Origin of the sequence: Paenibacillus sp. M2 (assembly GCF_046713495.1) — a bacterium.
In the GTDB taxonomy this organism is placed as follows: Bacteria; Bacillota; Bacilli; order Paenibacillales; family Paenibacillaceae; genus Paenibacillus; species Paenibacillus amylolyticus_B.
Window position 1 is genome coordinate 1,095,760 of record NZ_CP169648.1, and the last position, 57,671, is coordinate 1,153,430.

General features: G+C 46.4%; 48 protein-coding genes and 1 pseudogene (2 of these 49 only partly in view). 37 read left to right on the forward strand and 12 right to left on the reverse strand.

Features of this window, described 5'->3' with window-relative positions:
- Positions 1-496: the 5' portion of a LysR family transcriptional regulator gene (locus tag ACETMN_RS04985; protein ID WP_091015910.1), read on the reverse strand. The gene continues 416 nt to the left of window position 1, outside the view; 496 of the gene's 912 nt are visible here — the first part of the coding sequence; the start codon lies at positions 494-496; the stop codon falls past the left edge of the window.
- A 116-nt stretch (positions 497-612) separates the two neighbouring features.
- On the opposite strand from ACETMN_RS04985, the gene ACETMN_RS04990 reads away from it, so the two are divergent.
- A complete protein-coding gene (locus ACETMN_RS04990; protein WP_091015908.1) occupies positions 613-1,656 on the forward strand; it encodes a 2,3-butanediol dehydrogenase in 1,044 nt (347 codons plus the stop codon).
- A gap of 189 nt (positions 1,657-1,845) precedes the next feature.
- On the opposite strand, the gene ACETMN_RS04995 is transcribed toward ACETMN_RS04990, so the two are convergent.
- The gene (locus ACETMN_RS04995; RefSeq protein ID WP_411735843.1) at positions 1,846-2,358 is read right to left on the reverse strand and encodes a GNAT family N-acetyltransferase; all 513 of its coding nucleotides are present in this window, start codon (positions 2,356-2,358) and stop codon (positions 1,846-1,848) included.
- 129 nt (positions 2,359-2,487) lie between these two features.
- On the reverse strand, positions 2,488-3,252 hold the full coding sequence (locus ACETMN_RS05000) for a helix-turn-helix transcriptional regulator (protein ID WP_105601015.1): 765 nt from the start codon (positions 3,250-3,252) through the stop codon (positions 2,488-2,490).
- A 408-nt stretch (positions 3,253-3,660) separates the two neighbouring features.
- Between ACETMN_RS05000 and ACETMN_RS05005 the strand changes: the two genes are divergently transcribed.
- The 5 genes from ACETMN_RS05005 (at position 3,661) to ACETMN_RS05025 (ending at position 10,617) form a co-directional block, all read left to right on the forward strand.
- Entirely contained in the window at positions 3,661-5,982 is a 2,322-nt protein-coding gene (locus ACETMN_RS05005) for a beta-L-arabinofuranosidase domain-containing protein (RefSeq protein ID WP_105601014.1), read from the forward strand.
- Positions 5,983-6,064: 82 nt separating this feature from the next.
- Positions 6,065-6,631 (forward strand): Uma2 family endonuclease, encoded by a 567-nt coding sequence (locus tag ACETMN_RS05010; protein WP_411735844.1) that lies wholly within the window; start codon positions 6,065-6,067, stop codon positions 6,629-6,631.
- A 394-nt stretch (positions 6,632-7,025) separates the two neighbouring features.
- On the forward strand, positions 7,026-7,757 hold the full coding sequence (locus tag ACETMN_RS05015; protein ID WP_091016231.1) for a hypothetical protein: 732 nt from the start codon (positions 7,026-7,028) through the stop codon (positions 7,755-7,757).
- A 12-nt stretch (positions 7,758-7,769) separates the two neighbouring features.
- Positions 7,770-9,458: a VWA domain-containing protein gene (locus ACETMN_RS05020; RefSeq protein ID WP_411735845.1), complete on the forward strand. Its 1,689-nt coding sequence runs from the start codon at positions 7,770-7,772 to the stop codon at positions 9,456-9,458.
- A 19-nt stretch (positions 9,459-9,477) separates the two neighbouring features.
- Positions 9,478-10,617, forward strand: coding sequence for a toxic anion resistance protein (locus tag ACETMN_RS05025; RefSeq protein WP_091015899.1), 1,140 nt, complete (start codon positions 9,478-9,480; stop codon positions 10,615-10,617).
- Positions 10,618-10,741: 124 nt separating this feature from the next.
- Here the strand turns inward: ACETMN_RS05025 and ACETMN_RS05030 are convergent, their stop codons facing one another.
- Positions 10,742-11,365, reverse strand: coding sequence for a hypothetical protein (locus ACETMN_RS05030; protein WP_091015897.1), 624 nt, complete (start codon positions 11,363-11,365; stop codon positions 10,742-10,744).
- A gap of 118 nt (positions 11,366-11,483) precedes the next feature.
- Positions 11,484-12,083, reverse strand: a complete 600-nt coding sequence (locus ACETMN_RS05035; protein ID WP_091015896.1) for a TetR/AcrR family transcriptional regulator — start codon at positions 12,081-12,083, stop codon at positions 11,484-11,486.
- A 192-nt stretch (positions 12,084-12,275) separates the two neighbouring features.
- Here ACETMN_RS05035 and ACETMN_RS05040 point away from each other — a divergent pair, with 192 nt between their 5' ends.
- Positions 12,276-13,034 carry an SDR family oxidoreductase gene (locus ACETMN_RS05040; RefSeq protein WP_074093664.1) on the forward strand — a complete coding sequence of 253 codons (759 nt, stop codon included), beginning with the start codon at positions 12,276-12,278 and terminating at the stop codon, positions 13,032-13,034.
- A 168-nt stretch (positions 13,035-13,202) separates the two neighbouring features.
- On the opposite strand, the gene ACETMN_RS05045 is transcribed toward ACETMN_RS05040, so the two are convergent.
- Positions 13,203-14,237: a LacI family DNA-binding transcriptional regulator gene (locus ACETMN_RS05045; protein WP_091015894.1), complete on the reverse strand. Its 1,035-nt coding sequence runs from the start codon at positions 14,235-14,237 to the stop codon at positions 13,203-13,205.
- A gap of 445 nt (positions 14,238-14,682) precedes the next feature.
- Between ACETMN_RS05045 and ACETMN_RS05050 the strand changes: the two genes are divergently transcribed.
- The 4 genes from ACETMN_RS05050 to ACETMN_RS05065 all read left to right on the forward strand — a co-directional run bounded on the left by ACETMN_RS05050 (position 14,683) and on the right by ACETMN_RS05065 (position 19,892).
- On the forward strand, positions 14,683-15,969 hold the full coding sequence (locus ACETMN_RS05050) for an extracellular solute-binding protein (RefSeq protein WP_411735846.1): 1,287 nt from the start codon (positions 14,683-14,685) through the stop codon (positions 15,967-15,969).
- A 297-nt stretch (positions 15,970-16,266) separates the two neighbouring features.
- A complete protein-coding gene (locus ACETMN_RS05055) occupies positions 16,267-17,622 on the forward strand; it encodes a sugar ABC transporter permease (protein ID WP_091015891.1) in 1,356 nt (451 codons plus the stop codon).
- Positions 17,619-18,455, forward strand: coding sequence for a sugar ABC transporter permease (locus tag ACETMN_RS05060; protein ID WP_091015889.1), 837 nt, complete (start codon positions 17,619-17,621; stop codon positions 18,453-18,455). The genes ACETMN_RS05055 and ACETMN_RS05060 overlap by 4 nt, the downstream gene beginning before the upstream one ends.
- Positions 18,456-18,605: 150 nt before the next feature.
- The gene (locus ACETMN_RS05065; protein ID WP_091015887.1) at positions 18,606-19,892 is read left to right on the forward strand and encodes an MFS transporter; all 1,287 of its coding nucleotides are present in this window, start codon (positions 18,606-18,608) and stop codon (positions 19,890-19,892) included.
- A gap of 181 nt (positions 19,893-20,073) precedes the next feature.
- Here the strand turns inward: ACETMN_RS05065 and ACETMN_RS05070 are convergent, their stop codons facing one another.
- Positions 20,074-22,230: an alpha-amylase family glycosyl hydrolase gene (locus ACETMN_RS05070; protein WP_091015886.1), complete on the reverse strand. Its 2,157-nt coding sequence runs from the start codon at positions 22,228-22,230 to the stop codon at positions 20,074-20,076.
- 446 nt (positions 22,231-22,676) lie between these two features.
- Between ACETMN_RS05070 and ACETMN_RS05075 the strand changes: the two genes are divergently transcribed.
- From ACETMN_RS05075 to ACETMN_RS05085, 3 genes are read left to right on the forward strand one after another with little or no spacing between them, the layout of a single operon-like run.
- The gene (locus ACETMN_RS05075; RefSeq protein WP_091015884.1) at positions 22,677-24,056 is read left to right on the forward strand and encodes an alpha/beta hydrolase-fold protein; all 1,380 of its coding nucleotides are present in this window, start codon (positions 22,677-22,679) and stop codon (positions 24,054-24,056) included.
- Entirely contained in the window at positions 24,053-25,471 is a 1,419-nt protein-coding gene (locus ACETMN_RS05080) for a hypothetical protein (RefSeq protein ID WP_091015882.1), read from the forward strand. The genes ACETMN_RS05075 and ACETMN_RS05080 overlap by 4 nt, the downstream gene beginning before the upstream one ends.
- The gene (locus ACETMN_RS05085) at positions 25,465-26,826 is read left to right on the forward strand and encodes an ANL family adenylate-forming protein (RefSeq protein ID WP_091015880.1); all 1,362 of its coding nucleotides are present in this window, start codon (positions 25,465-25,467) and stop codon (positions 26,824-26,826) included. Before ACETMN_RS05080 ends, ACETMN_RS05085 begins: the two co-directional genes overlap by 7 nt.
- Positions 26,827-27,005: 179 nt before the next feature.
- On the opposite strand, the gene ACETMN_RS05090 is transcribed toward ACETMN_RS05085, so the two are convergent.
- Both ACETMN_RS05090 and ACETMN_RS05095 read right to left on the reverse strand, forming a co-directional pair.
- Positions 27,006-28,778 (reverse strand): alpha-glycosidase, encoded by a 1,773-nt coding sequence (locus tag ACETMN_RS05090; RefSeq protein ID WP_091015878.1) that lies wholly within the window; start codon positions 28,776-28,778, stop codon positions 27,006-27,008.
- Between the two features lie 222 nt (positions 28,779-29,000).
- Positions 29,001-29,582: a hypothetical protein gene (locus ACETMN_RS05095; protein WP_091015876.1), complete on the reverse strand. Its 582-nt coding sequence runs from the start codon at positions 29,580-29,582 to the stop codon at positions 29,001-29,003.
- A gap of 1,053 nt (positions 29,583-30,635) precedes the next feature.
- Between ACETMN_RS05095 and ACETMN_RS05100 the strand changes: the two genes are divergently transcribed.
- The 9 genes from ACETMN_RS05100 (at position 30,636) to ACETMN_RS05140 (ending at position 46,113) form a co-directional block, all read left to right on the forward strand.
- Positions 30,636-31,658 carry a hypothetical protein gene (locus ACETMN_RS05100; RefSeq protein WP_091015875.1) on the forward strand — a complete coding sequence of 341 codons (1,023 nt, stop codon included), beginning with the start codon at positions 30,636-30,638 and terminating at the stop codon, positions 31,656-31,658.
- Between the two features lie 171 nt (positions 31,659-31,829).
- On the forward strand, positions 31,830-33,185 hold the full coding sequence (locus ACETMN_RS05105; protein WP_091015873.1) for a diaminobutyrate--2-oxoglutarate transaminase: 1,356 nt from the start codon (positions 31,830-31,832) through the stop codon (positions 33,183-33,185).
- Positions 33,179-34,612, forward strand: a complete 1,434-nt coding sequence (locus ACETMN_RS05110) for an MFS transporter (protein ID WP_411735847.1) — start codon at positions 33,179-33,181, stop codon at positions 34,610-34,612. Before ACETMN_RS05105 ends, ACETMN_RS05110 begins: the two co-directional genes overlap by 7 nt.
- Positions 34,590-36,377 carry an IucA/IucC family protein gene (locus ACETMN_RS05115; protein ID WP_256975129.1) on the forward strand — a complete coding sequence of 596 codons (1,788 nt, stop codon included), beginning with the start codon at positions 34,590-34,592 and terminating at the stop codon, positions 36,375-36,377. The genes ACETMN_RS05110 and ACETMN_RS05115 overlap by 23 nt, the downstream gene beginning before the upstream one ends.
- Positions 36,352-38,367 carry an IucA/IucC family protein gene (locus ACETMN_RS05120; RefSeq protein ID WP_091015870.1) on the forward strand — a complete coding sequence of 672 codons (2,016 nt, stop codon included), beginning with the start codon at positions 36,352-36,354 and terminating at the stop codon, positions 38,365-38,367. Before ACETMN_RS05115 ends, ACETMN_RS05120 begins: the two co-directional genes overlap by 26 nt.
- Positions 38,364-39,140: an HpcH/HpaI aldolase family protein gene (locus tag ACETMN_RS05125; RefSeq protein ID WP_091015868.1), complete on the forward strand. Its 777-nt coding sequence runs from the start codon at positions 38,364-38,366 to the stop codon at positions 39,138-39,140. The genes ACETMN_RS05120 and ACETMN_RS05125 overlap by 4 nt, the downstream gene beginning before the upstream one ends.
- Positions 39,137-40,558 carry a type III PLP-dependent enzyme gene (locus ACETMN_RS05130; protein ID WP_179198496.1) on the forward strand — a complete coding sequence of 474 codons (1,422 nt, stop codon included), beginning with the start codon at positions 39,137-39,139 and terminating at the stop codon, positions 40,556-40,558. Before ACETMN_RS05125 ends, ACETMN_RS05130 begins: the two co-directional genes overlap by 4 nt.
- Positions 40,518-42,365, forward strand: a complete 1,848-nt coding sequence (locus tag ACETMN_RS05135; RefSeq protein ID WP_411735848.1) for an IucA/IucC family protein — start codon at positions 40,518-40,520, stop codon at positions 42,363-42,365. The genes ACETMN_RS05130 and ACETMN_RS05135 overlap by 41 nt, the downstream gene beginning before the upstream one ends.
- 262 nt (positions 42,366-42,627) lie before the next feature.
- Positions 42,628-46,113, forward strand: coding sequence for a glycoside hydrolase family 2 TIM barrel-domain containing protein (locus tag ACETMN_RS05140; protein ID WP_411735849.1), 3,486 nt, complete (start codon positions 42,628-42,630; stop codon positions 46,111-46,113).
- Positions 46,114-46,222: 109 nt separating this feature from the next.
- Here ACETMN_RS05140 and ACETMN_RS05145 read toward each other — a convergent pair whose 3' ends face one another.
- Positions 46,223-46,672 carry a hypothetical protein gene (locus ACETMN_RS05145; RefSeq protein WP_411735850.1) on the reverse strand — a complete coding sequence of 150 codons (450 nt, stop codon included), beginning with the start codon at positions 46,670-46,672 and terminating at the stop codon, positions 46,223-46,225.
- A 170-nt stretch (positions 46,673-46,842) separates the two neighbouring features.
- Between ACETMN_RS05145 and ACETMN_RS05150 the strand changes: the two genes are divergently transcribed.
- Positions 46,843-47,316 (forward strand): DUF4362 domain-containing protein, encoded by a 474-nt coding sequence (locus ACETMN_RS05150; protein ID WP_411735851.1) that lies wholly within the window; start codon positions 46,843-46,845, stop codon positions 47,314-47,316.
- 153 nt (positions 47,317-47,469) lie between these two features.
- On the opposite strand, the gene ACETMN_RS05155 is transcribed toward ACETMN_RS05150, so the two are convergent.
- Positions 47,470-47,700: a hypothetical protein gene (locus tag ACETMN_RS05155; RefSeq protein ID WP_411735852.1), complete on the reverse strand. Its 231-nt coding sequence runs from the start codon at positions 47,698-47,700 to the stop codon at positions 47,470-47,472.
- 87 nt (positions 47,701-47,787) lie between these two features.
- Between ACETMN_RS05155 and ACETMN_RS05160 the strand changes: the two genes are divergently transcribed.
- From ACETMN_RS05160 to ACETMN_RS05200, 9 genes and pseudogenes are all read left to right on the forward strand, one after another.
- Positions 47,788-48,168 (forward strand): hypothetical protein, encoded by a 381-nt coding sequence (locus ACETMN_RS05160; RefSeq protein WP_411735853.1) that lies wholly within the window; start codon positions 47,788-47,790, stop codon positions 48,166-48,168.
- 384 nt (positions 48,169-48,552) lie between these two features.
- Positions 48,553-49,383, forward strand: a complete 831-nt coding sequence (locus ACETMN_RS05165; RefSeq protein ID WP_411735854.1) for a DUF4183 domain-containing protein — start codon at positions 48,553-48,555, stop codon at positions 49,381-49,383.
- A gap of 82 nt (positions 49,384-49,465) precedes the next feature.
- Positions 49,466-49,750 carry a DUF4183 domain-containing protein gene (locus ACETMN_RS05170; protein WP_091015856.1) on the forward strand — a complete coding sequence of 95 codons (285 nt, stop codon included), beginning with the start codon at positions 49,466-49,468 and terminating at the stop codon, positions 49,748-49,750.
- Between the two features lie 255 nt (positions 49,751-50,005).
- Positions 50,006-51,199, forward strand: coding sequence for a WXG100 family type VII secretion target (locus ACETMN_RS05175; protein WP_411736400.1), 1,194 nt, complete (start codon positions 50,006-50,008; stop codon positions 51,197-51,199).
- Positions 51,196-51,681, forward strand: a complete 486-nt coding sequence (locus tag ACETMN_RS05180; protein ID WP_091015852.1) for a hypothetical protein — start codon at positions 51,196-51,198, stop codon at positions 51,679-51,681. Before ACETMN_RS05175 ends, ACETMN_RS05180 begins: the two co-directional genes overlap by 4 nt.
- A 229-nt stretch (positions 51,682-51,910) precedes the next feature.
- Entirely contained in the window at positions 51,911-52,480 is a 570-nt protein-coding gene (locus ACETMN_RS05185; RefSeq protein ID WP_143786510.1) for a hypothetical protein, read from the forward strand.
- A 455-nt stretch (positions 52,481-52,935) separates the two neighbouring features.
- A pseudogene (locus ACETMN_RS05190) lies at positions 52,936-53,251 on the forward strand (NgoFVII family restriction endonuclease); the annotation flags it as partial.
- A gap of 55 nt (positions 53,252-53,306) precedes the next feature.
- Positions 53,307-54,344 carry an RES family NAD+ phosphorylase gene (locus ACETMN_RS05195; RefSeq protein ID WP_256975127.1) on the forward strand — a complete coding sequence of 346 codons (1,038 nt, stop codon included), beginning with the start codon at positions 53,307-53,309 and terminating at the stop codon, positions 54,342-54,344.
- Between the two features lie 38 nt (positions 54,345-54,382).
- A complete protein-coding gene (locus ACETMN_RS05200) occupies positions 54,383-54,490 on the forward strand; it encodes a topoisomerase DNA-binding C4 zinc finger domain-containing protein (protein ID WP_256975126.1) in 108 nt (35 codons plus the stop codon).
- 80 nt (positions 54,491-54,570) lie between these two features.
- Here ACETMN_RS05200 and ACETMN_RS05205 read toward each other — a convergent pair whose 3' ends face one another.
- Positions 54,571-54,912 carry a helix-turn-helix domain-containing protein gene (locus ACETMN_RS05205; protein WP_091015847.1) on the reverse strand — a complete coding sequence of 114 codons (342 nt, stop codon included), beginning with the start codon at positions 54,910-54,912 and terminating at the stop codon, positions 54,571-54,573.
- A 142-nt stretch (positions 54,913-55,054) separates the two neighbouring features.
- On the opposite strand from ACETMN_RS05205, the gene ACETMN_RS05210 reads away from it, so the two are divergent.
- The 4 genes from ACETMN_RS05210 to ACETMN_RS05225 all read left to right on the forward strand — a co-directional run.
- Entirely contained in the window at positions 55,055-55,576 is a 522-nt protein-coding gene (locus ACETMN_RS05210) for a hypothetical protein (protein ID WP_091015845.1), read from the forward strand.
- 174 nt (positions 55,577-55,750) lie between these two features.
- On the forward strand, positions 55,751-57,013 hold the full coding sequence (locus ACETMN_RS05215) for a WXG100 family type VII secretion target (protein WP_091015843.1): 1,263 nt from the start codon (positions 55,751-55,753) through the stop codon (positions 57,011-57,013).
- Positions 57,013-57,498, forward strand: a complete 486-nt coding sequence (locus tag ACETMN_RS05220; RefSeq protein ID WP_091015842.1) for a hypothetical protein — start codon at positions 57,013-57,015, stop codon at positions 57,496-57,498. Before ACETMN_RS05215 ends, ACETMN_RS05220 begins: the two co-directional genes overlap by 1 nt.
- A 60-nt stretch (positions 57,499-57,558) precedes the next feature.
- Positions 57,559-57,671, forward strand: the 5' portion of a protein-coding gene (locus ACETMN_RS05225; protein WP_179198492.1) for a hypothetical protein. The gene runs 61 nt beyond the window's last position; 113 of the gene's 174 nt are visible here — the first part of the coding sequence; its start codon is at positions 57,559-57,561; its stop codon lies off the right edge, out of view.

Sequence of the window (57,671 nt, forward strand, 5' to 3'; positions counted from 1 at the left end):
TGCCCGAGTACATGGGACTGAAGTGAAGTCCATCGAATTCCCGCAATTGTTTGGCATAGATCGCGATAAAGCCCAGATGGGTTTTGTTACTCCGAATATCCTCGATAATTTCCATGGACCCTTTCTCTTCAATCGAGATGTTAAGTTGGGAGTGCTCACGCTTCATATCTGCAGCAGACTGGACAAGATAGGGCATGACACTTGGAAAAGTAGCCACATGAAGCTCTCCGCTAAGAGAGGAGGTTTCTGCGTTCAGGGATTTCAATTCATCAATCCGCTGCAAAATGTCCAGTGCCTTGGCAATGAATTGTTTGCCTTCGGGAGTGGGATGAGTTCCTTGCCGAGAGCGTTCGAACAGGATAATACCCAATTCTTTTTCCAGACGATGTACCGATTGGCTGATCGCCGATTGTGTAACATGCAGATGCTCCGAGGCGGCGGAGAATGATTGCGTTTTTGCAATTTCAACGACATATTCGAGCTGTTCCAGATTCATGATTTCATCTCCGTTTAGCATTAATACAACTAATGTTAACATTAGTATCTATAAATATGAATAATACATGAACAGCGATATAATATATAGACAATCATATAAAGGGGATGAACTTCATGAAAGCAGCAGTATGGTATGCCCATAAAGACGTGCGTGTGGAAGAACGGGAGGTTCCGGTCGCTCAAGCGGGTCAGGTCAAAATCAAAGTGGAATATGCAGGGATCTGCGGCAGTGACTTGCATGCCTATCATCATGGTGTGGGCATTCAAGAAGGCGAGAATCATCCGCTCTCAGGACAGAAAGCGCCGCTGACATTGGGTCATGAATTTGCAGGAACCGTGAGTGAATTGGGGAGTAATGTAAGCGGTATCAGTGTAGGGGATCGAGTCGTGGTAGAGCCGTTGTACCATTGTGGAACATGTGAGTACTGTATCCAGGGGCGTTATAACCAGTGTACTCAATTTGGATTCGTTGGACTGAATGGTGATGGTGGTTTTGCGGAGTACGTTGTTGTTGAATCCTACATGGTTCATCCCATACCGGATAACGTAACTTTTGAAGAAGGCGCGCTCGTTGAGCCTACGGCAGTAGCCTTTCACGCGGTTCGTCATAGCAAGCTGAAAGTGGGGAATAAGGTAGCCGTATACGGAGCCGGTCCAATTGGATTATTGACGATTCTGTCTGCCAAAGCAGCAGGAGCATCTGAAATCTATGCAGTCGATGTATTTGAGGAACGTTTGGACTTGGCAGCCAAGCTGGGAGCGATCCCGGTAAACAGTGCCAAAGTCAATGCAACCGAGGTGATCTTGCAACAATCGGGCGGCATTGATGTGGCCTATGAAGCAGCGGGTGTGCAGCCAACGATGGATAGCGCCATTGCGGTTGTCAAAAAAGGTGGAGAAGTTGTTGTCATCGCAGCAATTCCGAACCCGCTTCAAGTGAACTTCTTCGATCTTCTGGTCAAAGAAGCGAACCTGACAGCAACGCTGGCCTATCGCCACATTTTCCCTGAAGTGATTTCATTGATTGCGGAAGGATCGCTCGATGTGAAACAGGTCATCACCAAGAAAATCAAACTGGACGATATCGTGCAGGAAGGACTTGAGCTGTTAATGACCGACAAGAGCCATGCGAAGATTTTGGTGGAGATTGGCGACTAAAAACCGATCGCTAACGAAGATAGATTTTCATATCAACGTAATTGAAGTATAAGTTTTAGATCGCGAAAAAGACCGTTCATCCGTATGAATGGTCTTTTTCGCGTTATTCAAGTAGAACACGCATCTTTCACTAGCTACTCTTTATGAATCAATTCTGCTGATCGCGGTTCGCTAAGCTAATACCTAACACTAGGAATCATAACGGTAACAGATCGCCTTACCCCCGCTACTCTCGGAGCTGAATTCCTCATCCTCATAGAATCCGAAACGCTCATATAAACGGATGGCATTGACCATCTGACCGCCCGTATATAAATACACCGTATTTTTGCCCATGTCCTTGGCAGATTCCACGCATTGTTGGAGCAATTCTCTGGCGATTCCATGACCTCTCCATTTGGGATCAACACCTAATAGCCGAATAAACGGATAATCGATTGGTAATTCAAAGTCTGGATAAGCCTTGCGCGCTGTTTCGAATAATTGGACTGTACCGACAATCTGATCATCAATCTTGGCGATCCATAATTGTGTCAGGTACGGATTAACCACAGACTCTCGAATATCTTTTAGGTAGGCCTCCCAGCGTTCATTTTGCTCAAAAGTCTCCCGATACTCGGCGTAACTTGCAATAAGGATATCTACAATCTCTGGATGGTCCGTTTCTGTGGCAGGATGAATCGTAACGGCAGCCGTTGTCATCTAATAATTCCCCTTCTCTTATGGGTTAAGTATGGAATATCGTTTTCTTGCATTTTACCATAACGGATTCAATCCGATTGATTCAAATATTCTATAGTAAACTCAGTCATTTCTATAGATCAAAGCATATCAGCGATTGAGCTGTGTGGAATACAGATGATTGCGATATTCGGTTGGCGTATTGCCTTCGTATTGCTTGAACATGCGCAGGAATAGTTTGTAGTCGGAGAAGCCGCACTGTCCGGCAATTTCTTTTACACTGGCATTGGTGTTCAGCAGCAGCTGTTTCGCCCGGCGAATACGTTCGGTGAGGATATAGGTTTTGAGTCCAGTACCTTTCTCGCGCTTCACCATTTTGGAAATATAGTCTTTGTTAAAATTAAAATTTTCTGCAATCTGACTCACCGTGATGTTTGTATGCAGATGAATATCGACCCACTTGCAGATATGGTCCACAATTGCATTGTGCGGGCGATAATCCGCCTCTATATTCCGCTCCAGTTCTCTGAACAGCAATAACAAAGCAGCGTCGGCTTCCTCCGGTGAGAAGGATGACACATGCAGCAGCTGCTTAAACAACTGATTGGCCATGGAAGGTACCTGAATGGTGGCATGTGTCCTAAACTGGTTGAAATCTGCCAACATGGCATCATAGTGAACCCAGTAGAAGCTGACGGGGGCGTCGCTGATTTGGTAGCCATAGTGGGTGCGACCCGCGCGCAGAAACAACAGATCGTTGGCACGAACTACATATTGTTCCTCTTCTTCCGCGATGTACATCTCACCTTCCAGCATCAAAATGATCTCATGCACAGGCATGCTGCGTCTCATGTGGCTCCAGTTGCCTTCGGATATGAACTTGCCGCACAGGTAATGTTCCAGTGGCTTTTGCATAGGACGGATTTATCCACCTTTTCTTGGATTATGAGTCTGATGTAATTATATTTTATTTGATAATATGGGGATATTCAAGCTCTGAAGTGGATTGTTGAGTATTGGACATATGGAACAGAACACGGATTTTACCCCTTAAGAATGAATGGATATCTATATAAGTTGAACTAAGCATTTACATGATAACGGAGAGGACAGAAAAAACCTGAAAAAGCGGAGCGTTCGCCTAAAAGCTTTCTGAAAGAAAGCTGCATCGGAAGCATACGCGATCCCTGGATTTCCCTTGAGAAAGGGGATCAAAAAAATCTGGGGATAACAGCGATTGGAAGGTTATTCTGTCATCGTAGTGTCAGTGTAAATAATCTTTAGTTCAACTTATCTATTACATCCCGAGAAGGAGTGAGTGTCATGATTGATACGAAAAAAGGATTTCTGGGACCGGAACATGTAGATCTGTTAAATGGAGTGTTCCAAACATCACAAGAGGTGGGGGAGCGTTACCTGTTATCGCTGGATATTGATCGATTCCTGGCTCCATGCTTCGAAGCTCATGGTTTACCTGCCCGAAAAGAACGTTACGCGGGTTGGGAGGCACGTACCATCAGCGGACATTCCCTCGGACATTATCTGTCTGCCCTGGCTGTGACGTATCAGGCAACCGGGAATATCACGTTAAAAGAAAGACTGGATTATGCTGTCACCGAACTGGCGAGAATCCAACAGACCACGGGGAGCGGGTATATCGGTGGTTTGTCCGAAGAACCTTTCCACATGGCTTTTCGAGCAGAGAATATCGGTGGGTTCAACATCGGTGAATACTGGGTTCCCTGGTACAGTGTGCACAAAATCTATCGCGGCCTGATTGATGCGTACAAACTCACTGGTAACGGACAGGCACTTGATGTAGTTACTCGATTTGCAGACTGGGCGGTAGAAGGTTTGCTCCCGATGACAGAAGAACAGATGCAGACGATGCTTCAAAGTGAACACGGGGGCATGAATGAAGTATTTGCACACTTGTATGGGATCACGGGCAAAGCCTTATACCTTGAGATCGCCAACAAGTTTACCCATCAATTGATCCTGAGACCCTTGGAACACAAGCAGGACGATCTTCAAGGCAGACACGCCAATACTCAGATTCCCAAAGTGATCGGTGCTGCCGAAATCTACAATCAGGATCATACCCATGAGAGTTACCGGACAGCGGCAGAGTTTTTCTGGAACACCACGGTGCATCATCGTTCTTATGTATTTGGTGCGACGAGCATTTCGGAGCATTACGAAGCAAAGGGCATGGAGAGTCTCGGGATCAAAACAGGAGAGAGCTGTTGTACTCACAACATGTTGCATCTAACGAAGCAACTCTTCGCCTGGAATCACGATAGTGCCTACATGGACTATTATGAAAACGCCATCTATAATCATATCCTCGGCACGCAGGACCCCGATACGGGGAACAAAACATATTTTGCATCAACGCTGCAAGGCCACTACAAAATCTATGGTACTCACGATACTGCTTGGTGGTGCTGCACAGGATCAGGCATGGAGAACCCGGGCAAATATGCCGAGGCCATCTATTTTGAGAATGAACAAGACCTGTACGTCAACCTGTATATCGCTTCCCAACTGGATTGGGCGTCACAGGGATTATCCCTGAAGCTTGAAACCGACTTTCCTTATTCGGAAAAGGTGACCCTGACGATCACCGGAGGCAGCGCCTCGGCTCATCTAAGATTACGCGTACCCTCATGGCTGCAAGAGCCAATGACGGCAACGGTTAACGGGGATACGGAACATCCGTATACACGGATGGAACCCGGCTATCTGTCCATCGACCGCATCTGGTCTGCGGGCGATGTCATCACAATCACCCTGCCGATGTCACTTCGCCAGTACACCTCCCGGGATGATGCCCACAAGGTGGCATTCCTGTACGGCCCGATTGTACTCGCCGGTGCACTAGGAAACGAGGGTCTTCCAGAGGATACGATTGTGGATGAAACAGCACTGAATCCCAAGACCGCACCCGTACCTGTGATCTGGACGGAGCAGGAGGATGTACAAGAGTGGATCAAGGTTGTAGATGCAGACACGTTAACATTCGAACTTAGCAAGGATGTCACTTCCACAGGCGAAGCCGTGAAACTCATTCCGTTCTATGATGTGCATCATGAATTTTATACCGTGTATTGGCCGTTTAACGATGAAGGTGATGCGCTCGAGAAAGAGTTGAACGATATCACGATCGACAGGGTTCAGGCTGACGGTCAGCAGGATGAGATTGGACATCAACTTGATAGCAACTGCCGTGGGGAGCATCACAACGGTTCAACCACAGATGGCCGTAAGAAGTTGCATATGTGGCGAGAGGCTTTTGGCATCAGTGGAGCTTACTTCAGTTATCAACTGGCAGTGGACCACGCCGCAACCAATTATTTATGTGTGGCCTATTGGGGTGGAGATCATTCCCCGTTTGAGCGGGAAGGTACGTTATATGAGAGACAATTCACCATTACCGTGGATGGAACACTCATTGGAGAGCAGCGAATTCATATGAACAAGATTGGCGACGTGTTCTATGTGACATATGATATTCCTGAGAGCGTAACATCAGGTAAAGACAGCGTTAAGGTCATGTTCCAGGCGAAGGGCGACAATGGCTGTGCCGGGAAAGTCGTAGAGGTACGTACTACACGAAGCAAACCGGAATCTCTCTTTGCGTAATAAGAGGCATGGTGTGAAAAGGCGCAAACACAATGTTATAATGAAAATAAATTACGGTTAGGTGAAAGAGGAGGTTGGAAGTGTGGCAAAACCCGATAATAAAGGTACTTATAACTTTCAGGATTGGTTAACTTGGGAGGGGGCATGGGAATTAATTAACGGCAAAGCTTTTAATATGTCTCCAGCACCCACTTCATTGCACCAGTTTATTGTGGGTGAGCTGCACTTCTCTTTGCGGACTTTTTTTCAGAATCGGAAATGTTTCGTGTTTGTTGCCCCTTTTGATGTGTATTTTAGCGAAAATGAACAATATGACCTGCCAGATCAAGTTGTACAGCCTGATTTATCGGTGGTTTGCTCCAAAGACCAGATATCTAAGAATGGCTGTAACGGTGCACCTTCTTTAATTATCGAGGTGTTATCGCCTTCGACTGCGCTAAAGGATTTTAACGAAAAATTTAACTTGTATCAGAAATACGGCGTGAACGAATACTGGATTGTTGACCCCGGGAATCAAACCGTCCATGTGTACACGTTGGAGGATGGCAGTTACCAGACCCGTCATCTGTATACAGAGCAGGAAACGATTATATCTGTCTTGTATCCTGAATTACACATTACGCTGGATTCGTTGTTCAAGCTCAGGTAGTGGAAACTAAAAAAAGTGAACCAACGCATAAGGGACGAAACCGGATGATTTCCGATTCGTCCTTTTTGCAGTACTATTTTTCAGACAAGTCTTATATAAAAAATGACACGCATAGCTATTTTCCACGTATTACCTGATAACATTTCTTCTCCACAATCTGCTGTTTGAAAAGACGTACTTCTACGGATTGACCACCAAATTTCCTGCCTAGTTCCACGTTGTCCCTGAAAATATGAAATGGGATAAGCCCAAACCACGTATATTATGAGTATTCGAATATCCAATGTTATCCACCTGAGAGCGTTAACATCATGTACAATAAGAAGAAGTTGATCAGGAAAATTACGACATGAGGCACCAATATATAACATGAAAGGAGGTCGGATGATTGAACATGATCAAGTACATAAAATTATTGGGATTAATCCTCGGTATTGTGGCTGTGAATGTTCTGGCATTCTCACCCGGCTTTATCGGGCTGAATTTCGGGGAGGGTGCATTCACAACTGCGCTATCCGTTACCCTGTTGTTCGGCAGTGCAATGGCACTTTTATATGGTAGTTACACCTTGTTGTTGAGGCAACCGATAGTTCTGCCCGTGAAGCATATCGAAACACATGAAGATTATGTGGAAGCTTTATCTTTTTATAGACGCATCAAAGTCCTCGAAGAGGATATTACACTGGGGCTGTCTCAACTTAGCCGGATGAAAAAGAAGAAAGAAACACTCCTGAATGTGCTTCATCAGCGGTTTGATCCGGGGGAACTAAGCTACAAAAAATTCGCATCGGTCACGCTGGAAGTGGAGAAGTTGCTATATCTCAACATTCGCAGTGTGCTGAACCGGTTGAATGTATTTGATGAAGCCGACTATGCCAACATGATGAAATCCAAATCCTCAAACCTTCCCCAAAAACTTTTTCAGGAAAAAACCAAGGTATACAACGATTATCTGTCTTATGTGAAGAATGCATTACACACTAATGAGGAAATTTTGCTCAAGCTGGATCAGTTGTTATTGGAGATTTCACGCCTCGACAGCTTTGAAGCCGGAGATATTGAACAGATGCCTTGTATGCAGGAGATTGATCAGTTAATCAAGCACACCAAATTATACAGACAGTGAGGGGTTGCTCGTATGGCCAAGAAGGGAAAGTTTTTTTTCATATCGATTGTAATGCTGGTACTCGTATTCGGTCTGGTCTATGCAGGAATAACATTAACATCGAACTTTGGCAAGTCGACCACACAGGTGAGCACAGAGAACGCAGGTAAGGAACTGGGTAAACTGTACGCGGACATTGCACCAGCGACGGCGGAGCCGGTCAAAGGACAGATAGATCTCGATCCGGTCGATGTAGCAGAATCTCTGCCGGATATCTCCAAATTCGCAATTGCCGTAGAGAATACAACGAATGATTACGTCGAAATCTTCTCTTCCCCAGAGAAGTCGGGCAGCGGGGTAGACGGTTGGTTAACCGAGGTGGGTGAGGAGTTCAACAAAGCAAATATTACCGTTGGCGGGAAACAGGTATCCGTCAAAATCCGCAACATTGCCTCCGGAACGGCTACCGATTATATCAAGTCGGGCAAGTATATACCGGATGCATTTACACCTTCCAATGAACTGTGGGGCGAGATGGTTGAGGCCAGTGGGGTGAAGACAGAGATGGTCTCCAAGCGATTGGTTGGGAATGTCCCTGGTATTGTCATCTCCAAAGCCAAGTATGATGCACTGGTTGATACCTATGGCTCCGTTAATGTAAAAACCGTAACCGAGGCGATTGCCAACAATGAACTCGCGATGGGATATACCGATCCATTTGCCAGCTCCACAGGACTGAACTTTCTGGTGACTGCACTGAATACGTATGATAGCGCCAATCCGCTGGGAGAGAAAGCGATTGAGGGATTTGAGAAATTCCAGACGAATGTACCGTTTACGGCCTCGACAACCATTCAGATGCGGGAAGCGGCCAAGTCAGGCCGACTGGATGCCTTTGTACTCGAATACCAGACGTATGTGAATACCGCCGATCTGAAGAGTGGTTACGTCTTTACACCTTTTGGCGTGAGACATGACAGTCCGCTGTATGCATTGGGGCAATTGCCGCAGAACAAACAGGAGATTATCCAGAAGTTTGCGGAATTCGTAACCCAGGCGAAGTACCAACAATCAGCGGAAGAGTTTGGTTTCAACGGGTTGCAGGATTACAAATCCGAACTGGCCACTGTGGATGGTGGCACGTTGTTGTCTGCACAGAAAGTATGGAAAGAAAAGAAAAACGGCAGTAAACCGATTGCCGCTGTGTTCGTGACGGATGTATCCGGAAGCATGGACGGCGAACCGCTTAACCGACTGAAGGAGTCCCTGCGCAAAGGTCAGAAGTACCTGGGTACAGACAACAGTATTGGCTTGGTTTCTTACTCCAGTGGGGTAACCGTGAATCTGCCCATTGCCAAGTATGATACGAACCAGCAGTCCATGTTTGTCGGAACAGTGGATAGTCTGCAAGCTGGCGGAGGGACGGCGACCTTTGACGGGATCGTGGTAGCGATGAAGATGCTGGAAGATTACATGGCTGCTAATCCAAACGTGAAGCCGTTAATCTTTGTGCTGAGTGATGGCGAGACCAATGAAGGTCACACCCTGAAGGATATTCGGGATCTGGTCGAGACGTACCAAGTGCCGATCTATACGATTGGATACAACGCGGACATTAAGGCTCTGGAGAGCATCTCCAGCATTAACGAAGCGGCAAGCATCAATGCCGATACCGATGATGTCGTGTACAAGATCGGTAACCTGTTTAACGTACAGATGTAATCTAAAGGGGGAACTATAGATGTCATTTTCAATGGAAATACCGAGCCACAAGGAAATTCAGAAGGTGATTGAAGAAGAGGTGAAACCCGTGCCCGCCGAGGTCGCGGAGCTTCAACAAGTGGCCGATGCCAACGTAGAGATGATTATGACACTGGATCTCGAATCCCTGGAAAAACGCAAAGAGATTCTGCAATCCATTGACGGCTTTGGTATGAACACGATGAGATCCTCTTCCGAGAAAAACGCCTTGCTTCAAGTCTCCGTTGGACATCTGTCCAAGACGGGAGACGAGGGCGGTCAGGTCGCCAAAGGTTTGACCGAGCTGCATATGCAACTGAAGGATCTCGACCCAAGTGTGGTTGATTTCGCCAAGACCGGCTTCCTCGGGAAATTATTCAATCCGCTTCGCGCCTATTTCCTGAAATACCAGAAGGCTGACGCAGTCATCGCTGACATCGTAACCTCTTTGGATAAAGGCAGGTCCACCCTGCGTAATGATAATACAACGCTGGAGATCGAACAACAAAACCTGAGAGAACTCACCAAACGACTGCAAAAGGAGATTCAGCTTGGTGTGCTCATGGATGAGTCCATCGACGCGCAGATTGAAGCCGCCAAGGTCCGCAATGAGGACCCCGAAAAAGTTCGCTTTATTACGGAAGAAGTGTTGTTTCCGCTCCGTCAGCGGGTCATGGACCTGCAACAAATGCTGGTCGTGAACCAGCAGGGTATCATGGCGATTGAAGTGGTCATCCGTAACAACAAGGAGCTAATCCGAGGGGTAGACCGGGCCAAGAATGTAACGATCTCGGCACTGAAAATTGCCGTTACTGTAGCGAGTGCTTTGTATAACCAGAAGATTGTATTGCAGAAGATTGAATTGTTGAACCAGACAACCAACGATCTGATCGCGGGTACATCCAAAATGCTCAAAGATCAGGGAATTGCCATCCAAAAGCAGGCATATGAAGCCAGCATCTCCGTGGATACGATGAAACAGGCGTTCACCGATGTGTTGTCAGCACTCGATTCGATTAGTCTTTATAAGCAGGAAGCCCTGCCAAGAATGCGCGAGACGATTAACCAGTTCCGTGAACTTGCGGATACCGGAGAGCAGCAGATTCAGCGTTTGGAGAAAGGGCAGAAGCTGGGGCTGTAAGTCAGAAGAGAGAGAAATACAATGTCACTTGTTAGATGGCTATCATTTGTATAATTAGAAAAAGCGATCATTCCTCATTAAGCATGGGGAATGGTCGCTTTTTGGGCTTCTATGAAGATTGGTACTAATGTAGATACCCGATATTCCGTGCATAAGGGTATATCTGTTGCTCGTATTGGTCGAGGAGAACTCCAGCCGCACGTACTTTGGCACGACCTTGTTGCAGTATCTTGGAATTCACTTTGTTTTTAGAAACGGCTTGTTTGTACAACAAGTATCCTTCCAGCTGAAGGTAGCTTCCCTTGACATAATAGGCATGTATTTTCTTAAGTTCAGGATTAGAAGGTTTGATTTGTTTTAACATGGATACCGTTTTTGTATAATTAGGGATCACCGTATTCGTAAGTTTGAGGTACATGGACTTGCGATTGGTTGAACTCACCTCACCTCCCACACTACCCAATGTGTCGATTGCTTTATTCTCATAAGGTACAAGGCGAGATATTTGTTCGAGGTATTTTTCGAAATCCTTTTGATCTTTAGTGAGCTCCTGTTCTGCATCATCTAATTCTAATTCGTCCATAAGTTCTTTGTTCAAATTATCTTCGTTTTCACTATAACTCTGATCTGAATCTGAATATGTAGAGGTTGCTACTTTGGCTGCATCAGCAGAAGCGGCTGGAGAGAAAAGAACTCCTCCAAGCAAAACAAAACTGGTAATCAATGATATAATCCACGACTTCTTCAAATGTATTGTCATCCTCCTTTTGTTTGTATTCCAATGGATAACCTAACATATCATTACCAGAAATTACAGGAATACATTTACATAAAATAGAGTTGCCGATTTTTTTTCAAAATCCCCCTCAATAATCATCTTTTAACACGACATTGTCGGGCCTGTAATGAATGATCTTGAACAATTCCTCGGCCATGTAGGCGGGGCTGTGCTTGAAATCCTGTCTGATCCACTCCATGATCATGCCAAATATCGCATGAGACTGGTAACTTGCCAGCAGTTCAGGGTTAATGTGCTGCGGGAAGATTTGGTTCAGATCCTGTAAGGAAAGATCTCGAAGAACATCGCAGATCATACGCTGAAAATTGGAGGAGGCCTCCGATTTCACAACCAGTGTGTAGAATTGTGCATGCTGGTGCACATGTTCAAATATAGTGATGGCCGAAGAGGGCATCAGACCAACCTCGAACTCTTTCAACCCTTGATAGGGTTTGCGAAAAGAAGTCACCAGATCCTGAATCACATCATTGATGATCTCATTGAACAGGTCTTCCTTGTACTGATAATGTCTGTAAAATGTACCTCGATTCAGGTCGGCGCGCTGGACAATATCCGTAATGGATATTTCTTTAAAGGGATGTTTTTGCATCAAATGGATGAGGGCATCCTTCAGCGCAGCTTTTGATTTCTTGATTCTTCGGTCCATCGAATTTGGGGTTTCAGACATCTATTTTCCTCCTCGCGAGTTCAATTTATTAATTAAAGAACATTTGGGCTTAGTAGTGTTGTTTAACGTACAACTGGACAAGCTTTTACTGATTGAAGTGAAACGCTATGACTTATTATACTAAGGATAAGAGTTAATGAACATTTGTTTGTTAACTTATTGTAAACGAATACACAAAGGAGGATACATGGAATGAAACTTCAAGATAAAGTGGCAGTTGTTACAGGTGCTGGTTCAGGTATGGGGAAAGCGATCGCCACGTTGTACGCCCAAGAGGGTGCGAAAGTAGTTGTATCGGATATTAACGAGGAATCCGCACAGGCGGTAGTGAATGATATTAAGGCACAGGGCGGGGAAGCGATTGTGGTTCTGGCCAATGTAGCCAAAGAAGAAGATGTGCAGAATCTGATTGATACAACGGTGAGCACATACGGTACAGTAGATATTCTGATTAACAACGCGGGCATTATGGATGGCATGGAGCCAGCAGCGGATATAACGGATGAGAAGTGGGAGAGATTGTTCGCTGTGAACACAACCAGTGTGATGCGGACAACACGGAAAGTATTGCCGATCTTCCTGGAAAAACAAAAAGGCGTCATCGTGAACATTGCTTCGGCAGGTGGATTGCACGGCGGACGTGCAGGAGCAGCCTATACGGCGTCCAAACATGCGGTCGTGGGCTTCACCAAAAATACAGGGTATATGTATGCTGAGCAAGGCATTCGTTGTAATGCGATCGCTCCAGGTGCCGTGGCAACCAACATCAGCGCATCCATGGCTGGTATTAGCCCATACGGTGCAGGGCGGCAACAGCTGGGCATGGCAATCAACCCACGCATTGGGACGAGTGAAGAGATCGCCAAGGTGGCCTTGTTCCTCGGATCGGACGAGTCCAGCTTCGTGAACGGAACCGTTGTTACAGCTGATGCAGGCTGGAGCTCTTATTAATCCATTCAAGAGCAGTCGAGCATGGAGCAACGAAATAGTGCGAACAGTCAGGAAGCCGCATAACCATATGCGGCTTCTTTTTTTGTGTTACTCCGTAAACGGTGGACCATAGCGCCATATCCCGTATAGGACAAACGTTTGCATTACTACACGGATGCTCGAAATGAATCACTTTGAGGGTGGTTTTGGTTTGGAAAAGAGTGAGGATTCGCGCACGATCAGACGATGGGGAATAATGACCGGATTATGAGGCTGTGGTTCCCCGCTTAGAATTTTCAACAATACCTGAACGGCTGTATAGCCCAGCTGATAGGTTCCAATGTCTATAGAACTTAATGGTGGTGAAGCCAGCTCCGATAGAGCAATATTGTTAAAACTGACCACGCTGATATCCTCAGGCACCAGATAATGAAGCTCGGCAAGAGCTCTCAGTACCCCAAAGGCCACATTGTCATCAATGACAACGATTGCGGTGGGTCTGTTTGGCAAGGACATGAACAGCGACATCGCCCTGAATCCACTTTCCTGTAGAAATTCGCCTTCCACAATCCAGTCACTATCGGCATCCAGCCCAGCTTGGGCAAGCGCCTTTTGGTATCCTAACATGCGATCATGCGATAACGTAATGTCCGGTGGGCCGCTGACAAATCCGATTCGCGTATGCCCTTGGGCGATCAGATGATGTGTCGCATCATAAGCAGTCTGTACATTATCGTTATCCACCATGGGGGCATTGGGATGAGCTTCACTGCGACCGATTAACACAAAAGGAAACTTTTCCGCTTCCAAAAATGTGATGATGGGATCGTCTCGTTTGGACCCAAGCAACAGAATGCCATCCACTCTACGACCATGAACAAGGCGGGATATCGCGTGCAGTTCATTGTCTGATGAAGTTTCAGTAGTTAGCAGCAATTCATAATTCATACGCGTGGCATGTGTAATAATACCTCGCAGCAGTTCCCCGAAAAAGTAATTCTGGAACAATTCTTCAGCAGGACGTGGAAGCATAATGCCAAGAGTATGTGTTGTCTTGGAAACCAGGCTCTTCGCCATGATGTTGGGATGGTAGTTTAATTCCTTCATGATTTGCTTCACTTTGAGAGACGTCTTGGTGCTGATTCTGGGATGGTTTGAAATCACCCGTGACACTGTAGAAGGGGAAACACCCGCCAATTTGGCAATATCCTTGATCGTAATCATGTAAAAAATCCCTTCTGAACAATCGTATAAATATCCTCCTATGGTAATCCAAAGGATACGATAAATCAATTGCTAACTGCCAAATATGAGATGCACAGGAAGTAAAATAAAGGAAGAAAGAGTCTGAACAAGGAAACAGGAAATTACTGTAGGTAAAAGAGGTAAATTGGTTAAAATTGAGCAAATATGGCTTGTGCAAACGTTTGTGCAAAGAAAGTACAGTATTGTATGATGTGATTGTTATTGTAGCGCTTACATCTGTGGATTTATATACTTCTTGACTAGTTTACCCCTACATATTGAACGGAGGAGTCATCTTGTCTTCCATTTGAGCAAACGTTTGTACAAAAGTGAACATGGAATGCAAAACCTGACAACATACGTAGACAAAAGGGTGAAAAGCGCGAACATTGTTGGACCAAGCAGAGGGAAGGGGACATTTTAGATGAGAAAATGGCAAGGGGCAACATTGTCCGTCATGATGGCTTTTACACTGGCTGCGTGCGGGGCTGGAGGCGGAAGTCCATCTCCAACTACGGCAGGTGAGAATCCGGAGGAAGTGGTAGAGCTGACAGCCGAGAACCTTCAACCGGAAGAAGGGGCAACGCTGGTGATCTGGGAGGACAAAAATCAAAGCAGTTTTATTGAGCAAAGAGCCAAAAAATTCGAAGAGAAGTATGGGGTAACGGTCAAAATGGAGGAATTACCTCCAACCGATCAGGTAACCAAACTAACGACGGATGGCCCGGCGGGTCTCGCAGCAGATGTCGTCGTTTTCCCTCATGATAAGATTGGTAGCGCTTCAGAGGCGGGACTTATTCTACCCAATGACATATTCGAAGCAGAGACCGTAGAGAACACCAGCGACAACGCACTGAAGGCGGTGACGTTCAAGGATATCTTGTACGGCTATCCGTACAGCGTGGAGACCTATGCTCTCTTTTACAACAAAGCATTGTATCCAGAAGCTCCGAAAAACTTTGATGAGATTATCAGCTTCGCCAAGACGTTCAATAACTTTAAATCCAATCAATATGCGCTGATGTGGGAATTGCAGCAATTTTACTATAACTATGCATTCCTGGCTTCACAGGGCGGTTATATTTTTGGGGACAACGGGATGGATAGCGCGGATCTCGGTCTGAATAACGAAGGAGCCCTGAAGGGTGGACAGTTCTTGCAGAAGCTGAAGTCGGAAGTATTGCCGCTCAAGATGGGTGACGTGAACTATGATATCAAAAAAGGATTATTCTCCAGCGGTAAGCTGGCTATGGACATTAACGGTCCGTGGACCATTGCCGATTATCGCAATGCAGGTATTGATTTTGGCGTTGCTCCGCTTCCGGCAATTGATGGCAAACCGATGACCTCCTTCTCAGGTGTTAAAGCCTATTATGTAAATGCATTTACACAATACCCGAATGCATCGAAGCTTTTGGCAGCGTTCCTTTCCAATGAAGAGGCTCAGATGGAGAACTTTGATCTGAACGGTACACTCCCTGCGAACAAAAACGTGGCTGCTGATTCGAAGGTGCAGGAGGACCCGATCAATAAGGCGTTTTTGGAACAGTTCAACAACTCGACACCAATGCCTTCGCTTCCTGCCATGGACAGCGTATGGGGACCGATCACGTCTGCCATTACGGATATATGGGATACCGATAAGGACGTGAAGGCATCGCTGGACAATGCCGTGAAACAGATCCAGGAAAGCCTTGCTACTGTCCAATAGGGACAAACGACGAATGCGAAGATATGCATAAGAATTGTATAGATTGAACTTCATATTTACACAAAAAAGGAGAGGGCAGAAGGAAGCTGAAGAAGTGAAACTACAAGCTTTCTGAAAGAAGGCTACTTCGGAAGCATATGCTCGCCTTTATCACCGGATTTTCCCCTTTGAAAAAAGGATCGAAAAAAATCTGGGGATAACAGCGATCGGAAGCTTGTTCTGTCATCAGAGTGGTCAGTGTAAGTACACTTTTGTTCAATATATACAGGTTAGCAAGAGGCGGGGAGGAGAGAGCAAATGCAACAGCAGCATGTCCCGGTGCCCGTTGGACCGAACAGGGAAAGACAGCATCGGATGACAGCGGCTATATGTTCCATCATACTGCAAGGTCTTGGACAGCTGTACAATCGACAGTGGATTAAGGGGATTTGTCTATTGTTACTGGAGGGGGCAGGGCTTGCGTACCTGCTTCCTCGCCTGTCACAGGCCGTATGGGGCATATGGACACTGGGGGAAAATACACAGCGTTTTGTCAAAGTGAATGGGTCCACCGTACTTCAAAGGGGAGACCATTCCATCTTTTTGCTGTTGGATGGCATTATCGTACTACTGGTGTTTTTTGTGTTTATTCTGATCTACATCCTGAATATTCGGGATGCGTACGTCACGGGAGTCGCCAGGGAAGAAGGGAAGAAGACCCTAGGCGCAGGGGCTTCGCTTCGAAGCATGATGGACAAAAACTTTCCCTACCTATTTCTGTCCATTCCGGCACTGGGCATTCTGTTTTTCACCGTTATGCCGATTCTGTTTACGATCACGATTGCATTTACCAACTACTCAGCCCCGGATCATATTCCGCCAGCCAAACTCGTGGACTGGGTGGGCTTCAAGACATTCAGTGATCTGATTCAGTTGAAATCCTGGAGCCAGACATTCTACGGTGTACTGACCTGGACGGTCATCTGGGCCATTCTGGCGACAGTCACCACCTATTTTGGCGGTGTGCTTGTGGCGCTGTTGATTGAACAGCGGGGCATACGCTTCAAGAAGCTGTGGCGTACGATTTTTATTCTGCCTTATGCGATACCACAGATCATTTCTTTGCTGCTCATGCGTAATCTGTTTAATGGCCAGTTTGGACCAATTAATACGTACATGCGTGCATTTGGGCTGGAGGGATTACCTTGGCTCACAGATCCATTCTGGGCGAAAGTCACTGTCATTGTTGTCAACATGTGGATTGGTATTCCCGTCAGTATGGTACTGATTCTGGGTGTATTGACAGCCATCCCTCGTGATCTCTACGAGGCTGCGGAAGTGGATGGAGCATCCGCTTTTCAGAAATTCCGAATTATTACGATGCCGTTCATTCTTTTTGCTACAACTCCGGTACTCATCATGCAATTTGCTGGAAACTTCAACAACTTCAATGTCATCTTCCTGCTGACCAACGGTAATCCACTGCGGGGAGACTACCAGTACGCAGGGGCAACGGACCTGCTGGTGACCTGGCTCTACAAGCTTACACTCGACAATAACAAGTTCAATATGGCTTCAGCGGTAGGGATTATTATCTTCCTCATCATCGCTTCATTCTCCATCTGGAACTTCCGCCGCTCCAAATCATTCAAGGAGGAGGACATGATTCAATGAAGACACGTAATAATCCGCTGCGTCTGGCCCTGAGTTATGTGTTATTGGTGATTATCGCTATTGTCTCCATCTACCCGGTACTCTGGATATTTCTCTCTTCCCTGAGACCGGGTGCGGCATTGTTCAGTGAACGGTTGTGGCCCGAAGCATTCACGCTGACTCATTACGGTGAGTTATTTAATAATCCGTCCTTTATGTACGGAAGATGGTATATGAATACGCTGAAAATTGCCTTTTTCACGATGATCTTCTCCACGTTGATGGTGACACTCGGGATGTACGCACTGTCCCGCTTCCGCTTCCGTGGACGTAAAACCATTCTCTCCACCATGTTGATTCTTGGCATGTTCCCAAGCTTTATGAGCATGATTGCGATCTATATCATTTTGCTGCAAGTTAAACTGCTCGACACCCACGCTGCGCTCATTCTGGTCTATTCATCCGGAGCAGTACTGGGTGGATTTATCGTCAAAGGTTTCTTTGATACGATTCCCCGCAGTCTGGACGAAGCTGCCCGCATGGATGGTGCAAGTCATCTGCGTGTATTTACCAGCATCATCCTGCCCTTATCCAAGCCAATGCTGACCTATGTGGCACTAACCAGTTTTACTGGTGCGTGGATGGACTTTATCTTCGCCCGGCTGGTATTGCGGACGAAGGAAAACTGGACGCTGGCGGTGGGGATGTGGGATCTGGTCAACCGTTATCAGGACAGTAACTTTACGATGTTTGCTGCGGGGGCGGTACTGATCGCCATTCCAATCACCCTGCTGTTTGTGTTCCTGCAGCGATTCCTTGTTCAAGGGCTGACGGCAGGAGCCTCCAAAGGTTAATTCTGTGCCATAACAACATAGTCAGCCGCGATACCTGCGGCACATTCCAACCAGGCACTTCCGTGATGTCATGTCTTTATCGACTGGCAAAGCTGCGGAAGTGCCTGGTTCTATATGGGCTCGAATCATGATTAGGGAGGAACGTGATGTATGGGCATAAACACGTCCAGTGAGCCCGAGATTATGGGATATCAAGGAGGACAAGCTGCATTGCAAAATGCCAAGACTCCGCGAACACTTTGGCGTAATGTTACCTTTCGGAGAATCTTGTACGGCTATGGGATCTCCGTGTTCGGGGATTGCTTCAATGGGATTGCGATCAGTCTGTGGGTGTTACAGACCACAGGGAGTGCGAAGAGTATGGCGGCCGTACAGATATGTAATATGGCCGTCAGCTTCCTGTTTGGATCGGTGGCGGGTACGGTTGCAGACCGATTGGATCGGAGGAAGCTGATGCTGGCCTCGGATGTATTCCGCGGCGTAATGGCTGTGCTGATTGCGATTAGCTTATTTGGTTGGCATGCGCCGTTCCCGGTGGTGCTGCTGTTGCTCTCACTCTCCATGTTTTCAAGTCTGTTTCAGGCACCTGCATTCCACGCCTCTGTAGCAAGTATGGTAGGTAGGGAGCATATTCAACAAGCAACCGGAACCATTCATATGGTGGATAATCTTGCCCGAATCAGCGGTCTGGCCGCGGCGGGAATTGCTGTGTCTGCATTTGGAGGATTCGTCGCCATATTAATTACAGGGGCAACCTTTCTGTTGTCCGCAGTCTGTGTGCTGATGGCGGGCCGCTTTCCTGAGGTACAGCGATCCGTTAGTCAGCAGACCACGTTTGTTCAGGAATGGCGCAGTTCGTTTGGCTATATCTATCGGAATCGTCTAATTCGATCCATCGTATTGCTCAATCCGGTGCTAATCTTGTTTTTCATGTCAGCCATGATGCTGGTTCAAGTGATGGCAGTCAAGGTGTGGGAGGCGAATCCGGTACAATTTGGGTTAATTGAAACCTGTATTCCACTTGGATATATGATTGGCTCTGCACTGCTGATTGCTTCGGGAAAACGATTGAAACGAAGAGGGAGATGGGTATTTATCGGTCTGATTGTACTAGGCCCACTCTATATTTTTTTGGCGAATGTATCCTCACCAATCATGGCGTTGCCGTTAATCATGGGCGGAGGTGCGATGTTCGCCTGCTGTACGATGCTCACCCAGATTATGCTGAGGACAGCCGTTCCAGACGAGCTGCAAGGAAGGGTCTATGGTGTCGTTGGAACAATCACCAGTACAGCGCCTATTCTGGGATTGACTGTTGTCTCCGTATTGGCAGATCAGTGGGGGGCAGCTTCTGTGTTGCAAGGCGTGGGCATACTGCTGCTGGCGACAGGTATTCTGGCAGCTACAACCTTGAAGTCGATCCGAACCTATCAATAAAACGTATTGGGGAGTATCAATGTTATGGATTGAACCACATGTACACATCAGCAGAGAGTGGGATAGAGGTAATCTTAGCAGCTTATGAAAAACCTAAACATTCTGGATAAGCAAAACAAAACAAAACCCGGAACATACGCTGCGTTAGCGTAACTCCGGGTTAGCTTGTGGACAGAATATTCTATTGCCAGTTTACATTTACAGTCGCTGTTCCGCTGGTTGGTGTGGTGAACGTGTGGTTGGAACCACCTTCCCACGTAATGGTTGCTCCATTTTTCTTGAAGAATTTGAACTCCAGTTGTTTTCCAGCGGGCACGCTCACATCATAGTACCAAGTTGGGTAGGCATGGATAACTTGATTGAAAGCAGGTCCAATAGCGGTGGTGCCCGTACTCCAGTTGCCGAGTTCTGCCACATTACCTGTAAGATAGATGTTCTGACCCAGAGTGGTGGAAGCGTTGTTAATGACAAATCGTACAGTGACCTGATCACCCGTAAGGATGGTGAAGTTGTTATACGCATTGCTGTTGACGCCATTCGCAGCTACTTTCACAGCATAATTGCCTGCGGCAACAGCTGGGATCGTCACTTTGATCTGTGTATCTTCCCATGAGGTGATAGCAGCACCGGTAACGGCTGTTGTACCGAAGTATACGGTACCTTTGGTGGAGCCAAATCCACGTCCACTAATGGTAACAACATTACCCGGTTTACCCATCACCGGACCCACATGTCCGATCGTTGGTGTTGTTTCACTTGTTGTATACTGCCAGACCGCGGTTGCTCCGGCTGCCAGAGTGAATGAAGAGACGGTACCATTGGTGGAAGTGATGTTATTACCGTTCAGTGCGCCGCCCAGTACATCGGTGTAGTTGCCTGTTGGCAGTGAAGTGCTTAGATTCGCAATGCTCGCTGGTGTGGAGAGATTACGGTTCACGGCAACAACAGCTACACTTTTGCCGAATTTGCGCTCATAGATATACACATCATTATTGATCCAGCGTTGCTGCGTGGAGCCGTAGGCAATGGCCGGATTAGATTTGCGAAGAGGGGCCAGCTTGCTGATGACGTTGAAGGCTGTTGTTGTTTTGGAGAAAGAAGGCATTTTGGCCCGATTGTCAGGGTCCCCGTTACCTGTCAGATACTGTTCGGTACCATAATAGATGGCAGGTACGCCGCGTGAAGTCAGCGTGAAGGCCAGCGCCTGTTCCAGACGACGGTTATTGACGGCACTTGTTTTGAAGCGATCCATATCATGGTTGTCGATAAACGTAACTTGATCATTCACCTGATTGTAATCTGCCGCTGTACCTGTAATCATCGAATCGAGGGCATGCATGTTGGATGTGTTATCCCGGAAGACGTTACGTACGGCAGAGTTAAAGCGGAAATCAAGCAGGCTCATCCCGGATTCGTTGGCAAATTCCGTGTTATCCGCATCGGATGCAGCAGATCCCAGGAACCATTCACCGAAGGTGAATACTGGCTGGTGTGCATAGATGGAGGACATCCAGCTCTTTTGCCAGCCGAGAGGCATATGTTTCACCGCATCCACGCGAATGCCGTCCACGCCCATATCAAGCCAGAGCTTGATTGCATCTTTGAAATATTGGTCAATGGTACTGTTATTGTGATTCAGGTCAGCCAGGTCATAGAGGTTTTTGTAGATACCATTCTCCAGGGAGGAAAAATCGGAGCCGCCGTTGTGATGGAAAAATCCATTTGTATCATTTGTGTATCCGCCAACCAGGTTACCATTATCGTACAACTTGCCATTCTCAGCAAAGGACGTATCGGTTTCCATGGCAGGAGACGTATGGTTCGGTGCAAAGTCAATTACGATCTTGATGCCTTTGGCATGAGCGGTTGTAATCAGATTTTGAAAGTCAGCCATCGTTCCGAAATACGGATTGGTCTTTTTGAAATCACGTGCCCAGTAGCCATGATAAGCTGTGTTGATTACGCCGCCATAGTTGATCGTGGCGAAGATATTCTCAACCGGCTGGGAGATCCACAATGCCGTAACGCCCAGATCGCTGAAATAGTTATCGTTGATTTTGTTGATCAGGCCCTGCCAGTCTCCTCCGCAATACAACTTCAGGTTGCTGCATGTAGCATCGTAGGCAGCTCCGGTGGGATTGTTGGAAGGATTGCCGTCCAGGAAGCGGTCCGTAAAGATCTGATAGATGACGTCTGTACTAAAGTTCTGCTTGTTGGTAACTGCGGTATCCGCATCGGCATAGATCGCGGAAGCAGGCAGATAGGGAAGTGCGCCTCCTGCAAGTAAACTGAGTGTCAGTGTTGTGCTGAGGAGTACACGTTTGGCCATTTGAAACATAGTAATCCACCCTTCTCGTGAATGTAGTAGTTTAAATAAACAACCAACCTGGCTCTTGAATAATAGCGCTTTCAATACAACGGAATGATACGCAGTGGATTGAAGACTTCCCTCCTTTTGACACGCCAACAACCCCGGCATCTCCTTCGGGAGTTACCGGGGTTGTCCTAAACCGCTCTGGTTTAAAAGCATGGCCCTCGAGTTATGATCACAACGTTATCGTAAGAAATATTGGATCTTATGTCAATAACTTTTTTGAGAGCATTTATTTTCTATTTTTATGTTTACAAAAGTACGTTCGCGCATTAAACTATTCGCAGATTCACAATATAAGGGCTATGTATCCCGGGACACGCACGTGTGTTTTGGGACAACCCCGTCTCTTCTGAGGCGGGGTTATTTGTATTATGCAGTCGAATCGGGAGAAGAGAGGCGGTTGATGATCGTTGAGTACCCATTCTGTCATCGAATGTTTGGAAGGCATTCAGGCGTCGCGGCTGGGCAATATCCGCAACATTTATGTGTACCTTCCGCCCGGTTACCATGAGCAGAAAGCTCGGCATTATCCGGTTCTGTACGTTCATGCAGGGCAGCGTGCTTTTGGTCCATCCGGGCCAGGTAATGAAACATGGAATATGGATCAGGCAGCAGACGGTCTTATTTCTTCCGGGCAGATTGAATCACTGATTATTGTCGGCATTGCGCATGTCCGTCCAGTCACGCACAACGAATTCTATCACTTCATCGCTCCGGAGAGAGAGGCCGTGAGTGTGGGATGCTCAGGCATCGACTATGAGCATTTTATCATTCATGAACTCAAACCGATCATAGACCATCGTTACCGGACGTTGCCGGACAATAAGAATACGGGGTTATTGGGTTCATCTGCCGCGGCACTTTGTACATTGCACATGGGGATGCGAAATCCGGATGTTTTCGGAAAACTGATCATGATGTCGCCATTCTATGTGGATGTGCAGCTGGACGAAACATCGGAAAGCGGGCTGTTGGAAGAAAACATGTATCGCTTGCCAGAAGAGGTACCCGACGTTCGGATGTGGATGGATATTGGAGACACGGAAGGTCTGTTTCTGCCTTCCCAGGTCAGAAGGGTAGCTCATCAATTACTTGAACGCGGAGTCAGATCGGATGAGGACTTGGCATTTCTGGAACAGCAGGGTGCTTGTCATCAGGAAGGTGACTGGGGAGCACGCGTTCATCTCCCGTTACTATACATGTTCGGCCACGTTGGTAAACCCACCTCGCTCAAACTGCTTGGCAGGGATGTCATCGGACTACAGGGTGGAATGAGCGTGTGTATCAATGCACAAATGCACTATGAGAGAGGATGGGTTCAGAGTCTGCTGCATGGGAATTATTCTTCAAGTGACCCCGATGTAATCCAGGTTCGTTCGAGTGGAGAACTGGTGCCTGTTGGTATTGGAAGTGCATCCATTACGCTGACTATGGGGGAACTGTCTGCTACACGCATCTATACTGTGGTTCCTGAATTGTCCACTCATGTGGAGGTCTGCATTCATGCAGAGGTAGCCTCAGAGGAAGGGCAGGAGGAAAAGATCTATGGTGGGATGGGCATGAAGCTTGTCCGTTCCGGTATAGGTCGATATGAAGGTTGTTACCGAGTTCCGCGTGATAGTGGATTCTCCTTCCGGTTTACTCGCGGTTTCCGTCGTTTCGAGACCGATGTGGATGGCAAACCTGTTTCCAATCGGGTATTTCGAGCGACAGATGATATGTCTGTGCATTATCTAATCCAATCCTGGGGCAGTACGTCAGCCAAAACGGGAACAGGAGGCCCAAAATGATCATTCCTTCATTCGCTCCAGTGCTGGACATTCCCTATTATTATCCCTGCAATTTCCCTCTGATTCATGAAGTGCTCCATCAGCAAGGATCCATCACAAGTCTTGCACTGCTGGCGGCAAGCCGGTTGTACAGCCTTCCATCGTGCGGGGATAACGGACTGGTGAAGCCTTATTTTCACAAACTGGATTATGTAGAGCCGATCTGGGAGATGTACGGTCAGCGGGAGCTGGAAACCTTCGAGGAAGGCAAGGCGCTGATCAGGCAGCATATCGGCGAAGGTGGACTTTTTTTGGCTACAGGAACCAGTTATCATCTGCCTTACTGTGAGGATTATCAGAATCCCGAGTACATTCGCAAACACGTGAAGCAAGGCTCCCGACTGCATCTGGTAGACCATTGGATTGCCGTATATGGTATGGAAGATGAGCATGTTCACGTCTACGATCCCGTGCCCTCCAAGTATAAGGGAAAGGTTACTCAAAGGGCCTTTCATGATTTCTGGAAAGGGAACCAAAGCATACCCGAGCTTGCTCACGCGAAGCGCAAAGAAAAACTCCGAACGTTTGGCACCATGGACATTCGGGCAACTGTGCAGCTTGACTCTGCCGGGTACCGAGACATGTTGACCCAGGCGTTAACAACGCAGATTGAAGAATTTCTGACAGGCCGGACGATTACACAAGGAGAGCGGAATTATTATTTTGGACATGCGGTGTCTCTGCAGCTCTTAGATGCGTTGCATGGGGCGAATGAAGGGGATCCGGCCAATGAAATGCTAATATCGGGTCTGTTGTTCGATATGCGATGGAGCCGGTATTTTCTGCGAGATCTTCTTCAGGAGTCTGCCTTATGGCTCGGTTCTCCACTTGATCAATATGCAAGAAAGTTCAGCGACATCATTGTACGGTGGGAGAAGGCATACAATATGCTGCAGGTCAGCCGGATGAAGAACCGCGAGCACTGGAAAGTACAACTGACAGGTGTCATTAAAATGTTGGTCACGGATGAATGGCACTGGTATGAGTCGCTTCGACAGTCCATGCCTCAGGCAGATTGCTTTCAACGTCAGACCGTGCCAATGATTGAACAAGAACACAGGGAGGCTTTGCTTCGTATCGTGCTGGATAGTTGCCGGGAGTTAAATGCATACCATAATACATCGATTCCGCTTGGTGAGGGTGGTAACGCTCCGCTATACGGACGAAATGGGCAACTGGATTCGCTGGAGCTCGTGTCCTTGCTTGCTGTGGTGGAGCAGGGAATCGAAGATCATTGGGGTACGGGAATGGGAGCTGCTCTGGCGGAGATAGCTGCTGCTTCCATGCCGGAAAGTCCCTATCAGACGGTAGGCTCACTTGTTGATTATCTCGCACAACAATATTCGCCTGCCGGTGAGGAGGAAGCAAAATGTTAAACCAATTCTTGCTTAAACGATTCGAGGAACAGGGACAGCATCCTGCACTGATCTGGAAGGATCAGGAGTACAGCTATCAGTGGCTGCTGGAACGGGTTGGCATTATGGGTGAGTGGATTATAGCAGAAGGGCTGACGGGGCAACTTGTAACACTGGAGGATGACTATTCCCCATATGCAGCGGCGGCATTGGTTGCTTTGCTCGGACAAGGGTGTATCGTGCTCCCCATGGATCGGTACCTGGTTGAAGCCAAACGACAGGAATACATCGAACTGGCACAGGTGAAATGGCGGTTGAGCGTTGAAGAAGGCAAGCTATGCATTCGGCAAACGTGTGAAACTTCTGGAGAGGTTCCTGTGTTGTTAGCTACGCTGGCACAGGAGGGTGTAGGAGGACTGGTACTCTTTTCATCCGGATCAACCGGAGTGAGTAAAGCGACTGTGCATCGTGCAGATCGGCTGTTACATCGTTTTCGGCGGCAGGTTCGGCCCTTGCGAACGATTCCATTCATGATGTTTGATCATATCGGCGGTGTGAATACAATGCTGCAATCCCTGTCCAGTGGGGGATGTCTATGTATCATTGCGGATCGATCTCCCGAAGAAGTGTGCCGGACGATTGAGAAGTTTCGTGTGCAGGCACTGCCCGTCTCCCCAACATTCATGAATCTGTTGCTGTTGGGCAGAAACGATGAAGGGTATGACCTGTCCAGTCTCGAGGTTGTATCATACGGATCGGAAGTGATGCCTGAGTCCGTACTGGCAGCCTGGAACCGGAGATTTCCACAGATCAGAACGATACAGGCCTATGGCATGTCTGAACTTGGTATTCTGCCAACCCGCTCCAAAGAACCAGGTTCTCTGCTGTTCTCCATTCAAGATGAAGAGGTCAAGTACCGGGTGGTGGAAGGAGAATTGCAGATTCGTACAGCAACAGCGATGATTGGATATCTGAATGCACCATCACCCTTTACGGAGGATGGATGGCTGCGTACCGGAGATGAAGCCGTATTGGAGCAGGGGTACATTCGCATTTTGGGCCGCCGTTCGGAGATTATTAACATAGGGGGACGGAAGGTATATCCTGCCGAGGTCGAGGGTGTTCTGGAAGAGATGGAATGTATTGAAGCGGCGGTAGTTTCGGGAGAACCGAGTGGTATCATGGGTCAGAGAGTGAAAGTGACTATCCGGCTGGCTACAGAATGTACTCTCACCGATCTGCGTCGGTCCATCTGGGAATATTGTCGGGACAAGCTGCCTTCATACAAGATTCCGCAGAAAATCGTAATTACACAGGGAGAACTCGTAAGTTCGAGAATGAAGAAAATCCGTAAACCGATGATGTCGATATCCTGAACGAAATAATATTTCTCTGATTCGTTAGCCATTGAGCCCACTTATAAAATGAAGAAATTAATGTGTGGTGGGTTCGTTAGGATATGACGTATAAGATGTAGGAGAGGCTGTCTCTGGTCGACAATATGACCTAGGAGACAGCCTCTTTGATGTTTTTTTCCTTGTTAGCTGTATTTATATCAGGCCTCAGCTGGTTGTTTGACCTCCATTTGCAGTAGGGAGAAGCCGTATGCTTCCAGATCGAGGGTCAGTTTATTTTGCCTAGCTTCCACGGTGTTTGATGTGTACAGATTCCGCCAAACGTTACGCTCTGCCAAAGGCAGTTCAAGAGTACATGGCTCATCTCCCGCATTCAGCACAAGAAGCATGCGCTCACCCGTATGCGAATCCGATCGTTCGATGGCAAGACAAGGGTCTCCGGCTTTTGCATATACAATCTTCAGTTCCGTGCTGCGCAGCGCCGGGTGCTGTTTGCGAAGGGCAATCGTATGGGTGAAGAATTCCAGAAGTTCACGGTTCTGCTTGGTCTCATCCCATTCCATACACTTGCGGCAACCCGGATCATATCCCCCGTCAAGCCCCACTTCGTCTCCATAATAAATACAGGGCACACCTGGATACGTAAGCAGCAACGTAACGGCAAGTTTCATCTTGCGCTCGTCTCCATCACACAAGGTCAGCAGTCTGGGTGTATCATGACTTCCGAGCAGATTGAAGGCAGCTTCAGTAACCGTTCGTGAATAGGCTGCAAGCAGTTTGCCGATCTCATTGGCAAATCCGAGTCCGTCGAGCTTTCCGTTCACGGTGTAGTCCAATACCGAATTGGTAAACGGATAATTCATCACAGCATCGAATTGGTCTCCCTGAAGCCACATGAGCGAATCATGCCAGATCTCACCGAGCAGATAAGCATCAGGCTTGATGGCTTTTACCGTCTGACGGAATTCGCGCCAGAACTGATGATCCACTTCGTTGGCTACATCGAGCCTCCATCCGTCAATGTCCATCTCCTCGATCCAGAAGCGTCCTACCTCCAGCAGGTATGCCTTCACGTCAGGGTGCTCCGTGTTGAGCTTTGGCATAAGCGGTTCAAAGGCAAAGGTATCATAAGTTGGGATGCCATCCTCCACACGCGGCGGCCAGTCTTTGATATAGAACCAGTCTGCATAGGGGGAAGCAGCTCCATTCTTCATGACATCGACAAATGGAGGGAACTCTCTGCCGGAATGATTGAATACCGCATCCAGAACGACACGTATGCCGCGCTGATGACAAGCCTCCACAAAGGTCTTGAACTGTTCATTGGTTCCAAAATGAGGATCAACCTTCATATAATCGCCTGTATTGTATTTGTGATTCGTTGTGGCCTCGAACAGCGGACAGAAATAGATGGCATTGACGCCCAGCTGGCTTATATGATCCAGATGATCAAGCACACCTTGCAGGTCCCCGCCGAAGAAATTCACCGGTGTGGGTTCCCCTCCCCATAATTCAGCATTGTAGGGACTGATGGATGGATCACCATTGGCATAACGTTCAGGGAAGATCTGATAAAACACGGCGTCCTTAACCCAGGCAGGCGGTTCAAAAATGTCGACCGGATTCATAAATGGAAAATCAAAAAACTCCAGTGGATGATCAGGCAGCGCCTGCTCGAATCCGCGCTCTGTCATCCAGACCGATTCCTCTCCCTGAATTAGTTGGAAACCATACCGTAATCGGCGGTAGGGAGGTGAAGTCTCAGCTTCCCAATAATCGAACATTTCATCCCGGGCAAAGATGTGCATGGGAATGTGTGTGATCGTTCGGTCCCAGGCATATTTATCCCCGGTAATGGCAATCACTGCATCCAGATCACCACGTTTGGAACGAAGTCGCAAATGCATGGTTGAGCGGTCATAAGCATAGGACCAATTGAGTTTGGGGCGATGGTAAATGGCTTCAAGAATCATGTAAAACACTCCTCGTTAAATGATGAGATTTCAGATCAATGCGGCCATAAACGCAAAAAAGGCACAACCTCAATTGTTCACGAGGTTGTACCTTTCGGCAGCATAGCCTTTTGATTATAGTGTTATTATACGAACTAACTCAGCAAAAGAAAACACTTTTTTTCCTTAAATTTCAAATTGTTTTATTCGAAATGTAGGATGCATATCTGCAATTACTGTTTTTTATAAATCAAATCCAAGTTTATTGGCGTATGCAGAGAATTCTTTGTGAAACTTCTCGATATTTTTCTTGCCAGCAGCAATTTTGGCATTGGATTGTTTCAGGAGAGCACTGTTTACCGTTGTTTTGGAGACCGCTTTTTTAGCGAGTTGAAATCCTTCCAGCTGTGTGTAGCTACCTTTGATTAAGTTGGCATGGATTTTTTTCAGCTCTGCATTTTGCGGTTTAATAAGCTTCAGCTTGGATACATATTTGGTGTAGTTAGGAATCGCAGTGTTGGTCAGTTTCAGGTAAACGGACTTGCGATTGGATGATGTAATGTAAAATCCACCTCCCAAAGCATTAAAGGCTTTCTCCTCATATACCGACGCGGTATCCAACTGATCCAGGTAGTTGAGGAAATCTTCTTCTTCGACTGTAGGGATCGGTTCTTGTTCGGACGTGTCAACTTCTTCATAGTATTCGTCTTCCGAATATGTAGTGGTTGAGTCATCCGCAGCTGAGGCGTAGGACCCCGCAGGTGCGAATACCCCGCCAAGCAAGACAAAACTCATAATGATTGATAGTACCCATGATTTCTTCACGTGTTAATATCCCCTATCTATAGATGTGATTTTATTCCAATGGATAATCTAACATAGTGCGACAAGAAATTACAGGAATTGTTTTACAGTAAAACCCTTGGTTGAATGCATATGAATGAATAATGTTTCACCAGCAAAAAGGGCTTGCACTAGATGAAGCTAAAAGTAAGAAGAGAAATTGGTATGTTAAGTAAGAAAGAAAAAATTACATATACGGTTTATGTGGAATTGGATTATATCATTGATTTCAGAAGTGATATGGTTTGAAGTAGAATGAAAATTTTTTCCAAATAAATGCTTGTATAATGATTTCATCTCCATTACAATTCAGTTGATAATGAGATTCAATATCATTTATGAGAAAAAGGGAGACGGGTTACATCACATTGTGGCTGTTTACAACAAGTCCATCTACGTAGAAAGGTAAACCGGAAGATCTCGTTAAACAGGACATGGTCCAGAAGGTTTTCCAGATGGAGTGTGAGATTGCAGTCGGGTCCACTGTCCGGCACACCAACCATTATCCCGCATGGAAGGGGAAGGAAGCTGAATGGAGAACAGCGTTACACTCAGCTGGCCTGAGGATCTGAAGATGCAGATTTTGGCTGCGGAATATCGACTGACGAAGATCCCAAGAATTACTGTCCGACCTGTCTCAATTTAAACCATTAAGTATTTCTCTACGTGTTCCATGATTACTTCAATAAAGATTCGATGAATGATTCAAGCTATATCTCTATTTTTAACCCTCCTCGTCAACGCTTCTACGTTCAATGCAGATAACAGGAACAGGCAAACTCTTGGTTTCATCTGATTCAGAGATTGCCGCGTATGTTGTACCTGTTATTCGATGTAACAAAACCACGCCGACATAAACTTACTTCAAAATCAATCTTATTTTTCCTTAAAAGTTTATTATTGACAACAAAGAACAAATTGCCATAAAATAGATTTTATATGATATTGATAATCATTATCAATATCAATATCAATCACAATAAATATTGATGAACGTATGAGCGAGTACTTTCATTCGATCGAGGAGGATTTTCAGTGTTTCCGAAAGGGATTCATAATCTGCAAAACCGACTCATTATAAGCAAAGCGAGAGAAATGGGCATCACCTGTGAGCCACTTCTTGAGGGATGCGAAGATTTTCTGAAGCTGTCTGTAGGGGATAAAGAGATCATCATTAACAAGACCAGATCTCATCGTCTGCCGTTAATCGCTGGACTGCTCGCGAAGAACAAGCAGGCATGTAATATGTTGCTGCATGAACAGGGGATGCCTGTACCATCATTTATCGTGATCCCGGAGATGGGGAGCGAAGCAGTAGCTTTTCTGAAAAAATACGGCTCCATTGTAGTGAAACCACTGGATGCGAGCAGCAGCATGGGCGTGACGTTGGATGTGCGTACCGCAGATGAACTGGAGGCAGCCATTCGTCTTGCGAGTGTCCACGGCAGCAGCATTATGTTACAGCAATATGTGACCGGGATCGATTACAGAGTGCTGATTATCAACGGTGAAGTGGTGGCTGTGAACCAGTATCGACCTGTCTATGTCGAAGGAGACGGAACTTCAACCGTTCGGGCGTTAATTGAGCAGTTGAATCAGGATCGAATCGCGATGACGAACATTGGCGAGTATGAAGCGTTTCCCCAGGTGGATGCAGAAACGGAACGACTGCTGGAGGTATTGCATGCACAAGGGACAACTCTGGATGAAGTTCCTGCTGCTGGTGAAGAAATCGAGCTATATGATCTCCGTAACTCAGCCGCCGGAAAAATCAGTGAATTCTACAAGGATTGTACCGAAATCATTCATCCCGAGAATGCGCGAATGATCGTTCAGGCGGCCCAAACTCTTCAGATTGATGTAGCAGGGGTCGATGTTCGTTGTCGTGATATCCGCACGCCGATCTCCAGAGAAGAAGGGGGCATTCTGGAAGTGAACGCCTTGCCAGATCTGACACACCACGTCTTTCCCCATGGGGGGACAACTCGTGATGTGGTTCGGTTATATCTGGAATACTTGTGTCAGGAACAACTTGAATATAAGTCGTATAACTTATAACAACGGATAGATGACAATATATAACGGATATCAGATGACAGATACCATCATTTATAAATCGGAACTTACCATGATTTTGAACCAAGACACCTTGCCATATATGAATAGGGCAGAACAAGAATCACAGGCAGCAGTTAAGCCTGAATCGATGATAAGGAGCGTTAAAGGGCTATGTCAGTAGAAGTGCAGACGGAATATCTGAAGATGCAAAATGAGAAGGAATCCAATGCAAGATCGTACCCCAGACATTTCCCACTTGTCATTAGCAAGGCCCATGGGGTGAAGATTACGGATACGGAAGGCCGCGTATTCTACGATTGCCTGGCTGGTGCAGGAACATTGGCGCTAGGGCATAACCATGACACGGTGGTCAATGCCATTCGCGATGTCCTGGATCAGCAGATTCCGTTACATACACTGGATTTGGCAACACCGCTGAAGCTTGCATATATGCAAGAGCTATTCTCCATTCTTCCAGTAGAGATGCAGGGCAAGGCTAAAATTCAGTTTTGTGGTCCAACCGGAGCGGATGCCGTAGAAGCAGCCATTAAGCTGGTCAAACATGCAACAGGCGGCAAGTCCATTCTTGCCTTTCAGGGTGGTTATCACGGTTCGACCCAAGCGACGATGTCGATGAGTGGCAACCTGAGCAAGAAACAACATTTGCAAAGCCTGCTGCCGGATGTTCATTTCCTGCCTTTTCCTTATGAATACCGCTGCCCATTTGGTGTTGGTGAAGGCATGACGGCCCGGTTAAGCGCACAGTATATCGAGAACTTGCTCGATGATTGCGAGAGCGGTATTGCTGCACCGTGCGGAGTCATTGTGGAGACGGTGCAGGGCGAAGGCGGGGCGATTCCGGCAGACATTGAATGGCTGAAGGAGCTGCGCCGAATCACGGCAGAGCGAAGCATTCCGCTTATTATCGACGAAGTGCAGACAGGCATCGGACGCACAGGCCGTATGTTTTCATTTGAACATGCCGGAATTGTACCGGATGTAATCATCTGCTCCAAAGCGGTCGGCGGAAGTCTGCCCATGTCTGTCGTCATCTATAAGGAAGAGCTGGACCAATGGCAGCCTGGTGCACACACAGGAACGTTCCGTGGCAATCAGCTGGCCATGGCTGCGGGACTTGCCACACTTCGTTATATCCGGGAACAGAATGTTCTACACAACGTACATCTGCGCAGTGAGCAGTTCATGAATCAACTGAATGCATTGAAAGAGCGACACGCCGAGATTGGTGATGTGCGTGGCAGAGGGTTGATGATCGGCGTCGAGGTGGTTAATCCGGCAGGACGCAAGGATCGTCTGGGACATTATCTGCCTAATGGTGTACTTGCTGAGTCTATTCAACGTGAATGTTTCAAGAATGGATTAATTGTGGAACTGGGCGGGCGTCATTCAGCTGTTGTTCGTTTTCTGCCGCCACTGAATATTACGGAGCAAGAATCGGGCGCGATCCTGGCGATCTTTGAGAAATCGGTAGCTGAAGCGATTGCCTTAGCAACGGCTGCATGCTGAAGCTGTCCCTGATGAAGAGGCATGCCGTATTACTCGCGATTCTGCTCGGTGCTTTTTCGCTGGTACTAACCAACGGTGCATTCAACCTGCTGCTGCCTTATTTTGTGCAATATTATCAGATCTCTACGACAGCAGGAGGATGGATCATCGCGCTATACATGCTAGCCATGACGTTAACGATGCCGCTGGCTTCCTTAATCGTAGACCGATTGGGCCGTAAGCAGACGTATATGTTGGGCATCAGTATCTATGGACTGTTCTCGGTGGCAGGTGCGTTTTTTTATCACTCTATTGAAGTACTGTTGCTGGTTCGTTTCATGCATGGGGTTGCCGCGGGACTGATGATTCCGTTATCACTTGTGTTGCTGTTTGATGTATACGGACCAGAGGTGCGAGGACGAATTACAGGAGCGTGGGGCTTGCTGCTTATGCTGGCTCCGGCTGCTGGTCCAACGCTGGGTGGTTTTATCATTCAGTATGGACGGCTTGAAATGCTGTTCTGGCTCAATGTGCCACTGGCTATATTCTCGTTTATCGGCTGCGGTCGAGTCATTCAGACCTATATCCCTGCCCGCAGGAAAAAATGGCATGCGTCCAGTGTCATGTTGCTGATCTGCGCGGTAGGTGCCCTTAGTCTGGGAGTACAGTTGTACGCAAGTCCTGTCGTGGCAGTATGGGTACCTTGGCTGCTGATTGCGCTCGGTGTGGCGTTACTTATTCGTTTTGTCCAGACCGAGAACGGTCGCAAGGAACCACTGATACGTTACCAGTTGCTGCGACGTAATGCCTTCTTTCCGCTGACTGTATTGATCTCGACCATTCAGGATTGTGTCATGTTTGGTGTGATCTTTGCATTGCCATTATTGTTCCAGGATGTCTTCCACCTGTCACCAGCCTTGTCCGGTGCGTTGTTCATACCCTTGTCGATCTGCACAAGTCTGTTCATGTGGATCGGAGGCAGTCTGCTGGATCGCGGTCGGTCCATGCATTTTATCGCATGGGGCACGTTGCTGGTGTCGATATCAATCCTGTCATTTGCCGTTCTGCCCATGGCAGCATCGATCTGGATTATAGGCATGCTCATGGCGTGCCGTGGAATTGGCGTTGGTCTGTCAGGCATGAGTATCTCTGCAATTGGCCTGCAAGCATTACCGGATGAAGACATGCACGAAGGGTCGGTATTATCAACCACGATTGAGCGTCTGGCTTCTTCGTTTGCGGTGATGGGCATGACCCTGTATTACGATATGCGTTGGCAATGGCTTACCGGGGCAGGAACGTCCATGGAGATGGCAAAATGGGGAGCGCTCAAAGAGATCTGTATCGGACTTGGCTGCGCCATACTGCTTACACTTCCCCTGGTCTTACTTATAACCCGAAAGAAGGTTGGCATCATTGTTCGAGATGGAAAACAAGCTCCGGTCTGAGGCTGAGCAGCAGGCTCATGAACATTCGTGCAAGCTTCTGCTGAACTGTTACATCCGTGAGCTTGCGTTAGAGAAGGCAAACGATATTCGAATCAATCCGAATACGCTGACGTACACGGTTGCTTTTCCAGCCAGTGGGGTGACGGTGACAGGAGAACTATCCTATTACTCTGCGATGGGAGAGCATGAATATATCAGTATGGAATCTGGCGGAGAAGCGGTGCATGATCGCGACCTGGTTCGCTGGATCACATCTGAGCTAATTGGAGATGGGGAACAGGGAGCGAGTTCGGACCAACATGGAATGTTGAAGAGTACGGTGCAAATGAAGAGTTCACTTGAGGTGGAGAATGTACATCCATTGGGTGAGAATACGAATGGTGTCGAGGTGGCGTATGCCAGAGATTTTGCACAGAAGGTAGATAACAGCGTAGGTAACCTTACGTTGTATATCGAACAAGCAGCGGGTCTCGACATCAACGACTATCGCACATCGGAACAGTCTTTGTTGGTTGGTCATCCGTTTCACCCGTTCCCGAAGAATTCCAAAGGCTTCAGCGAGCAGGATGTTCAGAAGTACAGTCCGGAGCTGCGCACATCGTTTCAACTCTGTTATATCGCGGTGAGGCAGGATGTCTACGTGCAGGAATGGGTCGATGACGAGGCGGCAATGGATTTGCATGATCTCCTGCGGAGTCATATGGAGCCTATTTTAAAAGGAAAGAGTGAGATGTATGGGCTGCTTCCCGTCCATCCATGGCAATACGCATATATATCTCGGTTGTCCGAGGTACAGCACTATATTCGAGATGAAAAATTAATTCTGCTTGGCAGTGCGGGGCCAATCGTCTATCCGACTTCTTCGGTCCGTACGGTATATGTTCCCGAATGGAACTGCAATATCAAGCTGTCACTGAACATGCAGATTACCAACATGATTCGCACCAATAGTGCTGAGCAGATGCGTAGAACACTGGATGCCTCCAGATACGTCAGCCAGCATGACTGTTTCGGTGCTGAACCGCACACCCATATTGCGTATGAGACAGGCTTAGCGACATGTAACTTTGATGATGAAGAGTTAACCAGTCTGTTTACGATAGCTTATCGGCCCGTTGAGTTTGACGTCGAGAATACGTATGTCTTATCCAGTCTGGTTGAAGCACCGATTCCCGGGATGCGGTCGCGACTGATGACGATGCTGGGTGGTGGACGTGACATAGCTGAGCGCTGGCTGGATCGTTATCTGGCATGTTCTCTGCTGCCGATTGTACGGGCGGCGGGAGAGAAAGGCATTCACTTTGAAGCCCATTTGCAGAATACGCTTGTGACATTAAAGGATGGCATGCCTGTGGATTTTATCGTCCGCGATCTGGAAGGGGTCAGTGTGGATGAGGAACTTATCCGTGAGCAGGATTGTGCTGCGTCCGATTTATTATTTTATTCGCGAGAGAACGCCTGGGCGCGGACATCGTACTACTTTATCGTCAATCATCTGGGGTCTCTGATTCATGTCCTGGCGCGAGATGTGAACGTTCCGGAGGAGCATTATTGGAAGCAGGTACGCAAGGTACTTGAGGATGAACTGGAACGAACGGGCAATGCGTATGTGCAACATCTGCTGACTACGGAAGCATTCCTGGCCAAGCAAAATTTGGTGAGTTGTCTAAGGGGTATCAGTCAGACTCCAGCCTACGTGCCAGTGAGCAATGTAATGAAACGAATAGGGAGTGAAGTGCGTGGGAGTCGTGGGATACAGGGCTGAAGCAGGCGGCAGGACAGAAGCGATATACGTAAATGTACAGGAACGGATCATGCGTCAGACGTTGGAGGCGATGTGGTTCGAAGGCATTCTGGACAGTCATGTGAGTGGAAGCGAATGGCGAACCGAGGGACTTACAACTTCCGGCGATTCTGTGGTGTACACGTGTGAAGCCGAGCGGAAGTTTTCATTTGGCCGGGTGAAGGTGAAGAAGGGTTCGATTCAAAGGGAAGGCGTACCTTGCACCGATCTGGATCTGTTTTTGGAGGAAATCGTGCTGAATTCATTAAAGGGTGCGAATGTGACGGCTTTTATTCAGGAGCTGCTCGAAACGATGGCAAAAGACAGCCAGTGCCGGGCGATATTACCCTTGAACATTCCGCGTGAAGATCGGCATTATGATGCGCTCGAAAGTCACATGACCGACGGTCATCTGTATCACCCGAGTTATAAGTCGAGGTTGGGGTTTTCTCTGAAAGACAATCTGGCCTATGGGCCTGAGTTTAACTCTGAAGTTTCATTAGTCTGGGTGGCTGTGAAAAAAGAACTCGCTCAGACCGCTGTATCCGCGGGCTATAGTTCTGAAGAATTGGTAAGGCAGCATCTGACCGCAGAGGATGTACAGCAATTTCATCAGATGCTGCAACAACAAGGTAGAACGGGCATAGGTGAGACGGTCAACTTATATGTGGCGGGTGCCGATCAGTTGGGGAGCAGCACCGAAGTTCGTGAGGGCGTTGGAGAGACAAGCCAAGCGAAGCTTCATGGGGCAGTTCGTGAAAAAGGTGAAACAGTCCGTAGGCCGGGCAGAGAAGGCAGCAAAGTGGATGGGGAAATAGGAGGTTCTGACGCGGATGATCGATATGTGTTCATTCCGGTTCATCCGTGGCAGTGGGAGCACCAGTTGGAGTCGGTATATGCCCGTCAACTGATGGATGGAGATATTGTGTATCTTGGCCCATCGTCTTCGTCCTATCGTGCGCAGCAGTCGATCCGTTCGCTGTCGAACAGAGTGAACCCAGAAGCCCCTTATATCAAGCTGGCTCTCAGCATCACCAACACATCGAGCACACGTATACTGGCACAGCATACGACCCAGAACGCACCGCTGATCAGCGATTGGCTGGATAATCTCGTTCGTGAAGATGAGCTGTTGCAGCGGGCGCAGTTTGGCATTTTAAAAGAAATCATGGGACTGTCGTTCCGTTATGAGCAGTTGCCTGCAACGCAGTATGGACGGGCCTACGGCACACTCGGAGCCATCTGGCGGGAGAATGTATCGGTTCACCTGAAGCAAGGTGAGACGGCGTGGCCGCTGAATGCGCTGATGTTGGTACAAGCGGATGGTGTTCCATTTATCCAGGATGCTGTAGAACGACATGGCGTGGAAAAGTGGAGCGAGGCCCTCGTTCGCACGGTTACACTGCCGATTATCCATCTGCTCTATGCACACGGGATTGCACTGGAATCTCATGCTCAGAATATCATTTTGGTACTGGAAGACGATCTCCCGAAACGGATTATTATCAAGGATCTGCATGATGGTGTTCGCTATGTACCGGATCAACTGTTACACCCGCAACAGGCACCGAAGCTGAACCCCGAGCCGGAAACTCATCGCAAGTTCAATCGGTATTCCTTCATCTATGCGGGAGATGTGTCGGAAGTCCGTGACTATACGTATGATGCATTCTTCTTTATCTGTATGACGGATATTGCGTTGGCCTTTGAGAAGTTTGGATTGTCAGAGCAGTCATTCTGGCAGCTGTGCGGAGGTGTAATTGTGAATTATCAGAAGCAGCACCCGGAATACGCAGAGCGGTTTGTTGCATTTGACCTTTTTGCCGAAGATGCACTGATCGAAGAGATGACCAAGCGCCGTCTGTATGGGGATGGGGAGTTGTATTTCCGTAAGGCGAGCAATCCGCTCAAGGTATCGAAGGATGCACTGGAATCACTGGGAACGCCTGTATTAAAGGGAATCGTCGAATGAGAGTTAACACGCTGAAGGAAAAGATTGCACGCAAACAACCTGTGTATGGTCTTTTTGTATCCATACCGCATCCAATCATCATTGAGATGATCGGGCATGCGGAATATGACTTTGTCATCATTGATCTGGAACATGCCGCAACATCCATGGAGTCGGTAGAGGAATTGATCCGGGCGGCGGAACTGGTCGGCCTAACTCCATTGGTACGTATCTCGAAGGTAGAGCGAGCGGAGATTCTTAAAGTGCTGGACTGTGGCGCCCAGGGCATCGTTATTCCGCATGTCGAGCAGTTGGAGCAGGTGGAAGAAGCGGCTCGATACGCCTACTATCATCCGGTTGGCATGCGGAGTCTGAATAGTGGTCGTCCTGGGGTATTTGGGAAATATCCTCTCAAGGGATACATTGGGGAAGCGAACGAACAAGTGATGATTGTCCCCATGATTGAAAGTGCAGAGGGCGTTCGGCAAAGTGCACAGATTCTGTCTCACCCTCGGGTGAGTTTTGTATTGGAAGGTGCGGCGGATCTGTCGCAATCCCTCGGCGTGCCATGGCAGACCGAGCACCCGGATGTGAGACGTGCGCTGGATGAATTGCATGCTACCGCGCAGCAGCGCGAAGTACCTTATGCTACGGTCACGAGAGGCATGGAAGACATGGCACTCTGGGCTGAGCGGGGAGTACATATATACGTTCTGGGTGATGATCGGAATACGGCGTTTCGGGCGTATGCCCAAAAACGGAATGACTACAGGAATGCGGGTGGGCAGATATGAAACCAAGTGTATGGCAGGCGATCGATGAACTTCAACGAGGGATGGAAGACCCGATATGTGCGTATATCTATGATCTGGCTGGCATTCAGGAACAGGTACGTCAGATGCTGGGCAGAATGCCCGAAAACACACAGTTGTTCTATGCGATCAAGGCGAATCCAGATCCACGCATCATTGAGGCGTTGCTTCCATTGGTAAAGGGCTTTGAAGTGGCTTCCATTGGAGAGTTGCTCAAAGTTAGAGCTGTAAGTCGAGAGGTTCCGATTCTGTTTGGAGGTCCGGGTAAAAAGGAGAGCGAACTGCGGCTGGCCATTGAGCATGGCGTGAGTTATATCCATGTGGAAAGTCTGCTGGAGCTGAGGCGCATCATTGCGATTGCGAGGGTGCGAGCGATGGATCAGGAGCAGGCGCAGGGGAGCAGGCAGAAGCAAGATTGGGAGCAGAAACCGGAGCAGAGATATACGCAGGAGTACGGCAAGGAACCGATTCAAGGACAGCAAAAACAGCAAAAACAGGATCAAGAACAGAAGCAAGAACATGCGCCCCAACAGAAGCAAGCGCAGGAAGTGCACGTGCTTCTCCGAATTAATCTGCGAAGCAGTACGTTACCCCGGACGAAGATTGTCATGGGCGGCGGGCCAAGTCCTTTTGGCATCGATGAAGAGGCAGTGGAAGAAGCCATCGAACTTATTCGTGTGGAAGGCGCGGGTATTGTTCGGTTGAGCGGGTTCCATTTTCACTCTTTGTCCAACAATATGGACGCCAGACTGCACGCCGAGATGATTGAGCTGTATTTGCAAAAGGTAGAGCAGTGGCAGCAAGAGTATGATCTTCCTGTGGAAGTGGTGAATGCAGGAGGCGGATTCGGCGTGACTTACGATGGCAGCCCCGGATTCGACTGGCCTTTATTCACTTCTCTGCTGGAGCAAAGTGAAGCCAGACAACGCCTTGTTTCACGCGGAGGCGAGTTGTATTTTGAATCCGGTCGACTGCTTGTGGCAGACCACGGGTATTATGCCGCAGAGGTTACGGATATCAAAACTTCTCATGATCAGCATTTTGCTGTGTTAAGGGGAGGTACGCATCATCATCGTCTGCCTGCTTCATGGGGACATAACCACCCGTTTCAGATTATGGCGACGGACCGCTGGAAGCATTCATTTGCCCGTCCAGAGGTAAGGGATGGTCGAGTCCATATCGTAGGTGAGCTGTGTACACCCAAGGATCGCATGCATTCTGATGCGGAGGTAGCACTACTGCGGGTGGGAGACATTGTTTTGTTTGAAAAGTCCGGGGCTTATTGCTGGACCATCTCGCATCATGATTTTCTGGGGCATCCGCACCCGGCATTCCATTATCTAACGGAGGACAATAATCATGTCAACACTGATGAAGCGTTCCAGTCTGCAAGCCGCTGAACGCCGGATTATGGCGGATCTGATGAATTCATTTTTGGCCGAGCAATTACTCCCACTGGAGGATCACCCATTCATTGATTTTGCCGCAGCACCTGCACCATTCAGACGATTGTATAAGGAATATGACGGCGAAGAGCAGATACAGAACGGTGTTTTTGACATCAGATTGCATACGCAAGGTGTACTGTGTCTGATTGAAACAGGAGTGAGACAAGCGATTCAGTGGGTTCAGGGTTCAGCAATATATGAGGAGAAACCAGATGGAAGCTGGGTTCTCCTTGATTCTGCGGCAGAGGTTGGTCGTGCGGTGTTACAGAGGGCTTTGTTAGATGAAGACTATAGGCAACCCGGAGTGGCGGAATTCTTGGCTGGTTTGGATATTGCTGTCGAGCAGTATGCTCTGGGCTGGGAACAAGTCCAGTATCTGTACGCCAACGTTCCGGTGTCTGCTTATGAGTGGTTTATCAAAGGTGAGCGTGTTGCTGCATTGCGGGATCGTCCATTCCACCCATCGTCCAAAGCCAAGGTGGGATTCAACGCAGAAGATGTAACACAGTATGCAGCGGAATTCGGGAAGGCGATTCCGTTGCGCTGGGTGGCTATACGGCTGGATGCCGTGCAGCAAGGTTGCGAAGATGGGTTGTCCATTTTGGATGTGTTAGACCCTGTTCAGCGCGGGATGGTGGAAGCCGAGTTTGCCCGAAAAGGGATCACGCTCTACGAATATCTGCCCATGCCTGTTCATCCGTGGCAATTACAGCATGTGATCCTGCCTCGCTTCACTAGAGAGATTGAAGAGGGCAGCATTGTTGTATTGGATATTGAAGCGGGCGACGTACAGGCCACATCCTCTCTGCGCTCGATGGCCCCATCAACCGAATCTAATCTGATGCTCAAACTACCCGTTAGTGTGCTGTCGCTGGGGGCTGCTCGTTATCTGCCAGTAGTCAAACTGTTAAATGGTCTTGCTGGAGAACAGATGTTAAGACAGGCCGTTGCTTGTGACGAGACGTTGAAGGACAAGGTATATATGTGTGAAGAGCAGAACTGGTGGGGGTTCATGCCCGAATCCATGGGATTGTTCGACGATCATCCCCGGCATCTGGCTGCACAGATTCGTGTGTATCCTCCTGAATTGTTGGATGAATCCTACAAAGTCATCCCTATGGCTGCGCTGGGTGTGAATCTGGATGGACATCATCTATTAACGGAGATTCTGGGAGATGACCTTAGCAGTACGGACGTGGTGGAATTCTATAAGAGTATAGCTACGACGTTCTATGATATCGTGATGCGTCTGTTCAAGGTGGGTGTTGTACCTGAGATTCATGGTCAGAACTGCTGTCTGGTGTTACGGGATAATCAGGTAAAAGGTCTATTGTTCCGCGATCATGATTCCGTGCGTCTGCATCAGCCTTATCTGGACAAACATGGCATTGCAGACCCTGCCTATCATATTCGACCTGGCTACTCGAACAGTCTGTATAACGAGACGATCCAGAAGCTGATCTTTTATGTTCAGTCGCTCGGGACGCAGGTGAATCTGGCTGCGATCATGGAGGCACTGAGCGAGGTGTATCACATCCCGGAAACGAAGTTATGGGAGATCACGGAGCAGGCTTGGAAGGAAGCGCTGGCACAGGTGCAGCTTCCTGAATTCGACCGGGCCGCGCTCGCTCATGCGATATTCGAGAGCAAGGAGTGGCCCGTGAAGTTGGTTGTCCGTCCGCTGCTTGAAGCAGACGGAGTGCCTGGCGCGATGCCATCGGGCAAAGGCATAGGGTGGAACCCTTTTTATAAGGGGTAGATCTGGAACAGAGAAGGTGACCCGTTTGACGGGTTGCCTTTTTGGCTTATTGTCATTGGGAGTTGAAATGCTTGGAGGGGGAAAACGTTCAACAATCTGGCTAAAAAAACTTATGAAATGGGGGTACAGGAAAGAGACTGATGGTATAATCGGGTTATGTGTTATAGTCATAGTTGTGTATTACCGAAAAGGTTTTCGTAAAAATCGATATTTATTGTTGTAACCGTAATCATAATTTACTTCAAGAAAGTGAGAATCTACCATGAATCAGAAGAGGCTTTTTAATGATGGATGGCAATTTGTGAAAAGTAAGCTGGACGTTACGGAACCTGCGGGTCTGGTGTATGAACCTGTGGAGCTTCCCCATGATTGGCTGATATATAATACGCTTGAACTGTATGAAGACAGCATTGGATGGTACCGTAAGACGTTCCATTACACGAAGGATGAGCAGCAGCTTTTGCTCTGTTTTGATGGCGTATACATGGACTCTTCCGTGTATGTGAACGGACAGCTCGTTGGGGAGTGGAAGTATGGCTATTCTGCTTTTGAACATGAGATCACAAATGCACTGGTGGAAGGCGAGAATGAAATTCTAGTCAAAGTGGTGCATCAGAGCCCGAACAGCAGATGGTATTCCGGGGCTGGAATCTATCGCAACGTGTGGCTGAAGACAAGAGATCGCAACCATATTGTTACGGATGGAACGTATGTATCTATCAAGCAACAACCGGGTGGCTGGCAGGTGGAAGTGGATACGGAGCTGAGCCTAGAACAGAATCAGCAGTCAGAGTTGGTGCATACGATCCGGTATGAAGGTCAGGTGGTGGCATCCAGCCAAGCGAATGTTACGGCTTTGGTGGGTGAGAATGCGGTGGTATCGGCAGATAGCCAACAGATCATTGTGGAGAATCCAAACCTGTGGAGCCCAGATGCACCGCATCTGTATGAGCTGGTCACCGAACTGAAACTGATCTCGGAAGATCAGAGCGAAGAGATCATTGAGACGGTATCCCAACGTATTGGATTCAAGGACGTTAAGCTGGATCCGAGTGAAGGTTTCTATCTGAACGGGGTCCACACGAAGATGAACGGTGTGTGTGAACACCATGATCTCGGGGCGTTGGGTGCTGCTTTTAACCTGACGGCATTGCGTAGAAGATTCATCCTGCTGAAAGAGATGGGCGTTAATGCCATTCGAACTGCGCATAATATGCCAGCCAAAGAATTCATGGAACTTGCGGACGAGATGGGTATGCTCGTGGTATCTGAAGCCTTCGATATGTGGGAACGGGCCAAAACGCCATATGACTATGCGAGGTTCTTCCCGGAGTGGGCGCATACGGACGTGAAGAGCTGGGTGAAGCGCGACCGTAACCATGTCAGTCTGATCATGTGGAGTATCGGGAATGAAATCTATGATACCCATGCGGATGAGCGCGGCCAGGAAGTGACTCGGATGCTGATGGATTATGTGCTGGAATTTGATCCAAAGGGCAATGCGGGCGTGACCATTGGTTCCAACTACATGCCATGGGAAAATGCTCAAAAATGTGCGGATATCGTGAAGCTGGCTGGCTACAACTACGCGGAAAAGTACTACGACCAACATCATGCAGAACATCCGGACTGGATTATCTATGGCAGTGAGACCTCATCAGTGGTGCAAAGTCGGGGCATCTATCACTTCCCGTTCGAACAGCCGATCCTGGCTGATGATGACGAGCAGTGCTCGGCGCTTGGGAACAGCACGACAAGCTGGGGCGCGAAGTCGGCTGAATATTGCATTTTGGCTGAGCGGGATCGTCCGTATTCATTGGGCCAATTCCTATGGACTGGATTCGACTATATTGGCGAACCGACACCGTATCATACGAAAAATTCGTATTTTGGACAACTGGACACGGCAACGTTCCCGAAAGACGCATATTACATCTATCAGGCAGCATGGACCGATTATAAGAAAAATCCGATGGTTCACCTGTTCCCTTATTGGGATTTCAACCCGGGTCAGATCATTGATGTACGCGTGTGCAGCAACGCGCCGAAGATTGAGCTGCAACTCAACGGTAAGACGATTGGCACCTACGACATCGATCACGCCCATGGAACACAGCTATCCGGCTGGTGGAAAGTCCCTTATGAAGAGGGTGAGCTGAAGGCAATCGCTTATGATGAGAACGGTGTTGTGATTGCAACCGATGTACAACGCTCCTTTACGAATGCGAAGAAGATTCGTCTGCAGGCGGATCGGGAGCAATTACAGGCGAGCGGCACAGATCTCATTTTCGTGGAAATTACGGTGGAAGACGAAGCGGGTAATCCGGTGCACAATGCGAACAACCGCGTGCAGGTTCAGGTGTCTGGTGCAGGGCGATTACTGGGTCTGGATAATGGAGACAGCACGGACTACGATCCATACAAAGGGCTCAGCAGAAGGTTGTTTAGTGGCAAACTGATGGCCATTATCGGGGCAACGGATGAGGCTGGAACGGTACGGATCGAAGTATCTTCGGAAGGGTTGGAAGGTGCCACCGCTGAGTATGAAGTTCAGGTTGTGGATGTGACGGATGTCGATGGTCAGCAACAAGTGCAACCAGTTTTCATGGTCAATGAAGAACGTCCGGTGCTGACAGGTAACGCTCAGGAGATTCCTTTGCGGAAAATCGAGATCATCAGCGAATCAGGACAGCTTCTCGATCCGTCCAACCCGGAGCTGGTCGTAACCGTCAAGCTGTATCCGGAGAACACGTCCTATCGGGACATCGAGTGGGCTGCTGTGAATGATGGGGGCATCGAATCCAACATTGCCAAGGTGGAAGTCCTTCCTGCGGGAACGGATGGCAATGGAGAGAATCAACATACGGTGAAAGTATCCGCGATTGGTGACGGGGCGTTCCGACTTCGCGCTACCAGTACAAATGGTACGGATAAAACAAAACTCATCTCCCAGCTGGAATTCAAGGCGGAGGGTCTAGGAACAGCATACAAAGATCCATACGGCTTCATCACGGGCGGATTGTATGATTACACCAAAGGTGAGGTTGGTAACGGGAATGAACGCGGTGTAGCAACAAGTCGGGACGGGGAGACCCATGTGGGCTTCCGCAATATCGACTTTGGACCCTATGGTTCCGATACGATCACCATTCCGATCTTTGCATTATCGAGTGAAGAGTACTTCATTCAGATCTGGGAAGGCATGCCGGATGAAGAGGGAAGTACGATGATCGCGGATGTGGTGTATGACAAAGAGTCCATCTGGAATGTGTATCAGGAAGAGACCTACCAATTGTCCAAGCGCCTTAGCGGGATAACGTCGATCTGTTTTGTACTGAAACAGAAGATTCATATTAAAGGATTTTCCTTCGAACGTCAGAGTCGTGCTTTTGAACAGAACGTTGCTACATCCTGTGATCACCTCTACGGAGATACGTTCAAAATTGAGGGTGATCGTGTTGAAGGTATCGGGAACAACGTGTCGCTGGAGTTTGAAAACATGGACTTTATGGCAGAAGGCACATCCAAGCTCGTGATCTATGGTCATTCACCAATAGATAAGAATACGATTCATATCCGCTTCGCAGGTGAGGATGGACAGAGTAACCAGCTGGTTGAGTTCACACAATCCGAAGGATATGAGGAGCGGGTGTTTGAGCTTGAACGTGTGACAGGTGTGCAAAAGGTAATCTTTATCTTCTTGCCGGGAAGTCAGTTTGACTTCAACTGGTTCCGTTTCGAGAAGTAAGTATGATGTAAATATAAAACCCCTTCAAGCAGGCATCAGTCCATGGGAACGTGGATCTGAATCGCTTGCGTGAAGGGTTTTTTCTTGTATGTAGGTGTGGAAGAAAACATCAATGAACCTGCTCTGCTTCAACTGAGAGATCTAAGTGATGACCTATCCTGCTATAAATGTACAATTTAATATCCGTGTCTTGTAATGCAAGCAAACTGATCGTTTTATCCCTATTTCTGCTGATAGATGTCTCCATAGGTTCACTTACTTCATCGATATACATTTTCATATATACCGTGTGGTTGCTGTTGTTTCCAATTGATATGTTGGCATGTGTCCCGTTCGAAGCAACCATTGTGAAGCTGCCGTTGTATGCGGAACGACCTTCATGTTGAGTTGGGGCAATGAGCAGAACAGAGGGAGATGCTGGGACGGAACGCTCCATTTCATGGGCTAATCCCTTTGACTGCCGTTCGTTCGTTGAAGCTAGAGTCGCTGTATTGGCTGAATGGGTGGATATGAGTACAGATAGAGCCAGTGCTACACCGAGCATTGTTTTTAACGTCATTAAATTAGACCCCCTGCAGAATGATAAATCACTAAAATTTTCGTTCCTGTTTATACATTTCTATGATTCTAAACGTTTGGGACAACGAGGGAGTTACGGATAAATGACAAATTAAGCATAATCATGCAACAAAGGATAGTATTGAACCGTTTCATACATGAGGTGATGGAATGAGAAAAAGTATGCTTATCCTATCGTTAGCTTTAATGCTGTTAACTGCTTGTGAAGCAAATGATCCAACAACGGATGCTTCCGGAATTACGCAAGCTTTTCCAGAAATTATTGAGCCCCATAATCCAGAGCAAGCGGAGCAAAGCGGGGATGTGGTTGTGCTTCATGGAGACATACGGAACGAAGATAAGTGGGACACATTTATGAAAAATGTGAAGAAAAAACAGCAGGATCAGGTTCGTGTAACGATGTATACCATTGAAGGTGGGGCTATTATCCAGGAATTGATATACGATGGCTCAGCTATTCAATCGACTTACGATAACTCAAGGGATCTCTATGGCTCCAAACACGGAATGAAGACCGACACCTGCAAAGGGATCAGGACGATGAAGAGTGAGCAGGGACGTATTTTTTACGTCTTAACTGGTTGTGAGAAGGAAGAGAACCCCTTTTGGATGCCTAAGCTTTAAATGAGATGTATCCACATGCAATTTCTTAATAAAAACTGTGAAGCCGAGGCTGGCTGTGCAGGTTTTTGTAGTTATATAAAAGGTGGAAAATCGGGATTTTATCTGTACAAAGCATTGGACTCTTTATTATAAAACGCGTCTGTTAAATCATTCTCAGACTACTTCATCGCCCTGAATCTCATAACCCAACTTCACTTCATGATCTGTATAGTTTTCATTAAGCAGGGTGATGGTAAGCCCTTCTACAGTTTTGGTTTGAGTTGGGATGTTTGAATCGGGAAGTGCGGATTCTACCTTATTAGTAACAAAAAAATAAAGTACAAGCGGAAGTAGCAATATGACAAGACCAATAATGAGAGCAATGATAATATTCTTTTTGTTCAATGTGAGTGCTCCTTTCAGAGAAAAAATGTATTGAAGTGCAGTTGATCATTAATAACCAATTATATCATATTCTGGAGGAGGGATTTAATGAAGAGGTTCTGGATGTTATGTATATTAATACTCCTATTAACAGGATGTGGTCAGGACAATAGAGAGAAAGCCATAGAACAACTAACTCAGTTTCAGAGGAATGATGCATCACTCATTGTATTTACCGACCGACCTTCGGAGCGACCATTTATTGTTGAGTTACAGACGCAATTAAATGAAGTGAATAACGAGAATTTGAGGGCAGAAGGCCCAATAACTAACGTAACCTTTTATAATGTCCGTGATGAAAATAAGTTTAATTATGAGAAGATTTTTGGTCTGAAATCATATCCATACATGATCCTATTCCAGAAAGGCCAGATCACATTGGAGACGCAGGAACCGGAAGAGATCGTTCAGCATTTTAAGAAGAGGTAAGAGTCTACTAAAAAGAAGTTTGCTCCCATTGATCGTCTGAGTTAAACATAAAATATGATCTGCGAGGCCCTGCTGGCAAGACAAAGGACAACTATAGAAGGACTCTTGTCTTTTTTATTGGGCTTCCCTCATAGTTATTCGCACACTCTCCGAATGTGCTAAGGACATAGTATAGGGCATATATACTGTGTGCCTTGGCCTAAGGAGATGACCATTTTGAAGTATCTGAACAAGAGGACAGCCACCCTCAACAAATTGAGGCCCAGTCGTTCTACGTCGAAATGCAGAAACAAACACTTGGGAAAACGAAAGAAATGCCATATTATCCGAAGATCTTATCGGAGAAAACGCTGCTCCCTGAAGCGTCCAGTAAGATCGCAGAAAATGGCCCGTGACAAAAAAGTCATTGCATTACCGAGAGGGGCAGGCAACAACCAGGTATGTTATGAGCCTGGCCCACTGCTCACTCCATTGAGACAACATGAATTGGAGACTGTGAGTCGCCCTGGAATGCAAGGTGTGGCAGGTGTACAGGGCCCCGCCGGATCTCACGGCGAGCCGGGTCAACCGGGAATTCCTGGAGCACACGGTCCCGCAGGTTCTCACGGCGAGCCGGGTCAACCGGGAGTTCCCGGAGCGCAGGGCCCCGCAGGCTCTCAAGGTGAACCGGGTCAACCGGGAGCTCCCGGAGCGCTGGGACCCGAAGGCCCTCAAGGTGAACCGGGTCAACCGGGAGCTCCAGGAGCGCTGGGTCCCGCAGGCCCTCAAGGTGAGCCGGGCCAACCGGGAACTCCCGGAGCGCAGGGTCCCGCGGGCCCTCAAGGTGAGCCGGGTCAGCCGGGAACTCCCGGAGTGCAAGGACCAACGGGTCCCCCAGGTGAGCAAGGTCCGCCGGGCACCATACCCGGAATTGAAATCATTCCTACGGCAAACCGTTACTTCTATTTTCCGGATACCGATCTGGATTTGTCGGTCTCAGTTATAATTCCTGCCATAGCATTCACTAATGACGATGGCGACAGCATAACCCAATTTGGCGGGATTGGACTTAACAGCTTTAACAATCTTTATATCAACGGAATCGTTCAACCAGGAAACTCATACAGTGTAAGTGCGAATAGGTTGTCTTTTTCGTCCCAAAACGGTGTGATCTTTGCAGGGACACCTATTACTATCGAGATAATTATAATAACAACCAATATCATAAATGGTTAAAATTGGTTTAATTTACCGGTTCCTTTGCCTTCACTACTCCCAAACCTACCACATATACTATGTTAGGTAGGAGGTGAGAAACATGCCACTTGTGACACCCTTTCAGAACAGTTTGAGATTTGCTGCAACCATTGGTGATGGAACCGGGACTGGAGCAACGTTTGCGATTGCTGCGACAGCTTTTACAAATGACGCGGGTGTAGCTGCAACGGCATTTCCAGGCACGTTCAACTATTACAATCTTTATATTAATGGCCTTATGCAAACAGCAGATACATCCTCGGCTACCACGACTACAATTACAATTCCCGGTGGAGATGCATTAAATGCAGGGACTCCAATTGTCGTACAATTTGTAGTATCTTAATGAAGATGTAATCATGCTGTAACGTTATCTTGTGCGACTTCTATCTGAGATAGAAGTCGTTCTTTTTGTACAAGATACCCAGTCGACTCAACGGCATTTATCCATGCATTAATGTGCAGAAATAGTTACCCAAGGATGTTGCCGAACTACCGGATAACCTCTGAGTAAATGATCCTTCCGTTTGATTCCAATCCTCACTCTCACTTGTTAAAATTTAGGTACATAAACTACGTTCAGGTTGGCGGTGAAAAGGGAATGCAGCGAATCGAGGTACATCCCGATCTATTGGAGGAAAAAGCCCGGTTGGTCCAGCAGAAAAAACAGGAACTGGAGAGAATGATCTGGGAACTGGAAAAATCCATCTATATGTTGCAATCCGATTGGTCGGGTGTGACCGGAGAACGTTTCTTCTGGGATTTTATGCAGGCAAAAGAAGTGTTCCCGACTACACTCGGGCTGTTGGACGAAATCCAGAAAGAGTTTACGTTTATCGCAATGAACTTCAGAACAACGGACGGCTCAGGTGAGGTGGCATTGTACATCCCAGAAGAACTAAAGCCAAGCTTCGGCACCGGACTGGTCGATAAAGCAATTGGTGACACCGTTACGGGACTTGGTGAGATGGCAGAATCGTTCATTTATAATCCGTTTAGTACATTAACCAGTCTGGCCTATGCCATGACCGTAGGCAAAGTTGTAGACGTTGGGCGGGGTATTGGATTTGCATGGGATGCGGCTTGGGGCACAGGAACGGCAAGGTCTGACATCGAGCAGTTTGTGGATGAGCAGAAGAAGCAGCTCGATGAGGATAAGTCGGGTTATTATAAAGGTGCCATGTTAGGCCAGGCTTTCTCCTATATTCTCTTTGGCAAAGCCTTGCACTCGAAGGATCACCATGAATCGGGTGGAGCAGTGGAAGGTAAGAAGGAGAAGAGTGAGGGAAATAGTCTGAACCATGATGGAAGGCTAAGAACGGAAGGCACTAAAACCACATACACAAATTCATTCGGGAATGAAATATCTTGGACTAATCAAGGTCCTAAGGATATAGATGCAATTATCGAAAAAAATTTGAGAAGCTCAAAAACTGGTGATATTTTAGAGGAGCGAGTGGCAGAGACAATAAGAGAGACTGGTAGATTAGAAGGTACAGGTATAGAGTTGAAATTGCAAAATAAATTAAAAGCAGGAGATATCGATATTCTGACAGAATCGCATATTATTGAGGTTAAGAAGTCTTTAAGTGCCTTAGATGAAAAACAACTGGATAAGTTGATCAATCCATCAAATAAAAATTATTTTAACTATGACAATCGAGAAGTTATTTATTACATCGAAGATGTAACTGTAAAAAATAAAACTCAGTCTGATTTAGTTGAAAAATTAAAAGATCAGAATATAAAATTAATTAGCTCATTAGACGAATTGAAGGAGGTTATAAGTAAATGAGTTCAGTAATCATTCTAAAAAAAATCTCAAATTATTCTCCGGAGCAGACTCTTGAGAACTTTAAGCATGCAGCACAGAGAGCAAATATGTATTGTTTTCATTTATCAGTTGATCTTGATCCAGATAACAACTTTCAATCTGCAGAAGGCACACTATCTGAAGTAAATGAGGAGACCCTTTTAAATACTGATGATGAAGAAACTATTAGATACTTCACTTTTAACGTTAATAAAGTTGTCGAAGATTCATATGATAGTTTTACATGGCTCACCCAATCAACAGATTATTTTTGGGCAGTGGATATTGTGAATATTAATCATGAATATGAATTTATTTATAGGTTTGTAGTAGAGTATTTTCAACTTAATAGGGAAGATTACTTATGGTTTGATGATGCTGAGTGGTATTACGCAGCTGACGATATCTTGAGATTAAGTCAAAGGCCGTACAATCCAAAGTGGTGTAGCGAAAAGATTGTATAAGTTATGAGGGTGGAGAATTATTCTAGATGGTTTTACTCCACTACTTAGAATGAAATAATGATACTACTTAAAGGCACTTCTACCACACAAACGTAGAGGTGCTTCTTACTATAAATTATTAGGAGAAAAGCTTGTCATGATACTAAAAAAGCAACTTTTATTGATTGGATGCTGCATTGGATTTGTATTCTTACTTATTCTAACTTATAGCCAATATAAGGAGAAAAGAATGTATGAACAGTATCTAACGATGAATGTTCGCCAAGATCTCGTTGATCTGAAGAGTGCGATTATCAATAATGATATGTTGTTTAACCGAATACTCAAGAATATGAAAATAACAAACGAGATGGTTGAGGATGGAGAACAAGGCAGCCAGCTCTATTACAACTTTACAGATATGACGCAGATTATGGATAAGTATAACTTGATGAATCTAAGTTTCAGCGAAGAAGCCAACTGGCTGGTAAAACCCCCAGCTTTATTCACAAACGATCTAGGTCTAGGTGACATATTACCCACTACACTTCAACGTATGCGAATGACGTTCGAGAGGCTGGATGTAACCAGTTATCCTGTAACACCTGAACTTAAAGCCAGGATCGAGGAGTATCAGCAGTTAAACCAGCGATGGCTGAACATTGTTGGGGATTTTGAATCCAAGGAGACTAACGAAAATGATTGGCCCCAAATCTTGAATGATCTGGAGCAAGAGACCCGAAATTATTTTCAAGAGAATAATGTAGATTTCGTTGGTGATGACGTTTGGAGAGACGCATTAAATCCAAGGTACGAATGATAATTATGAGTGTGATTGATGTCTAATAAATGTAAGAGGTTCTTTGGTATGAAAGGAGATGAGGAGCATATCCATCCTAGAAATAATTAATGAATTAGCAGTGATTCTTTTACTCATTGGTGCCTTTTTTTACTTTCTAGAGTTACGTAAAATCAAAAGGCAAAGGAAACTAAGGACTATGGAATACATCATATATGTCACGATTCAAGTTGGGTACTTACTTTGGGCAGGAAGCAGATTGATAATGTTAATTTCATAATAGCTCATACCCAAAGTGGGGTACTCCTGACGTTCAGAGGCGATAGTGAGTGCTCCTTTCTCTTATACTCGAACAACTAATGAAAATATCCCCATACTGGACGATAATAGAGTAGAGAACATTTTACCTATTCCAAATCATTAGCTGATATCACCTACATATCCACAACCATCCTACACCCACACGAGGTACATTCATGAAACAAGGCATATATGAACAGCTTATTAACACCATCACCAGACAGGAGATTTCGGCGCTGGACCCGGATTGTGTATAACATTGGAACCGAGAAGCTGGATGCAGAGGAAGCACGTAAACTGCTGTCTACGTATTTGGCGGCGGTGACCCGACGAGCGCTCAAGATTGTGCGGGAACAGACGGAAGATAAGACGGCAGTGTTGGCGCAGATCCGAACGTGTAATGAGATTATTGCTACTCTCAAAGGTACACTGGGGGAAGAAGAGTACAACGAATTGCAACTGGATGAGCAGGTGGAAGTGTTGACCTATGTGTTATAGTATACCTGTTAGTTGTTATTCCATTTACTTCTTCAGGAGGAATATTTTGATGAAAGTTTGCTGTGAAAATTGTTTTAACTACAAACCCTTTAAAAAATATATTCAAGAAAAGGGGACAGTTGATAACTGTTCATTTTGTACATCTCAAGGCGTTCGAACAATTGATGTTCAAGATAGCTTTTTTGCTCGAAATATGTCCATTTTTGGGGATAAATTTAGAGCAAATGATTCAGGCTTTGAACTAGAAAGGTTCTTTACTAAACAAATCGACCTATTAAGTATAGCTCTATCATCAACAGTTGCGAAAGAACTATTATACGAATTATTTCGCGAATCCATAGGTAGAGAATTGCTGAATGGGAAATTTAGCGTCAAGTTAGAGGACGATATAATTAACACTTGGAATAGCTTCAAAGAAAATATTAAACATGGTAATCGGTTTGGTTTCGGAATTGACGCTAACTTAAAGGAATCTCTAATTGAAATACTCCAAACCAATGAAATGCAGTTAAATGGAGAAGAGACCCTTTTTCGTGCGAGACTTGGTAAGTCAGTAAATAAGCATGGCAGTGCACCATATGAACGCGACCAAATCATGAATCCACCCAAACACTTAGCTTCTGAGGGAAGAATCAATCCAAAGGGAATCCCCTATCTATATTTAGCCGAAAACTTAGAAACTGCAATTGCAGAAGTAAGACCCTATAAAGGAAAAGAAGTTTCCGTTGCTACTGTGAAAATTGAAGATAATATCCGTATCTCTTCATTCAATAACAATACATTCTATGGCGAGACACTTTTTAAGCAATATCAGCTTTATTCATTAACCAATAAAGTAAATATGGAACTCTCTAAGCCTGTGGAAGAGGAAACAAAATATTTTAATTATATACCTACCCAATATGTTGCTGAGTTAGCAAAACATCTTAATTATGAAGGTCTGGCATACGGTAGTGCATTAGGAAATGGGAAAAATTATTGTTTATTTAATCAAGAGAAGGCTTCATGGGTAAATAGTCGTTTGTATAGAACTAAACAAATTCATATTGAGTACGAACCTGTAGATAGTTGGGATGACTTTATCTAGTTGGGACTTTAACTTTAAACATTAAAAAATAGATAGAAATCAAATGTAGTTGTGGTGCTGTAATGGTTAAACGTAAGAATAAAGATGGGGTGGAATTTTGGGGATGTAGCAGCTACCCTACTTGTAGAAAAACGAAAGCTATCTGAATGACCTCAATAAAATGACGGAGAAACAAAGGCGAAGCAGCTTGTAAGCTGCCTTGTCTTTGTTATTTTTATGTTCAAGATCACTTTAATATTTCACGTATCACATTTTTGGTTAGTTGAATACTGTCAGGGGAGGCATCTCTTAACATTTCTAAAATCTCCTGTATAACTACTTCTGACTCTGTGAAATGAAAATCCTCGTCTACATAAGCGAAAAGCTGTATTAAGTTTACTTCAAGTGACTCAGCGATCTTTGCCAGGTTCACCAAAGAAACGTTCTTTTCACCACGTTCAATCTGTCCTATGTATGAAAAATGAAATCCACCTTTTTCTCCGAGGGATTCCTGTGAATACCCTCTGTCTTTGCGTAGTGCGCGAATTCTGGCTCCGACCAGCTTCAAAACTTCTCTGTCTTCGTTCATGGTATTCACCTCTCTATGTTCAAAAGTGTAGACAAGTTTCTTCAAGGTAAACACCAAATGAATAATACAATTTTTATAATTTGATTACTATAAGTATCATTTTGTTGTATAATATTGGTATTAACTCTTTGGAGGGATGACAATGGCAAGAAATTGGTCCATAACCGAAGCACATTGTAATCACCAAGTAGATTTTACCCCACGTTTGCAAGACCATGATATCTCCACACAACCTAGGTCCAAACACATTCCTGCTTACCATATGCTACGTACCACAATAATGGCCTATCACCAACATGCTAAGTATCATCTCAAACTTGCCACCATCATGCGTAATCACAATCAGTTTAAAGCCTGCCTAATTCTATGTGATTGGGCTCTAGCCTCCATGATTAAGGCGCTTTATACCCATAAGTATCATTCAGTTCATCCACCCAAAGAACTCACCATGAACGAAATCTTGCCTCTAGTGCATACGGACACTGAACCCGGATTGGATGTCGCTTTGTTCATCGGCACGATGCAACATATGTCATCTTTAGAGGAACGTCAAGAGGATCAATATTTAGACCTTGATAACATCGAAAAGCTTTTTCAACGAACAGAAGACATATTGGAGGAGTTAGCCACTCGATTGAATGATAATTCAACAAAGTTTTTTTGATATAAGGCGTATCATGATGATCTGTAGGTTCTTTTCATGTGGAATGGGACTGAAGGATTATAAGTACTGAAAGCTATTTATTTGGGAAAGGGAAAATCAGGATAATGGATGGATGTATTTGCAACAAACTTCTGCTAACATTGTAAAATCCTAATTCTAACGGCGGAGAATACTATGAGTACAATTAAAGTGACACCAGAGCAACTGCTGCATGTATCCAAGCAGATCGAGCAGGGTAGGCAACAGTTGGAGGGGATACGTAATGACCTGACCGCACGGATCGGATTTATCCAGTCTCAGTGGGCGGGAGCATCGCAGGAACAATTTTTTTATGATTTTCAGCAGTCACGTCCTGTACTGGATCGAGCACTGGAAAGTATGGTTAAGTCATCCCAAGATCTGTTCGCGATTGCCGAGAGATTCGAACAAGCGGATCAGGAACAGGTGAGCTTGGGAGCCGTTGCTGGACAGATTGCTGCCCATACAATGATGAACCATAATACAGGTAACCCAGAAGAGCAACGACGAATGGTATATAACCCTTTGTTTGGAGTTAACATGCCTGCCAGTGAAGCAGAGGATGGGATGCCAGGGCAAAAGGAGTTTGTTAAGTATTGGGAAAATGGTGGCACCTATGAGGAAATGAGAGCTGGGCCGAAGCAACCGGTGTCTAGTGGTGGGGATATATATGATGAACAGATCAGCGCATTTAAGGAAGGTCATCATCCCGTAACTGGAGAATCGATACCTGCATGGCAAGCAGCAGTTGCTATAGGAGGTTTACAGACTGCTAAGCTCGTGTTGGCGTTTACTGGAACGTTTAATAAGGGTTATAAGGTTCCGAAAGAGGGATTAAGATTACCGAAAGAGGGATTAAGATTACCGAAAGATAGAAAAGTAACGCCTAGTCACCTTCAAACCAAAATATTGCACGATAACCCAATGGTCAGCAAAACGAACAAAGGATTAGAAGTAGAGTATACTAACCTAGCTGGAAACAAAATCGTTTGGGTAGAGCACAATCCCAAAAATATTACCAATGCTATAGAAGCTGCAAAACATAGCCGAGACACAGGGAAAGTTGTTGAAGGAAAAGTTGGCGAATTTGTAGATCGGCATGTCGGGGTAACTGGATTTGGGGTGGAAATTAAAAATGTAGAAAATAAATTAAGAGTTACGGATTTGGATGTTGTAACGAACTCACAAATTATTGAAGTGAAAAAGTCAGCGGGAGCAGTGAAAACAGACCAAATAGATAGATTAGTGGATACAAATAATAAAGAGTTTTTCAATTACAAGAAGAAGGAAGTTATTTTATATATAGACGCGCCACTAGAAAATACGGGGCGAATTGCATCTGAGAAAATCGAATATATAAGGAGCAAGGGCGTCAAAGTGGTTAACTCGTTAGAAGAATTAAGGGAGGTACTGAAGTAATGGCATCTGCTTTTGTTTTAGTAGAAGAAAATAGTAATATTCCCATTGCGCGTTTGATCCAGGATATACAAGAAGCTTGTCTGGAAGCAAAATTAACTTTAGTTTTTGGAGGTGAAGATACAGATTCAGAACTGAACATGAAACATTGCTCCTTGGGAATTACTCATTCAGACAAAGAAGAGTTGGGCCGTAGTGAGCAAAAGAATAACATCAGAGTCGATGTATATGATGAACCTGTTCAATATCAATATAGAGAATTGGAATGGAGAGATGATGGGAGAGTATATTTTAACACGCTGATTATAGATGAAGTTTATCAAAATGAAGAGGTTACGCTAACCTTTTTATATCATTTTCTTGCGAGACACCCTCAGATGGTGGTATGGATGGAGGAAGACTGGGTCTATACCTTATCTGATCTGGAGAAAATTCTGAAAAATACAATTCATTCCGAATGGTGTTATGTTAATCCCGATTCGATTTGAGTAATAATGAGACATAATATCAACAGCCCATGATTCGTACTCTCAAGTGAGGTGGGTATCGTGTCAAAAAGTATTTATCTAAAAAGCAAGGAAGAGGTGTTTATGCTGGAACTCATGGCGTATACATTGGCCAAATTAGGGTCGTACGAATGGAATAGAACAGAGATGTATAA

Excerpts from the sequence above, each read along its gene's own strand:
- ACETMN_RS04990 (WP_091015908.1), top strand. The coding sequence starts at position 613 with ATGAAAGCAGCAGTATGGTATGCCCATAAAGACGTGCGTGTGGAAGAA.
- ACETMN_RS04995 (WP_411735843.1), bottom strand. The coding sequence starts at position 2,358 with ATGACAACGGCTGCCGTTACGATTCATCCTGCCACAGAAACGGACCAT.
- ACETMN_RS05000 (WP_105601015.1), bottom strand. The coding sequence starts at position 3,252 with ATGCAAAAGCCACTGGAACATTACCTGTGCGGCAAGTTCATATCCGAA.
- ACETMN_RS05005 (WP_105601014.1), top strand. The coding sequence starts at position 3,661 with ATGATTGATACGAAAAAAGGATTTCTGGGACCGGAACATGTAGATCTG.
- ACETMN_RS05015 (WP_091016231.1), top strand. The coding sequence starts at position 7,026 with ATGATCAAGTACATAAAATTATTGGGATTAATCCTCGGTATTGTGGCT.
- ACETMN_RS05020 (WP_411735845.1), top strand. The coding sequence starts at position 7,770 with ATGGCCAAGAAGGGAAAGTTTTTTTTCATATCGATTGTAATGCTGGTA.
- ACETMN_RS05025 (WP_091015899.1), top strand. The coding sequence starts at position 9,478 with ATGTCATTTTCAATGGAAATACCGAGCCACAAGGAAATTCAGAAGGTG.
- ACETMN_RS05035 (WP_091015896.1), bottom strand. The coding sequence starts at position 12,083 with ATGTCTGAAACCCCAAATTCGATGGACCGAAGAATCAAGAAATCAAAA.
- ACETMN_RS05040 (WP_074093664.1), top strand. The coding sequence starts at position 12,276 with ATGAAACTTCAAGATAAAGTGGCAGTTGTTACAGGTGCTGGTTCAGGT.
- ACETMN_RS05045 (WP_091015894.1), bottom strand. The coding sequence starts at position 14,237 with ATGATTACGATCAAGGATATTGCCAAATTGGCGGGTGTTTCCCCTTCT.
- ACETMN_RS05050 (WP_411735846.1), top strand. The coding sequence starts at position 14,683 with ATGAGAAAATGGCAAGGGGCAACATTGTCCGTCATGATGGCTTTTACA.
- ACETMN_RS05055 (WP_091015891.1), top strand. The coding sequence starts at position 16,267 with ATGCAACAGCAGCATGTCCCGGTGCCCGTTGGACCGAACAGGGAAAGA.
- ACETMN_RS05060 (WP_091015889.1), top strand. The coding sequence starts at position 17,619 with ATGAAGACACGTAATAATCCGCTGCGTCTGGCCCTGAGTTATGTGTTA.
- ACETMN_RS05065 (WP_091015887.1), top strand. The coding sequence starts at position 18,606 with ATGGGCATAAACACGTCCAGTGAGCCCGAGATTATGGGATATCAAGGA.
- ACETMN_RS05070 (WP_091015886.1), bottom strand. The coding sequence starts at position 22,230 with ATGTTTCAAATGGCCAAACGTGTACTCCTCAGCACAACACTGACACTC.
- ACETMN_RS05080 (WP_091015882.1), top strand. The coding sequence starts at position 24,053 with ATGATCATTCCTTCATTCGCTCCAGTGCTGGACATTCCCTATTATTAT.
- ACETMN_RS05085 (WP_091015880.1), top strand. The coding sequence starts at position 25,465 with ATGTTAAACCAATTCTTGCTTAAACGATTCGAGGAACAGGGACAGCAT.
- ACETMN_RS05090 (WP_091015878.1), bottom strand. The coding sequence starts at position 28,778 with ATGATTCTTGAAGCCATTTACCATCGCCCCAAACTCAATTGGTCCTAT.
- ACETMN_RS05105 (WP_091015873.1), top strand. The coding sequence starts at position 31,830 with ATGTCAGTAGAAGTGCAGACGGAATATCTGAAGATGCAAAATGAGAAG.
- ACETMN_RS05110 (WP_411735847.1), top strand. The coding sequence starts at position 33,179 with ATGCTGAAGCTGTCCCTGATGAAGAGGCATGCCGTATTACTCGCGATT.
- ACETMN_RS05115 (WP_256975129.1), top strand. The coding sequence starts at position 34,590 with ATGGAAAACAAGCTCCGGTCTGAGGCTGAGCAGCAGGCTCATGAACAT.
- ACETMN_RS05125 (WP_091015868.1), top strand. The coding sequence starts at position 38,364 with ATGAGAGTTAACACGCTGAAGGAAAAGATTGCACGCAAACAACCTGTG.
- ACETMN_RS05130 (WP_179198496.1), top strand. The coding sequence starts at position 39,137 with ATGAAACCAAGTGTATGGCAGGCGATCGATGAACTTCAACGAGGGATG.
- ACETMN_RS05135 (WP_411735848.1), top strand. The coding sequence starts at position 40,518 with ATGTCAACACTGATGAAGCGTTCCAGTCTGCAAGCCGCTGAACGCCGG.
- ACETMN_RS05140 (WP_411735849.1), top strand. The coding sequence starts at position 42,628 with ATGAATCAGAAGAGGCTTTTTAATGATGGATGGCAATTTGTGAAAAGT.
- ACETMN_RS05145 (WP_411735850.1), bottom strand. The coding sequence starts at position 46,672 with ATGACGTTAAAAACAATGCTCGGTGTAGCACTGGCTCTATCTGTACTC.
- ACETMN_RS05150 (WP_411735851.1), top strand. The coding sequence starts at position 46,843 with ATGAGAAAAAGTATGCTTATCCTATCGTTAGCTTTAATGCTGTTAACT.
- ACETMN_RS05160 (WP_411735853.1), top strand. The coding sequence starts at position 47,788 with ATGAAGAGGTTCTGGATGTTATGTATATTAATACTCCTATTAACAGGA.
- ACETMN_RS05165 (WP_411735854.1), top strand. The coding sequence starts at position 48,553 with ATGGCCCGTGACAAAAAAGTCATTGCATTACCGAGAGGGGCAGGCAAC.
- ACETMN_RS05170 (WP_091015856.1), top strand. The coding sequence starts at position 49,466 with ATGCCACTTGTGACACCCTTTCAGAACAGTTTGAGATTTGCTGCAACC.
- ACETMN_RS05175 (WP_411736400.1), top strand. The coding sequence starts at position 50,006 with ATGCAGCGAATCGAGGTACATCCCGATCTATTGGAGGAAAAAGCCCGG.
- ACETMN_RS05180 (WP_091015852.1), top strand. The coding sequence starts at position 51,196 with ATGAGTTCAGTAATCATTCTAAAAAAAATCTCAAATTATTCTCCGGAG.
- ACETMN_RS05185 (WP_143786510.1), top strand. The coding sequence starts at position 51,911 with ATGTATGAACAGTATCTAACGATGAATGTTCGCCAAGATCTCGTTGAT.
- ACETMN_RS05195 (WP_256975127.1), top strand. The coding sequence starts at position 53,307 with ATGAAAGTTTGCTGTGAAAATTGTTTTAACTACAAACCCTTTAAAAAA.
- ACETMN_RS05205 (WP_091015847.1), bottom strand. The coding sequence starts at position 54,912 with ATGAACGAAGACAGAGAAGTTTTGAAGCTGGTCGGAGCCAGAATTCGC.
- ACETMN_RS05210 (WP_091015845.1), top strand. The coding sequence starts at position 55,055 with ATGGCAAGAAATTGGTCCATAACCGAAGCACATTGTAATCACCAAGTA.
- ACETMN_RS05215 (WP_091015843.1), top strand. The coding sequence starts at position 55,751 with ATGAGTACAATTAAAGTGACACCAGAGCAACTGCTGCATGTATCCAAG.
- ACETMN_RS05220 (WP_091015842.1), top strand. The coding sequence starts at position 57,013 with ATGGCATCTGCTTTTGTTTTAGTAGAAGAAAATAGTAATATTCCCATT.